Raw genomic sequence first — 57,009 nt, forward strand, 5'->3', positions numbered from 1 at the left:
TGGCTCGCAACCCGGCACGTTGACCTATTCGGCGCGGCGTGCGGACGGTGCAGGGCTGGACCTGTACCGCATCCGCTACCGGATGAAGCGCCCTTGAAGGCGGATGTTGTCGATTCCCGGCACCCCGGTTCGTCGAGAGGATGAATGCCCCAGGAGAAAATGCAGATGCCCTCCCATCAGTCCCTTGCCTGCGCCTGCGGCCAGGTCCGCCTGACCGCCACGGGCCAACCCATTGCCACCGTCGAATGCTGCTGCGACAGCTGCCGCAAGGCCGCCGCCATGCTGCAGTCGCTGCCCCGAGCACCCGAAGTACTGGGCCCGCATGGCCAGACGCTTTTCGTAATGCACCGCAAGGATCGCGTCAGCATCGACGCCGGACATTCCATGCTGCGTGCGTTGCGCTTGTCCAGCAGGGGCGGCAGCCGCCGCGTCCTGGCGGGCTGCTGCAATACGCCGCTGTTCCTGGAGTTCAGTGGCGGCCATTGGCTGAGCCTGTATGGCCTGTTGTGGCCCGCATCGGCAAGACCCGCAGTGGAGATGCGGACGATGGTCAGTGATCTTCCTGATGCGTCTGTCCTTCCGGACGATGTGCCGAACCTGCAGACCCGGTCGCTGCGGTTCCATGCACGGTTGATGAAGGCGTGGATCGCCATGGGCTTCCGCAGCCCGCGCATCGAAGTCGCGGGAGATAGCCATGTCTGAGCCCGAGCGGATCGAGATCGAGAGCATCACCACACCCGGGCACATCCAGCGCGTGGATCGTGCCAAGTATCTCGCCATGCGCCATGCCTTGCTGCAGGCCCTGCCTGCGCAACCGCCAGGGTTGACCGTTGCGCAGGTCAAGCAGGCGCTGCTGCCGCACCTGCCCGCCGCCCTGTTCCCGGCAGGCGCCACCGCCGGCTGGTGGTTGAAGGCCGTGCAGCTGGACCTGGAAGCCAAGGGCGTGATCGAGCGCGTCACGGGCAAGCCGTTGCGCCTGTTCAAGCACCTGGCGGCCGGCTGATCAGCGCTGCGCAGGCAGCTCCAACCGGTGCTTGCGGCACAGGCGATACACCGTCACCCGCGAGATCTGCATCTGCCGCGCGCACTCGGAAACGTTGTAGCCGGTCTGGCGCAGGGTCTGCAGCAGCACATCGCGCTCGGCCTGGCCCCGCGCATCGTGCAGCATCGCCCCAGGCAGGACCGCCACCGATGCGCCCAGCTCCAGGTCACGCTCGCTGATCAGCTCGCCCTCGGCCATGATCGCTGCACGCTGCACACGGTTCAGCAGTTCGCGTACGTTGCCGGGCCATTCGAAACGCCGCATGGCCTGCAGTGCGGCCGGCGCAAAGCCGCGTGCACGCACGCTGTGGCGCTGCCGGAAACAGCGCAGGAAGTGTTCGGCCAGCAGCTGCACATCGGCACCGCGCTCACGCAATGGTGGCATGAGCAGGCGCAGCACGTTCAGACGGTAGTAGAGATCGCTGCGGAACCGGCCCTGCGCCACCGCGTGTTCCAGTTCCACGTGGGTGGCAGCCAGCACTCTCACATCCGCCCGCAACGGCTGGCTGCTGCCGACGCGCTCGAAGGTGCCTTCCTGCAGTACACGCAACAAGCTGGTCTGTGCCTCCGACGGCAGGTCACCGACTTCGTCCAGAAACACCGTGCCGCCGTGCGCGGATTCGAACACGCCGATCTGCCGTTTGTCGGCACCGGTGAACGAGCCACGTTCGTGGCCGAACAGCTCCGACTGCACCAGGTTGGCCGGAATCGCACCACAGTTCACCGCAATGAAAGGCCTCCCAGCACGCCCCGACAACGCATGCAGCGCATGTGCGGCCAGTTCCTTGCCTGTACCGGTTTCGCCGGTGACCAGCACCGGCAGCTCCACCGGCGCGAACTTGTGCAGCACCGTGCGCACCGCATGCAGCGCAGCGCTTTCACCAATCAATGCGTGCGGTCCCTGCCCGCTGCAGGTTGCGTCGACAGGCGGATCATCTGCGTCGAACTGCTGGCGCATTGCGCAGACCAGATCCTGCAGGCCGAACGGCAGCGTGAAGCGGGCACGGCATCGCTGCAGCAACGGCAGCCAGGCCGCTGAAGCAGGTCCGGCACCCGGTGGCAGTACCGCCAGCCAGGGTAGATGCTGGTGCTGCTCGATCCACGGTACCAGCAGCTGCAGCGCGACCGCATCGAGGTGGCGCAGATCGAGCACGGCAAGCAAGCGATCGCGCCCGCGCAGGCCAATCGCCATGGCGGGATCGGGACGGATGCTGCGCACATACCAGCCTGCTGCCGCCAGCGCACTGCGCTCGTTCGCCAACGGCTCGCCAAACCAGAGCACGCAACGTGACGTTGAAGCCTCCGGGACCGCTGCCATGCTTCCCCCAGCATCCGGACACCGTCGGCGGACTGTCAGGCAATCACCGGCGTGCCGCCCCCCGCCGGGACCTCTACGGCCACCGGGGCGGCCTTTGTTGGGCGGATCCTAGCGCTTCCCTAAACGGCGGCGCAATGAGCAGTGCGTCAAGAAATTCCTGGCTGAAGCGGCACCGTTGCAGACCGCGACGCCACCTGTAACACGGATGCGACAGTCGCCCGCCGCCCTTGCCCTGCAGTGCCTGGGGCTTCGAAATCCCAACAATTCCACGACGTGCCTGTAACAGCGTGGCAGCAGCCCGGTCAGGTGCGGCACGGTGCCGACATTGGCCGGTGGGCACTTCGAAGTTGGCACGGTTGATGCGTGGTTCCGCCGCACCCATCGCGGGAGATCGGCATGGACGGCTCCACCCTGATTCGCGGCCTGGCCGCAGCACTGGCAGTGGCCCTGCTGTCGGTTGGCGCGGGCGCATCCGCATCCGGCGCCCGCCAAGGCGTGAAGTCACAACCGGGCGAGATCGTCCTGCTGCGGGATGTATCCGCGCGCCCGGCATATCGCATGGCACCGCCGGGCATGGCGCTGATTGCCGACCCGAAGCCGCAGCGCGAGATCGCCACCGCATTGGGTGCCGGCGGCACAACAACCGGCATGGACGAGTTGAGCGATGAGGACTATGCCGGCATGGGCGCCGGCCAGGCCGCGTCCATCACGGCGCCGGGTGGCACCACCGTTGAACGGGTCACCCAGCAGGCCCTGGGCGGCACGCTGGGCCGCAGTGGCGACGGCATGGTCGGCAGCAATCTGGGGGGGGCCATGAGTGGGCCGCTCGGTGCGGTCGGCAGCAGCACCCGCGGTATCGCCGATACCGTGCGCGGCGCACTGGCCCAGTTCCCGCAGGGCACGGCCCCGGCAGGTGGAAAATGAAGGCGCTGCACGGGTTGCTTCTGCTGCTCGCTGCCGCGCCCTGGGCGACCCGGGCCGATGACTACAGCGGCATGCTCGCCTATCTCGACGTGGCCCGCATCGACGGCCACGCACTTGCCGGAACGAATGGCGCCATCGCCGTGAACCAGGCCGCCGGCGACCTCAACGTGCAGGCCAACCTACGGGGTATCGCCAAGGGTGATCGCGCCGATGTCGCGATCAATGCGCGGCAACTGCAGCAGGGCAACCGCGTGCTGTCCGGGCCGCTGCAGGCCACTGCATTCATTGGCGGTGACGCACTGGCCGGTGCCAGTGGCATCGCATCCATCAACCAGGCCAGCGGCATCGCCAACACGACGCTCAACGTCGTCAGCGCGACGCTGGCCCGACAGGGCATACGCGAAACCGACGATACGGCCTTGGCCGCCGAGGGTTCCGTGTTGGCAGGGGGGCGGGACGACACCGGTCACGGCGTCGCGACGGGCACCCGCAGCGCAGGTGTAGCCAGCACCGCACTGCGGGGATTCGACGGGGTCCTGCAACTCAATCAGATCGCGGGCAACGGCAACGACACGGCCAACGTATTGGGCCTGGTCGTGCAGGACCGCCCGTGACAACCACCCAACCGATGCACCACCTGATGAGAGAGAGGGCACCATGAAAGCGACCGTCAAACAGACCATGCTCGCCATGGCGATTGCCACTGCCTCGACCGCCGCTGCGGCCAATGGCTGGGACAACCAGAACGCCAACGCGAACATCAATCACAACCACTCCGTCAGCGAAACCCGCAACGACACCCACAACCACACCGACAACGACGTACGCAACCGCACCGTCAATGTCAATGTGCAGAAACACAGCAACATCCAGGCCGACGAACGCAAGGAAAAGAACAACCACGGCGTCGACGTGAACCTGGAGAAGGACCTGCGGCTGAGCACCGACATCAATTTCTCCGGTGACCCGAACATCACCGGCGACATCGACCTCGACTCGGCGGCCATTGCCGTGATCGACAACCGCCAGTCGATCAGCAACAACGCCACCAGCAACAGCCTGGTCACCAACAGTGCTTCCATCGGTGACAGCGTGGGTGCCGGCGCCTCGGGCAATCTCGGCTTCAACGTTGTCTCCGGCGACAACAATGCGCAGGACAATGCCGCGTCGCTGTCCGCTGCCGACGCGTCCTTCAGCTTCGGCATGGCCGACGCCGAGGTGTTCGTCAACCAGGCCGGCTTCGGCAACGCCACCATGAACTCCGGGGTCACCAACGCCGCAGGTCTCGGCGGCAACGCCTTCGGTGGTGCCTCGGGCAACATCGGCGTGAACATCGCCTCGGGCAACAACAACGAGCAGAAGAACGCGCTCGCGGCCTCGGTAGCGACCACCGCGGTGGCGCAGTCGAGCATCAGCTCCAACCAGGTCTCCACCGGCAACACGGTCAGCAATGCCGGCTTCGTGCAGTCCTACACGGATACCGTGCAGGTCGGCATGCGTGGCGGCGTCAGCGGCCTGACGCTGGCCTATGGCGCGGGCACCTACCGCGGCACCGGCAACGCCTATCAGATGGCCAACTACTATCTGGATACATGGAATGGCGAGCTGCCACATCCGGGTGGCAACAGCACCGGCCACATCGACCTGGACAACGAGATCCAGAACGCCACGATGAACCCCAACCGGCCGGGAGTGGGCGGCCTGGGCTTCGATACGCGTGAGAGTGGCACCAGCCAGTTCGTCGAACTGGGCGTGGCCGATCTGTACGCCAGCCTCAGCGGCACGGTCAGCACCACGCGCTGGGTGAACGTCAACGCCACCAACACCTCGGCGTTGTCCGGCAGTGCCTTCTCCGGCGCCTCCGGCAACATCGGCGTGAACGTTGCTGCGGGCACCGGCAACCTGCAGGCCAACAGCCTGGCCCTGGCCGTCGCCCAGCCCAGCACCGGCGGCGGTGGCGGCAGCGGCGAGTAAGCGCAACACCCCGGCCGTCCGCCAATGGCCGGGTCCCCGGGAGCCCCTGTTCCTCCTCCCCCTTGGGACAGGGGCTCCCCCCTGCTGCCGGAGAACGTGATGATCCGTTGCCGCCTCTCGATGCGCCTGCTGGCGATGCTGTTGCTGCTGGGTACCGCCTCCGCGTGGGCGGGCGAGGTGCGCTTCAGCGGCGTATTGCCCAATGGCGCGTTGCTGCAGCAGAAGGTGGAGAGCATGCAGGAGCGGCGCTACCGCAACGTGGTGCGGCAGCACACCGATTACAGCTGCGGGGCCGCCGCGCTGGCCACCATCCTGCGCCACGCCTACCACCTTGATACCGACGAGGCAACGGTGATCGAGGGAATGATGGGGGTCTCCGATCCCGCTCTGGTAGCCGAGCGCGGCTTCTCGCTGCTCGACATCAAGCGCTACGTGGAATCGCTGGGCATGCGCGGTCGGGGCTACCGCATCGATGAAACACGACTGCGCACCCTTCGCGTGCCAGGACTGGTGTTGATGGACGTGCGCGGTTTCCGCCATTTCGTGGTGCTCAAGCAGGTGCGCAACGGCATCGTGGAAGTGGCCGACCCGATCCTGGGCAACCGCAGCCTGGCCCTTCCGGAGTTCCTGGCCGCCTGGCCATCGCGCGCGGTCTTCGTGGTGATCGGCAGCGACTTCGATCGCAACACCGCTCTTCTGCAACCCAGCGAACGGCCAAGCGCCCGCGCGCTCTACGCGCGGCAAGGGCCGATCACCGATGCCGAACTGGTCGACTTCGGCTTCAGCCACGCCGACCTGTTCTGAAGGAGGTTCGACCATGTTCCGCCAACCGATGATGATGGCTCTGCTGCTGGCCTTCCCTGCCCTGCCCCTGCAGGCGGCAGAGGGCGCTCCCGGTCGCGGCCTGAAGGAAATTCCGGACCCGGAACTGGGCCTGATGCGGGGGCGCTACACCGTGGGTGGCAACAACGTTGCCTGGTTCGGGGTCACCATGGTGTCGCAGTGGCAGGCCAGCAACGGCGCGACGCTGCAGGGCAGCCTCACCCTGGGCATGGACTTCCGTGGTGGTGGCGCGCCGAGGCTGAGTTTCCAGCCCAGCGTGCATGTCACGGCCGCCGATGCGCCGCTGCCCGATACCCACGGACGCAGCATCGACAGCAGCGGCCTGGCCAACGCCAGCGGCCTGGTGCAGAGCGTGCAGGTGGCCGGCGATGGCAATGTCGCGCGCAACGTCACCACGCTGACCGTCCGCGAGGGTGGCGTGCCAGCCGTTCTCTCTGATGGCGCAGGCAACGTCACCGCGCAGCAGGCCGGCGCCAGCGCGACCGCCGTGCTGGAAGGCAACCAGGCACGCCTGCTGCTGCAGGTGGATGGCCAGGGGCTGGTGCAGCAGTGGATCCGCAATGGCAGCGTCGGCCAGGGTATCGCCCTCGCCGGTGACGGCCAGATCGCCAGTAACCAGCTGCGGCTGGAGCTGGTGCGCAACGCCGTGGGCAGCAACCTGCCGTTGAGCCAGAACGTGGCCCAGGCGATTGCGTTGAACCGCGGCATGGGGCCAGGCCAGTAACAGGGCCTGGCATTGGGGGAAACGCTCCACAACGCAGGACACCATCATGCACACCCTGATGAGGATCACCCCGTTGGCGCTGGCGGCGCTGGCGGGCACCGCCCTTGCCGCACCGCCGACGTCCGACGATGGCGCTGACGTGCAGGCCCTGGCCAATCAGCTGGAACAGCTGAAGGCCAACTACGCACAGGAAGTGCGGCGGTTACGCGAACTGGACATGCAGGTCCAGGCCATGCAAGCGCGCTTGAGCGGGCGGGTTGGCCCGGTCACAGCCCCACCGGCCGCGCCATTGGCGCAGGCGGCCGCCGCCGCAGTCCCTCCGAGCAGCGAGGGCTACGCCAGTACCGCCGCCGAGGCGCAACAGGCCAAGCAGGAGTCGCGGCGCAGCGTGGACGACGTGAAGCAACAGCAATCGGCCCTGTTCTCCCGCCGCTTCACCATCGAGAACAGCCTCACCTACGCCCGCTACGACCGCAAGCAGCTCACCCTCAACGGCTTCCTCGCGCTGGACGCCATTTTCCTCGGCAATATCGCCATCGAGAACGTGGAGTCCGACTCGCTGACCTACAACGTGGCGGCCCGCTGGGGTGTCAGCCCGAACCTGACGCTCAACCTGGACGTGCCTTACCTGGCCCGGCGCACCGTATACCAGAAGGGCGGCGCCGGCGGAGCAGCGGCCGCCATTGCACAGGAAGAGACCAACGGCAACGGCCTGGGTGATATCGGGCTCAGTGCGAACTACCGGTTGTTCGGCGAACGCGGCTGGCGCCCTGAGACCGTGCTTACCGCCGGCGTCACCGCCCCCACCGGGCGCGCACCCTACGGTCTGGACTGGAAGGTGATCGAGCGCGATGACGACGACTACATCCGCTTCGCCGTGCCGCGCGAGCAACCCACTGGCAATGGCGTATGGCAGGCCAACCTGGGCCTGTCGATGGTGAAGACCGCCGACCCGGCCATCCTGTTTGCCAACATCGGCTACGTGCACTCCATCCCGCGTGGGTTCAACGACATCGACAGTAATCCGGACACGGTGAACCCGGGCGATGTGAAGCTGGGCGGCTCGGTGTACTTCGGCGCAGGCGTGGCCTTCGCATTCAACGAGCGGACCAGCCTGAGCCTGTCCTTCAGTGACCGCATCAGCGCCCGCGCTTCCACCCGCTTCCAGGGCGGCAAGTGGATGAAGGTAATCGGCAGTGATGCCAATGCGGCATCACTTAACCTGGGCGTGACCTATGCGCTGAACCAGCACACCACGCTGGTGACGCTGCTGGGCATCGGGTTGACCCCGGATGCGCCGGACTTCACGTTGGCGTTCAAGATTCCGTACATGTTGTAGCGCCGGACCGGACCCAAACGCCACTGCAGCCGCTCATCCACTTCCCGCTTTGCCTGAGCCTCGCCAGGCAGGCGGGATCGTCTACTTGCAGCGACCCACTCAAAAGCGTGGCACGTGTGGACCCTTTTGTGCGGCCTCCCTGCACTCTTTCACAAACAGGCCATGCGTCGTAACGCCGGTTCCTGCCGCGCCCGGCGCATCAAAGATCCTCCCAAGCCTTGCTTCTCTGACCTTGTTGAGGCGCAGGGGGGTGACCTTCACGTTCAGGTAGTTCCACAAGTCGTCGAGACTTGCGATCGGCGATCCGAGCATGCCCGAGTTGAATCCCCCCAGCACGGGGGCACTCCACACCTGGTCGAGCACCGTAGTCCAGGCCAGTACGCGCGCGTCAGCCTGCATCAGTTCCTGCAGGTGTTCGACAAGCCCACTCCATGCAGAGGATTCGGCTTCGGTCAGATCGACACTGGCAGCACGCTGGCCAATTTCGTAAAGCAGCCCAGTCACGACGGTCCGCAAGGCGCGTCCTGTCATCTCGCCGCTTCGCAGCTTTGCAATCACCGGCATGATCAAACCCAGGGCAGCCACGGCCCATTTCAGTTGTCCTTCTGCATTGCGATGCTCGGGCGATACACCGAAAAGGAAGCCCGGCACATGCACCGAGCGATACCAGGCGATGCCAGCTTCGTCGGTCTCGACTATGTCGGTCTCACCTCGATGGCAATCCAGCTGCCCCAAGGCGTCGAGGTAACGTACAAATTCAGCAGCGGGTGCGAAGATCACCGGGCCCGGCACAGCTCCAAGCGCCACGGGAGGGGCCAGGGCAGGAAGAGGCGGGGGAAGCGTCAACTGCATCGACTGCAGCTCGTCGAGCGCGTTGAAGTAAGTCAGCGTGCAGGAACGCTCACCAATAGGATGCGTAGAAACAACAGCGCCGGGCCACGTGATGGAAATTCCCGAAAACTTGTTGGCTTGCTCCAGGCCATCCCGTAGTTTCTCAAGGTCTGCCGTGCCGAAGGTGCCCTTCGACTCGAGTGTGGACCACTTGCCCAGTTGGCTGCCGAGGACAAAGTCGGGGTTCATCGTACTTGGTGCTGGCATCAATCCTTGAAGGGAAACCGCCGGGTTATGCAGAATCGAGTAGTGCCAGAAGTGCATGAGGACGTCCCCCATGCCGTTGAACATGAACCACCGCTCCGCCGCCAACCTTGCATAGAGCATTCCCAGCACGAACGCACAGTTCGTTTTTTCCGATGACTCGAGGAACTTTGCAAACTGAGCCTTCTTGATAGAACCGACACCCGGTATCGGAGCAACCACATCAAGAGTGGAATGCACCAGCTGACGACGGCGTGCCAGGTGCATCGCCAGCGCCAGCCATTCCGCTGGCGACGCATTGATTCTCGCCTTGCCAAGCCCACTCGTTCCGTAGCCACAATCCTCGGCCGCAGCAATTACCCAAGCGTTACTCGGTGGCAGGAGAGGGTCGAGCGCCACGGTGTGGAACTGGGTATTGACGAACTTGCCTGGGCTCAGGCCGAAGTTGACCGCTACCCCGGGCATCAGCACTCGAAAATCAACTTCACTGACCATGAATACTCTTCCTTGAATTGTGGTCGGACGCCACGATCATGCCCGGACCCAGCCCGCAACCGCAACCTGAACACGGACGCTTGCGCAGCCCCAGCCTGTGCCCCCCTTGCTCGTATTCCTACTGCTATATTCAGCCCAGCTCGGCAGGCATGGTGCCTGCCCTCGAATCACAGGGAGTTGGTCATGGGTCTGGTACAGGCGGTGAAGGGTGCGGTTGGCGGTGTGCTGGCCGACCAGTGGAAGGACTTCTACACCGTGCCGGCGGGCCTACCGTCCACGGCGGCCCTGTTCGCGGCGGTGCCGCAGGGCACCAATGCCGGCCGCGGCTCCAACACCAGCGGCTCGTCCAACATCATCACCAACGGCTCGAAGATCATCGTGCCGGAGGGCTACGGTCTGCTGCTGTTCCAGGACGGCGCGATCACCGCGTTCGTCGCCGAACCGGGCGGCTACGAGTGGCGCTCTGACGATCTGAACTCGCAGTCGATCTTCGCCGGCGACGGCCTGGTCAGCACCTTCATCAAGCAGAGCTGGGAGCGCTTCAAGTTCGGCGGCCAGCCGGGCTCGCAGCAGGCGGCCTACTTCGTCTCGCTGAAGGAACTGCCGGACAACCGCTTCGGCACCCAATCGGAAATCTACTGGGACGACGGCTTCCTCAATACCCAGGTCGGCGCGGTCACCCGTGGTTCGTACACGCTGAAGATCGTCGACCCGATCCTGTTCGTGAAGAACTTCGTACCGGCCAGCTACCTGCAGCCGGGACAGGTGTTCGACTTCACCGATCTGGACAACGCCGCGGCCAGCCAGCTGTTCAATGAAGTGGTCGGTTCGCTGGCGCCGGCCTTCAGCCTGTATACCAACGACCCGAGCAAGGGCAACCGCATCACCAAGCTGCAGCAGGACTCGCTGGGCTTCGCGCAGAGCCTGTCGGCTGCGGTCGAACAGGGTTACCAGTGGAAGTCCGACCGTGGCCTGGCCATCGTCAGGACCGCTATCGTCTCGATTGAATACGACGCCAATACCCGCGAACTGCTGAAGACTGTGCAGCGCGCCGATGCGTTGTCCGGTTCGCGCGGCAATTCCAACCTGCAGGCCAGTGTCGCCCAGGGCATCCAGTCGGCCGGCGAGAACGGCGGCGCGGCCGGCCTGGTCGGCGTCGGCATGGCCTCGGGCATGTTCGGAGTGGGTGGCATGCAGCAGCCGGTCACTCCGGCCGCGGATGACCCGGTCGCCAAGCTGAAGAAGGCCAAGGAAATGCTGGACCTGGGCCTGATCACCCAGAGCGACTATGACGCCCTGAAAGCCAAGGCACTGGGCCTGTAACAGCAGGACGCACAACGAACATGTCCGATCCCCGAAACGGCCCACCGCCGCTGCCCGGATCCGCGCCCGCGACGCCGCCGCCCTTGCCGGCGGCGTCGTTGGATGGGCCCGGTTCGCCGCAGGACGTCCCTCCCCTGCCCGGCAGCTTCCCGCTGGACACCTCGAAACTGCCACAGGCCATCCGCGATGAAGTGGAAGCGCCCGATCCTGTGGCCATCGATACTTCGGCCAGCGAGCTGAAGGACGGCCTCAACCGCTGCCCGAAGTGCGGCGCCACCGACATCCGGCCCAAGGCCGGTACCGATATCCTGGTCTGCCTGTACTGCCGTCACGAATGGCATGGCGCACGCGTCGAGGAGGAGTTCGGGCTGGGCGAGGCCATCGACCAACTGCGCGGCACCGTCATCGCCTCCGGCGCACGCGACATCGATGCCGACACCTCGGCGTTGATGACGTTCAAGTGCACGGGCTGTGGCGCAGAAGTCACGGTCAACACGGAAAGCACGATGACGGCGCGCTGCCACTGGTGCCGCCACGTCTTCGGCATCAACGAGCAGATTGCCAATGGCGCGGTACCCGATGCGGTGCTGCCCTTCCACATCAAGAAGGACGATGCGGTCGCGCGCATCCGCCAGTTCGTCGACAAGCGCCGGATGTTCGCGCTGAAGGCGTTCAAGGACCAGTTCACCCCTGAAAACGTGGTGGGCGTGTTCCTGCCCTACATGATCGTCGACAGCAATGTCAGCGCTGCGGTGGCCGGCAAAGGCGAGATCAAGACCCGTGAATACACGGTCGGCAGCGAGAAGAACAAGCGCACCCTCTACGACGCCGATGTCTACCAGGTCGAACGCCAGGTCGATTTCACCGTCGACGATCTTCCGCTGGAATCCTCGGCCGAGCGCGGCAACCTGGATACCCGCGCCAACACCAACAACATCATCAACACCATCCTGCCGTTCGATACCAAGAACGCGGTGAAATGGAACGCCTCCTACCTGGCCGGCTTCACTTCGGAGAAGCGCAACCTGGATGTGGAAAAGCTGCGGCCGCGGCTGGAAGACCAGCTGCTGTCGATTGCCCGCGCACAGGTGGAAGGCTCGGTGAAGCGCTACAACCGCGGCGTGCGCTGGGAGCAGGAACAGCTGGAGGTGCATGGCACCCGCTGGGTGTCGATGTACCTGCCGGTCTGGCTGTACTCGTACCATCAGCCTGGCAAGAACGGCGGCATGCTGCACTACATCGCGGTGAACGGCCGTACCGGCGAAACCATGGGCAGCGTGCCCGTGCAGCAATGGAAGATGCTGCTGGCGGCCCTTGCCACCGGCACCGTCATTGAAGCCCTCGCAATTGCCTTCCTGGTGGCATCGACATGAGCGACGACAGTGGCCTCTGGCTGTTGGCGGCAGGTCCGGCCGGCGCAACCGCGCTGTACTGGGCGTTGTACCGCTATTACCGCAACACCGACAAATCGCATTCCTTCGAGCACGAGACCGAAATCGAGGCGCAGCCCGTGACCGGTTCAGACCAGCAGGTGGGCCGGGTCACCGGCACCGAGGAAAAGCGCATACGCGGTGACAACGTGTACGAGTACCGGAAACGGGTGGCAAGGGTGAAACCCGACCAGTAGAGCCAGGCCATGCCTGGCTGATCGACAACGCCGCAACGACGACGGTGAACAGCTTCAGCCGGGCAGATGTGTACGCGCCTGCGACTGTGGCCTGCTTCGCAGATCAGCTCTGTTTGCCATGCCTATACTACCGCCGCTTCCACCCCTGCCATCGTTGCACCTGCCGGTGGAAGCGGCGGGGCTGGATGTCCCCGTCGGGCCGGCCGCCACGCTGCCGCCGGTCCTGCCAGTGATTTGTAACCCAACGCGGTTCAACCAATCACCAGGGGGAAGGCTATGCGCTACACACGTCGTGATTTTCTTGCCACCACCGCCAGCGCTTCATTGGCGTCACTGGTAGCACCCGGGGCCTGGGCCAGCGGTGCTGAGCCGGCCGGCAAGGCCGCACAGGCACGCTACCACCGCTACAACGTCACCAGCCCCGAAGGCCAGCGCATGCTGGCCAGCTACGCGCGTGGCATCAAGGCCATGCTGGCATTGCCGGCAGACGATCCACGCAACTGGTTCCGCAACGCTTTCGTGCATCTGATGGACTGCCCGCACGGCAACTGGTGGTTCTATGTCTGGCACCGGGGCTATGTCGGCTACTTCGAACAGACCATCCGTATGCTCAGCGGTGATCCGCAGTTCGCCATGCCCTACTGGGACTGGACCGAGCTGCCACGGATTACCCCGGCGATGTTCGACGGCGTATTGACGCCCACTGACAGCGCCTATGCGCCGTATACGCGCAACCTGGCGGTCTTCACCCGGTTCATGCGCCCGGCGTTGCAGCGCTACTGGGACACGCTGGATGCAGGCCAACGCGGCCAGCTCAAGTTCCGCGGCTACCTCACTGCAGACGATGTCTGGAACGATGTGACCGGCTACAGCGTCGCGGAAAAGACCGGCATCTCGGGCAATGCGGCCTATGCGATCACCTGCGGCGCCCGCTACCTCTGGCGCGAGAATCCCGGCTTCGATGCAAAGACCGCTTCGGCCGTGTCTCCCGACACCATCCACGCGGGGCTGTCGCCGGTCGAGTTCTACAACGACGATGTCAGCCGCAGCTTCACCAGCTCGCGTACGGCCTCGCACGTGGTGCAGCCTGACGGCGCCACGAAATTCTCGGTACTGGAAGGATTCCCGCACAACAAGGTGCACAACTGCATCGGTGGCGTCGGCGCGGTCGATCCCGGCCCCTACGGCAACATGACCAACTTCCTGTCACCACTCGATCCGATCTTCTACCTGCACCACGCCAACATGGACCGCCTGTGGGATGTGTGGAACCAGCTGCAGCAATCCCGCGGCAAGCCGATCATGCCCGTCAACGTCGACCAGCGGCGTCAGTTCATGAACGAACCGTTCCGGTTCTTCGTCGATGCACAGGGCAAGCCCGTTGGCGAGCGTCCGGCCAGCGCGTTCTTCTCCACCACGGCCTTCGACTACGACTACGTCTACGCGCGCCGCAACGACATGCTGGAGGCGGTCACGCTGCCAGCAGCTGCCGGTGCGGTGCGGCTGGTGCGCGGCACACGCTCCGATGGCGCCGTCCGCGTGGCTGTCCCCAATGAGGCGGTGCGCGCGCACCTGACCACATCGGGCCCGCGCCAGTTGATTGCCGAAGTGACCCTGGAGCGACCACGCGGTTTGAACAATACGCGCGAGTTCGACGTGCTGATCAACGCACCGGCGGGCACCGCCTCCGTGGCGGCCGACAGTCCGTACTACGCCGGCACCGTATCGTTCTTCGGGCCGACCATGGCCGGGATGGATCACAGCCACCCAACCACGTTCGCGGTGCCGCTGCCGCAGAAACTGGGGGCCCTGCAGGCACTGAATGCCGCCGATGGGGGAACGATCACGCTGGAGATCCGCCTGGTCGCATCGTCCGGCCAGGCACCGCAGACATTCCCGGTACTGGATGCCGCCATCCTGGTAGCACCGCAGCAGCCGTGATGACGCACGGCAGGTGCCGGGCTGTCCGGCACCTGCCTTCAGCCTGGCAGTCTTCAGCCGGCCTGCCCCAGCCGCACCTTCAACTGCTGGATCTCCTGCTCGCTCACTCCGATCGACTTCAGGTACCCTTCCGCACCACCATACTGGCTGTGCAACGCCGCCAGGAACTGCTCCATGTTGTCCGGTGCGGTACCGGCCATACCGGCCATCTTGCGGGCGATCTCGGGGTTCTGCTTGACCAGCGCCATGATCTGCGCGTTCATCGCGCTGTCCTTCGGCTGCCCTTCCAGGTAGTGCGCGGAGATCGCGTAGTTGTGCACGATCTCGGCCTTCGGCACGCCGGCCAGGTCCAGCAGCAGGCCAGCGATGATGCCGGTGCGGTCCTTGCCGGCCGTGCAATGGAACAGCACGGCACCGTTCTGCTGCGCGGCGATGCGCTGGAACACCTGCTTGAACTGCGGCTGGCTGTGGCCCAGCCACTGCACATAGGCTTCGCCCAGCGAATCCGGGAAACTGGTCATCATCTTCTGCAGGTCCATCTTCTCGGTGCCCATCAGCGAAATGCGCTGGTAGGCAAAGCGATCATCCCTGGCCAGCAGGTCCGGCGACTGCGCCTCTTCATCGGCGGTACGCAGGTCGATATCCAGCTTCACGCCGGCCGCGGCCAGGGCATCACGGTCGGCATCGGTGAGGCGGCCGAGGTCTGCGGTGCGCACGAACGCATCGGCCGGAATCGGACCGTGGCGGCCCTGCAGGCCGGCGAAGGTACGCACGTTCCAGGCGCCCTGCAGCGGGATCACGCGCTGCGCATCGGCAGCGACGGGCTTCACGTTCGCAACGGCCGTCGGCTTCGCGGCGGCGACCTGCGGCGCATCAGCGGCAGCAGCCGTCGCAGCCATCGGCAGGCTGAGCATCAGGGCCAGGACAAGTTCGGTAGAGCGGTGCGTCATGGAATTCTCCGTTCGAATCAGAAGTTGACGGCCATTTCCAGGCCGAAGGTACGCGGGTCGTTGAAGATGCCGCTCTGGCCCAGCGCCGCGCTGTTGATCTTGTAGAACAGGTGCTGCTCATCGAGCAGGTTGCGTGCCCACAACGAGAACGACATGGTGGTGCCAGTGCTGTTGACCGGCACATCCACCAGCGCCACCCGTGCGTTCACCACGAACGAGCTGTCGGTCAGCATCTGGTCGTACTCGCTGGTGTAGTAGCCATCGGACCAGTTGCCGTCCACATGGAACTTCAGTGCCGAGAAGTTCGCGAACGGCACCAGGTAGTCGACCGACAGGCTGCCGGCGTTCTTCGGCGCCAGCAGCGGCTGGACCGTTACCTGCACCCCTGCACCGAACGGGTCCGTCGCGGTCTGCGCGTCGATCTTCGTATAGGCGTAGTTGAGGCCGAGGGTGAGGTTGTCCACCGGCATCACGTTGAACTCCAGCTCTGCGCCGCGCGACTTGCCATCGCTCAGTGCATTGGTGGTGACCATGGTGGTGCGGGTTTCCCCGCTGTTCGGGTCGAACGGCAGCGAGAAGTCCATCTGCTTGTGCGCGATGGTCGAATCGAACACCGCCAGGTTCAGGCGCGCGCGGTTGTCCCAGAACTGCGATTTGAAGCCCAGCTCATAGGCCGTCACTTCTTCAGGACCGAACGCGCTGTAGTTGGTCGAGCGCGAGTTGGCACCGCCGGCCTTGAGGCCGGTGCTGTACTTGGCATAGACCATCGCGTGCTCGCCGAGGTCGTAGGCGATATTGACCATCGGGTCGAAACGGCTCCAGCGATCCTTGAACGCAAGGTTGGTCGCCGCACCATTGACGATGTACAGGCGGCCCTTCTTGTCATCGCGGGTATAGCGGCCACCTGCTGTCAGGTGCAGCCGCTGCATCGCTTCCGGGGTCCACGTGGCCTGGCCGAAGACGCCCAGGCTGTCGGTCCAGGCCTTGCTGGCGCGATCGATGCGTACCCGCGAGAGATCCAGCGGGTTGGACGCCGGATTCACGGTGTAGCTGTTGCCACCCGGCCCCCAGACCAGCATGTTCGGGGTCTGCGCATTGTCTCCAGCGGTCTCGTGGTAATAGAACGCACCGCCCAGGAACTGCACCTGCGAGGTGTTGCCGATCAGCTGGAATTCCTGGCTGTACTGGTGCTGGTAGACCTGGGCCAGGCTGTAACGCCCGAAGGGTGTGCCTGCGCCACCATAGGCCGAAATCGCATCGAGCAGCCCCATGTCGAACTGCCCCTGGGTGAGTTCACGGTAGGAACTGATCGACTTCAGCTCCAGGTTGTCGTTCAGCGTCCACGACAGGTTCAACAGATGGCCGCTGGTACGCCCGATGTTGTCTTCCTGCGGTCCACCGAGGATGGCGCTGTCGCGGCGGTCCTGGCTGGCGCCGGCCTTCTGCAGGGGGCTGAGGTAGGCGCCTGGCACCAGCACCTGGGTGTGATATGGCGTGGTGGCATCGTAGGAGCGATCGAACGCGTACAACAAAGAGAAGTCATCGCTCGGCTGCCACAGCGCACTCAGGCGGGCGCCGCGCTTGCCGTAACTGTTGAAGTCACGCTCGCCGCGCATCGGATTGTCGGTGGTGCCGCCACGCTTGGCCTGCACGGCGTCGATCTTGAAGCTGACATCGCCCACCTTGGGCAGATCCAGGTGCAGCGCACTGTTGTAGCCGCTGAAGTTGGACACGCCCGCGCTGACGTTGCCGCCAAACTCGCCGGTCGGCGCCTTGGTGACGATGCTCACCGCGCCGCCTTCGGTATTGCGGCCGAACAGCGTGCCCTGCGGCCCCTTCAGCACTTCGATGCGCTCCACGTCGTAGAGCATGCTGCCCAGGCCCTGCGCGCGGCCCATGAACACCCCGTCGACGTAGATGCCGACGCCGGCATCGCGGGCCGGTTGGTTGGCGTCGCCGGAGGCACCGATGCCACGGATGCCGATGTTCAGCGCAGAACTGCGGGTAGCGAACGGCGTGACCCGCAGTGATGGGATGGAGCCATCGGACAAGTTGCCCAGCGAAATCGCGCTGCGGTCCTTCAGCGCTTCGGCATCGACCACCGATACCGAGATCGGGGTCTCCTGCAGGTTGGTGGCGCGTTTCTGCGCAGTCACCATCACCTGGTCAAGGGCGACCACGGTGCGCGCGGCATCGGCGGATGCCTCGGCGTCGGCGCTGGGACTGTCTTCGGCATGGGCCAGCGCCGGCAGTGCAGCGGCAATGGCGAGGGTGAGCAGCGGGCGGTGCAGCAGGGCGTGGCGCATCGGACTCATTCGCGGAAGGAGAAGGCCGGCGCAGTCTGGGAGGCGGGAATTACAAATGAATGACCGTTCATTCACACCTTTTGTGACGTACTATCCCGCCTCTGGACGCCCCGACTTCATGCAATGACGCCGAAAACCGCCGTAGCCGCACCCGCTGACGCCCCTGCCGCCGCCCATGCCGAAGCCCAGCGCCGGCGCATCCTCGACGCCGCCCAGAAGTGCTTCATCACCCGTGGTTTCCATGCCGGTTCGATCGGCGATATCGCTGCCGAGGCCGAGATCAGCCAGGGGCTGATGTACCGCTATTTCGCCAACAAGCGCGCCCTGATCCTGGCCCTGATCGAGCGCCAGCTGCGCCACGACCAGGCCTCGATTAGCGAGATGCCGGTGGCGTCCGATCTGATTGATGGGCTGCTGGAGTGCTACCAGCAATGGGCGCGCGGCGAGGTGCTGCCGATCCACGGCAATGCCATCGCCAGCGTGGCCCTGTATGCGGAAATCAACGCCGAGGCGCATCGCGACCCGATGCTGGCCGAGGTGCTGCGTACCCATGACAAACAGACCAGCGCCGCGATCCATGCCTGGCTGCGTCAGCGTGATGCCGATCAGGGCCGCGGCGTGGACGAAGAGCGGATTGCCAGCCGAACCCTGCTGCTGCGACTGCTGGTGGAAGGTCTGGCGATGCGCGCCGTGCGCGATCCCGACCTGCCGCCGGAACGGGTGCGGGCGCTGCTGGCCGATGCCATCGGGCGGGTGATGGGGGATTGAGGGCCGCGTGCATCACCGCTCGTCAGAGCAAGAGCTGCAGTGAGAACAAGGCTGTGATCGTGGGATACAACCAACAACTTTCAAGGTAGCGATTAGGGCGGTGTATCTGACAATGCCGCGCCATGGCCCTAGGGATCATCGACCCGTCAGGCCTGATTGAAGGCCGATCCATTAAAGAATGCAGGCACCGGGCCGATAGCAGTCGCGACCCAATGCTTTAAGGATGACGCACAGTGTCTGCACACAGTTCCTATCCCTCAGGAATGAATTCGTCTACGCAGGAGGCACCCGCACTGTGGTCGCGTGCGGCAGCAGCATTGGATGTGATCAATGCACATAGGTGGGCATTCGCTGTCGCAGGCACATTTGCGATGGTGATCTTCTTCTGGCGCATCCGATATCTTCCCAGCCTTTCATTGACAGATATCGGCCTGGTCGCGTTCGCGATCGTGGTGTTCTCTTTCATCATGATGCTGGTTTTCGTCTTGGTCTTGCTAATTCCGGCCATTCTGTTGGTCGAGTGGCATAGGCTGGGACTGATCTTCGGTAAGAACAGTGTCGGCAAGGCCGATACCCGAGAACGGACGCTTACCATCTATAGCCTGGCTTGGCTGATCTTGGGAGCACTGATTGCAGAATGCCTCCTGTACGTTGCACTTATTTCTGAATTCGGCACTGCCCATGATTCCGTTTTTCCGATAATTATGGGCTTGGGGACCACAGCAGCGTTTGTTCCAATGATCTGGACCTCCACGCCAGATGTTGCTGCGCGCCGCATCAGCAATGCCGCCCCGTGGTGTGATTTCTGGTCGCTTCGGCTGGTCCTTCTCTCCGCCGGGCTCTACCTTTTCTCAATGCCACTCGTAGCGCTTGTGGTGCTCGGTACCCATGAAGCTGCGGCCTCGCTGGCGGACTGGCAGTTCGGTTTCATGCTGCTTGTGCTGCCAATCCTGCACTTCGCCTTCTTCAGCGTCTGGAGCTTGCCTACACGCCACAAACTGGTTGCCCTTGGCGCGATCATCATCTACGTACTGCTCTTCGCAGGTACGCTCTTCGAAGCGCTTGACCGTGCTGCGAGCACCTTCCAACTAGGCCTGTTGAAGCATCAAAGCGTGGTCGTTTCCAGCGAAGGTTGCCGCATTGCCAAGTCGTCGCGGATTGTGCGGGCCTGTCGCAAACTGGACGGCACAGGCGCAACCCTGTACGAGATTCGCGACGTACAGATCCTGAACCGGCTCGGTAGCCATGTCGTCATCGCCCATAACCAATGGAAGCCCACTCACCCAACCGGGTCAGTACCAATTCCAAGCGCGGACGTCAGGTCCTGGTTCCCGCTCGTCCCCGTGAAGGGCCTACCGCGTTCGCCCCGCTCAAGGGCACCGGCTGCCATGGTCGATGTTCCCGCACAAAGTTCTATCTCCACTCCCCCGATGACTCGCAAGTTCCTCCCTCGGCGCAAGGCGGTGACTTGCATTCCTCAAGAATCTGACAGCGGCAGCGCCGGCCATTTGTGATATGTGCTTGCGGTCACAGGATTGTGGCAGCACAACTTGGGCTCACATCGGCATCACCCCAATACGGACATAGATAACATCTGCTGACGTAGCGTCATGCCGACTGCCTTTAATGCTGCCCTCGCCTCCAGTCACGCCACGCGCCATGGACGAAGCCGACCGCCTGCTTGAAATCGACCGCCTGCATCTGCTCGACACGCCAGCCGAACCGGTGTTCGATGCAATCGTCGCCGCCGCGCGTGCCGCCACCGGCATGACCATGGCACTGATCTCGGTGGTCGCCGACGAGCGTCAGTGGTTCAAGGCCAACATCGGACTGGAAGGTGTCAGCGAGACCGCACGCGAGATTTCTTTCTGCACGCATGCGATCCAACAGGATGAGCTGTTCGAAGTTCCGGACGCGCGCCAGGATCCGCGATTCTCCACCAACCCGCTGGTGACCGGCGGCCCGCGCATCCGCCACTACGCCGGCATCTCGCTGGGCTCGGCGCACGGCGCTCGCATTGGAACGCTGTGCCTGCTCGACCCGATGCCGGGCGTTCTGTCTCCCTCGCAGCGCGAATTGATGGTGCATCTGGCCCGGGTCACCACCCAGGTGCTGGAGCAGCGCAGCACGCTGATGGCCCAGGTCGGCCAGGCCAAGGCCCTGCATCGTGAGCTGAAGCGCAGCGAGGACTTCCTGGAGCGCACGAACCGCGCGGCCCGGGTGGGTGGCTGGGAAATGGACCTGGTCAGCAACGAGGTCCGCTGGACCCGCGAAACCAAGCAGATCCACGGCGTGCGCAGCAACTTCGAACCGACGCTCGAAACTGCGCTCTCGTTCTATCGCGAGGACAGCCGAAACATCATCCGCACGGCGGTGCAGCGTTGCATCGATGAAGGCACGTCGTGGGAGGTGCAGCTGCCGATGACCACCGCCGACGGACGAGCCATCTGGACCCGCGTTGTTGGAGGCCGGCAGCAGGTCGATGGCCGGCCGCGGCTGGTCGGGGCCATACAGGACATCACCGAGGAGCGCGCCGCGCTGGATGCACTGGAAGCAAGCGAAACCCGCTACCGGCGGTTGTTCCACTACAGCCTTGGCCTGATCTGCACCCACACGCTGGAGGGCGTGCTGACCTCGGTGAACCCAGCGGCGGTGCAGTCACTGGGCTTCGATGAGAGCTACATGATCGGGCGCAGCTTGTGCGACCTGATGCCGCCGGAGAAGCGGGCCGCGTTCAAGGCGTATCTGGAACGCATCGCAGTCCACCACACCGATGCCGGCGTCATCGAGCTGATCGCCGCCGATGGTACCCGGCATTTCTGGGCGTATCACAACGTGCTCGACAACGAGGCCACCCCACCCTACGTGCTCGGCCATGCGCAGGACGTCACCGCACTGCGGATGCAGGAACAGCAGTTGCGCGAGATGTCCTTCAAGGATCCCCTCACCCAGAGCTACAACCGCCGCTTCCTGCCCCGCCTGGACGAACTGATCGACCAGCCTTGGGCCTGCCTGATGTTCGATCTGGATCATTTCAAGCAGATAAACGACACCCAGGGCCATGCACGGGGTGACACGGTGCTGGTCGAGTTCGCCGCCTTCCTGCGCACTCCACTGGGGTCAATGGAAAGCGTAGTGCGTATGGGTGGCGACGAGTTCATGGTGGTGCTGACTGCACCGGAACCGGGACGGCTGGCCGCGCTGGAGCAGTGGTATGCGCAGCATGCCGGGCAGTCACCCACACCCTTCTCGCTGGGCGCGACCCACCATGCACCCGGCGAGACGGTGGCCGACACCCTGCAGCGCGCCGACAGCCGCCTGTATCGCGAGCGTGCACGCGTGCGCACGCATCCGCGTCCCTGATCCTGAGGCTGCTCCTGTGGAGCCAAAGGCAACGGCTCCTGCCGTTGCCTTCGGCTCCACAAATGCCCACACCGGGCCTGCGCCTACTCCGCTGCCAGCGCCTGGATCGGATCCAGTTGTGCCGCGCTGCGCGCCGGGAAGTAGCCGAAGCCAAGCCCGATCGCAGACGAGCACGCCAGCGCGGCAAGCACCGGGCCCGCCGTGAACAGGAACGGCACACCCAGCGACAGCAGGCTGGACAGCGCACCCACGCCGAACGCGAACAGCACCCCCAGCACGCCACCGAACAGGCAGATCAGCACGGCCTCGATCAGGAACTGGCGCAGGATGTCGCCCTGCCGCGCGCCCACCGCCAGCCGCACGCCGATCTCGCGCACGCGCTCCTTCACCGAGACCAGCATGATGTTCATCACCCCCACCCCGCCGACCACCAGCGCCACCGCCGCAATCGCCGAAACCAACGCGGCCATGGTCTGGCTGGACTTCATCACCGCCTTGCGGATCTGGTCGGCGTTGTAGATGAAGAAGTCACGACGGCCATGCAACCGCTCCAGCTCGGCCCCCAGCGAGGCTTCGGCTGCGTTGGTGGGCACGTTGTCGCGCACGCGCACCGTGATGCTCTCCAGGCGCTCGCTGCCCAGCAGCCGCGAGGCCGCCGAGGTATACGGCACGTAGACCGTCGGGGTTGCACCGCCCGCGAACGCATTGGCCCCGACCACACCGATCACCTCCACCGGCATGCCGCCCAGCAGCACCGTGCTGCCGATCGGGCTGCCGCTGAACAGCGCTTTGGCCGCCTTTTGGTCGACCACACCCACTGCTCGATGCGCATCCACTTCGGCGTCGGTGAAGAAACGGCCGGCCTTCAGCCGCAGCCCACGCACGCGCGGCATGTCGGCCCCCACGCCCAGCACCTGGGTGTTGGCACGCCGGTTGCCTTGCAGCGCCGCCACCGATCCGCTCAGGTTCGGGCTCACGCTGTCCACGTAACTCAAGGCCGCAAGATGGTCCGCATCGCCCACCACCAGTGTCTCGATCTCCGCCGAGCGCGGGTCACCGAAATCGGCGCCCGGGAAGATCTCCAGCGTACTGGCGCCCAGTTCGTTGATCTGTGATTCGACCTGCGCCTGTGCGCCCTTGCCCAGCGCAACCACGGTCACCACGGCCGCAACGCCGATGATGATGCCGAGCATGGTCAGCAGCGTGCGCAGGCGATGGGCCAGCATCGAGCGCACGGCCATGCGTGCGGCTTCGCGAACCGCATCCATGCGTGCGCGGCGCTCGGTGACCGGCGACGCGCCGCATTCGGTCCCGGGTGTTTCAGCCGCAGCACCCGATCCCCGCTCGCCGCGGTCGGCCACCACCCGGCCGTCGGCGATCTCGATCACTCGCGCCGCGTTGGCGGCGATCGCTGCATCGTGCGTCACCAGGATCACCGTGTGGCCCTGTGCATGCAGGCGCTTCAGCTCGGCCATCACCTGCTGGCCACTGGCGTGATCGAGCGCGCCGGTGGGTTCATCGGCCAGCACGATCGCGCCGCCGTTCATCAGCGAACGGGCAATGGACACGCGCTGCTGCTGGCCTCCGGACAGCTGGCTCGGCCGGTTCGCGATGCGTTCGCCCAACCCCAGTGTTTCCAGCAGCGTGCGTGCACGGGCAGTGCGCACGTCCGCCTCCACGCCGGCATAGACTGCCGGCAGCGCCACGTTCTCGGTGGCACTCAGGTTCTCCATCAGGTTGTAGCGCTGGAAGATGAAGCCGAAATGCTCGCGGCGCAGGCGTGCCAGCGCGTCCGGCGCCATCTGCTCGGTGGCCTCGCCGTTCACCCGATAGCTGCCCTCGGTCGGCCGGTCCAGGCAGCCAAGGATGTTCATCAGCGTGGACTTGCCCGAGCCCGAGGGGCCGATGATGGCGATGAACTCGCCGGCATCGATGCGCAGCGAAACGTCCTTCAGCACCACCACCTCGCCGGCGGCGGAGCGATAGGCGCGCGATACGCCATGCAGTTCCAGCAGTGCGTCGGCCATGCTCACATCCCCAACAGGCTGGCGGCTTCCGGCTCAGCGCCGCTGGGCGCCTGGCCGACCACGACGTTCTCACCCTCGCGCAGGCCGGACAGGATCTGCACGGCGGTGGCGGTGCGCAGGCCGGTCGTCACCGCACGCTGCTGGGGGCGGCCCTTGGCATCGACCACACGCACGGTGCCGCGGTTGCCGTCCTTGTCATTCGACTCAACCAGCGCCGTCAAAGGCACCTGCAGCGCGTTGGCGACCCGCGCCAGCTGCAGGGTCACCTTCACCGTCATCGAGGGCTTCAGCTTCAGACCGGGATTGGCCACGTCGAACAGGCCGGCGTAGTACACCGCCTTCGGCGTCTGCGCAGAGCCACCCGCATTGCCGGTGGCGACGTCGGCAATCGAGGAGGGCGCCGGTTCCAGCTGCTGCAGGTGGGATTCATAGCGGCGGCCGCTTGGCCCCAGTGTCGAGAACCACAACGGTTGCCCTGGTGCCACCAGCTCGACGTCGGCCTCGGCGATCTCGGCGCGCACGGTCATCGTATCCATCTGCGCCAGCATCACGATGGTCGGCGTGGTCTGCATCGAGTTCAACGTCTGCCCGGCCTTGGTGACGATGGCCACGATGTAACCGTCGCTGGGCGAAACAATGCGGGTATAGCCCAGGTTGATCCGTGCGGTTTCGACCTGGGTCACGGCCTGGTCGATCTGCGCCTGCAGCGCGGCCACCTCTGAGCGTGCCGCATCGCGCGCCACGCGTGCGGCTTCGAAACCTTCCTGTGACACCAGGCGCGACGCCACCAGCTGCGACTGCCGCTGGTAAGCACGGCTGGCCTGCGCATAGCGGGCCTGGCTGGCGGCATGCTGGGCGCGCAGCGTGTTGGTGGCCGCCTCGGCACTGCGCAGCGCGATACGCTGCGGCTGCGAATCGACCTCGGCGATCAGGTCACCGGCCTGTACGCGCTGGCCCAGCACCACATGCAGGCGCTTGACCTGGCCGGACACCTGCGCACCCACCGCCACCAGCTCCTTGGGATGGAGCCGGCCGACCGCCTGTACGGTCTTCTCCAGATCTGCCACCCTTGCCGGCGCGGTGATCAGCGCGGCATCATCGCCGCCGGCAAACGCCCACCATCCAGCGCCGGCGGCCAATGTGGCCACCGTAGCGGCAATGATCCAGGTCCTGCGGTTGCTCATCGAAACGCCCGGCTGCATGCAGTCGCCCAGTGCGACCGCCGAAACCGCAGTCTGGAAGCCGCGGATGGACGTTTCTTGGAGCCACTGTGGAGATTGCATGGAGGCGCGGCAGCCGTTCAGGCACCAGCCCCGCGCCTGAATGCTGCAGCCTGCGTCCACGCAATCTCGACACAATCTCGACCGAGTCTCCATCAACGGTCGCTAGCCTCGTCGGCCTCGCCGACTGCCCGCCTGCCGTGTCCCTTTCACATCCAGACCTGCCACCCATCGATGTGCGCCGTGCCTACCTGGCGTGGTGTGCGCCTTCGCCGTGGTTGATCGCCTTCGTGTTGGCATCGACCACCAGCTGGATGCTGGCTGCGTCGGATCCGTTACCCCCGCTGCTGGCGGGCTTCGGGGCCGCCGCCCTGGTGGGGTTCCGCAGCGATGGGCCCGGTGGCACCGGCCGTTCCGGCGCTCTCGCGTCGCTGGCGCTGATTGGTCTGGCGGTCTGGGCGGCAACGCACCCGGTTGCCGACGTCACCCTGCATCTGCTGCTCGCCCTAGCCACTCTCGTGGTCGTCGCCCTGCTGGCACTGCGCCTGCGCGCCATCCTGGGCATGGCCTCGCGGCTGCAGGCCCGGGTGAACACCAGCCCCATGACATCGCGCTGGAGCAAGCTGCCGGCGGCGGTGTCCACCCTGGTGCTGCAGCAGCTGCGCGGCGCAGGTGCAGTGGAACCCAGCCTGCAGCGCACGCTGGTGCTGGCCACCCTGGCCTGGGCTGCCAACGAAGAGGCGCAGGACATGCAGCGCCGACGATGACCCTGCCCCTGATCCCGCCCTTGCCCACCCTTGCCCCGAACCCGCAGCACGCGATGAAACACGATCTCCGTACCCGACAGGCACCCTTGGTGCTGATTGCCGAAGATGAGGGCGAAATCGCCGACATCCTCAGCGCCTACCTGGCCCGTTCCGGCCTGCGCAGCGCCCGCGCCGCCGACGGTGAGGCGGCACTCGCCAGCCACCGCCAACTGCGCCCGGACCTGGTGCTGCTGGATGTGCAGATGCCAAAACTGGATGGCTGGCAGGTGCTGAGCGAACTGCGACGGATCGGCAACACCCCGGTCATCATGCTCACTGCGCTCGACCAGGACGTGGACAAGCTGACCGGCCTGCGCGTGGGCGCCGACGACTACGTGGCCAAGCCATTCAATCCGGCCGAGATCGTCGCCCGCATCCAGGCCGTGCTGCGCCGGAGTTCCCGGCCCCTGGTCGAAGCGCCCAACGGGCTGATCCGCCAAGGGCCCTTCGAGATCGACCTGCGCAGCCACGAGGTGACCGTGCGCCATGGCGAGCAGGTGCACGAACTGAACTTCACCCTCACCGAGTTCCGGCTGCTGGTGCACATGGCGCGTGCGCCACGGCAGGTGCATGCGCGGGCCGATCTCCTGCATGCCTGCCTGCCCGAGGGCGACGCGCAGGAACGCACCGTCGACAGCCATGTCAGCAAACTGCGGCGCAAGCTGGAGGATGTCGGCGTGATCGGCATTCCCGCCACCATCCGCGGCGTCGGCTACCGCTTCCTGGACTGAATGATGAACCCCAAAGGCAAGAGCATCGGACGCCAGATCACGCTGTCCATCACGGTGGCCTCGCTGTGTTCGACGGTGCTGTCGATCAGCGGCTTCTACCTGTTCTATTACCTCATGGAGGTGTTCTATCCGCGCTGGTACGACGAGCCGGAAACGATCATGCCGTCCGGGCTGGAATGGCTGTGGATCGGATTGACCGCCACCGTGGTCGTCATCTTCGCCACGCTGGTCGCCTCGCGCCTGACCCGGCGCATCATCACGCCGTTGAACTCGGTGGCCGAAAGCCTGCGCCGGGTCGCCAGTGGCGATCTGGAAGCGCGTGCACGCGGTGGTGATACCACGATGGCCGAAGCGGCCACGCTGGTCAGCGATTTCAACTCCATGGCAGAACGGCTGAGCCGGATGTCCGAGAACCGGGTGTTCTGGAACGCGGCGATCGCGCATGAACTGCGCACGCCGATGACCATCCTGCGCGGCCGCCTGCAGGGCATCGCCGAAGGCGTGTTCGAGCCGGGGCCTGAGCAGTTCAACAGCATGCTCACCCAGCTGGAAGGCCTGACCCGCATCATCGAGGACCTGCGCGTGGTCAGCCTGGCCGAGAGTGGCCACCTGGATCTGCGCCTGCAGCGCAGCGATGTCAGTGTGCAGGTGGCCACGGTGGTTGAAGCGATGTCCGAGGCACTGACCGAGAGTGGTTTCTCGGTGACCTTGGACGCACGACCTTCGCTGGCCGACTGCGATCCTGCACGCATCCGCCAGGCAGTACTGGCACTGTTGGAGAATGCACGACGCCATGCCATTCCCTGCCCGCTGCGGGTGTACGTGACGCTGGCAGAAGGCCATTGCACCGTCACGGTGGAAGATGGCGGCCCCGGTGTGCCGGACGACCTTCGCGACAGCATCTTCGAAGCCTTCCAGCGCACGGATGTCTCGCGTTCGCGGCAGAGTGGTGGCTCCGGGCTTGGCCTGGCCGTGGTGCGTGCGATTGCCGTGGCCCATCACGGAACAGCGCTATGCCGGGCCACCGAACGTGGTGGCAGTGCCTTCGAAATCCGCTGGCCTGTGCATGCCCGCCGTTGAGACGGTAGACACTGCCCTGGTAGCGGCCCACCTTGGTGGACATTCGCATCGCTGAACGGCGCCGGTTTCTCCACGCAATCTCCATCGTCCCTCCATGCCTCCTCCAAAGGGCTGCAGATACTGGGCGCGATCCGGGAGATGGCAGGCATCCGTCCCCTGCCCTGACTCCGACCCATCCAGGCATCCCCATGAAACCCCCACACGATCCGGCGGCCGCCGCCGGCAGCATCGGCCAGCAGAACGCGGCCGCCACTCTCAAGGCCATCCTGCGAACCTATCCGTGGCAGCTCACCGGCACCTTTTCGCTGGTGGCGCTGGAAAATGCGCTGCTGCTGGCGTATCCGCTGTTTGCCGGCTTCGCGGTGGATGCGATCATCCGCGGCAACATCGGCCACGCCATCTCCTACGCCGGCGTGGTACTGCTGTTCTGGCTGGTCGGTGCTGCCCGCCGTGCGGTCGATACGCGTACCTTCACCCGCATCTATGCCGACCTGGCGGTGAACGTGGTGCAGGCGCAGCGCAGGCTGGGCCACGCCACCTCCACCTCGGCCGCACGCGTTGTGCTGGCCCGTGAGTTCGTCGACTTCTTCGAAAAGCACGTACCGATCATCGCCACCGCGCTGGTATCAATGTTTGGTGCGGCGGTGATGCTGCTGGTAATCGAACCGCTGGTAGGCGCCGCGAGCCTGATCGCCTTGCTCGGAGCGGTGTTGCTGATGCCGTCGTTCGCACGCCGCAACGAGCAGCTGCATGGGCGACTGAACAACCGGCTGGAGCATGAGATCCGCCTGGTCGACCGGGTCAGTCCTTCGGTACTGCGTCGCCACTACACCACGCTGTCGCGGCTGCGCATCCTGCTCTCCGATCGCGAAGCCGGTGCCTTTGTGGTAGTTGGCGCGGCGGCAGCGGTGCTGTTCGCGCTGACGATCGGCCGTCTCGCCACCACCGACGGTGTGACGCCGGGTCATGTGTACGCGGTGATGACCTATCTGTGGACGTTCGTCGGCAGCCTGGATGATGCACCGTCGATGGTGGATCAGCTGGCGCGGTTGAAGGACATCGGCCGCCGCGTCAACCCCGGCATGGATGATACGGAGCACAAGGACGCCGCGTGACCGGTAGATGCCCACCTTGGTGGGCAACGATATATCGCGGCGCCAACCAAGGTTGGCGACTACCGGGGCAACGGTGCCAACCAGGATTGGCGGTTACCTCGTGGAAGGACATCGGCCGCCGCGTCAGCCCCGGCATGGAGGATGCGGAGCACAAGGATGCCGCGTGACCGGTAGATGCCCACCTTGGTGGGCAACGATGTATCGCGGCGCCAACCAAGGTTGGCGACTACCGGGGCAACGGTGCCAACCAGGATTGGCGATTACCTCGCTGAAGGACATCGGCCGCCGCGTCAGCCCCGGCATGGAAGATGCGGAGCACAAGGATGCCGCGTGACCGGTAGATGCCCACCTTGGTGGGCAACGATGTATCGCGGCGCCAACCAAGGTTGGCGACTACCGGGGCAACGGTGCCAACCAGGATTGGCAATTACCTCGCTGAAGGACATCGGCCGCCGCGTCAGCCCCGGCATGGAGGATGCTGAGCGCAAGGACGCCGCTTGACCGGTAGACGCCCACCTTGGTGGGCAACGATGTATCGCGGCGCCAACCAAGGTTGGCGACTACGTTGCCGTGCACCCGCACATCGCCAATGCACCGATGATCAACGCTTCCATGCTGCGGTCGAACTCGGCCTCCTGCGCCTTCCGATCCAGCGGACGTCGCGTGGGATCCACCACCGCATGCCGCGAGTACACGGTGTCGGCCAACGCCACGGCGTGATAGGCCACGGTCGACAGCAGCCACGCCGCCTGCTCCAGCGGCAGGCCATGCACGCGGCTGAATTCGGCATGGTGGCGCCGGATGCGCGCCAGCATCTCCGGTGTCTTCGCGCCGTGGCTGACCAGGAACGGCGCCAGCCCCGGATTCCCGTCCACCAGCGTCCGCAGTGAACGTTGGAACGCACGCAGATCCTCCTCGATGCTGCGCCGGCCAGCGGCATCCAGTGCCGGTGCCTGCCAACGCTCGAAGATCGCCTCGGCCACCAGCTCGCGCAGTGCCGCCAGATTCGCCACATGCTTGTACAGCGCGATGTGGCTGACCCCCAGCGCCGCCGCCACGCCCACGAAGCTCAGCCCCGGCAGCGTCATGGCAATGCCGGCGTCGGCGATGCGCTCGCGGGTGATGGTGGGCGGTCGCCCACGGGCAGCGGTCTTTTTCGGTGCAGCCATGCGGTAACGGTTCCTGCGCGGTGCGCGGGCAAGGGCTGTCATGGTGGTCCGCAGCGACGCCGTGGTCAACGCGTCGCTGCGGTCCGTGGACAGGCCCCGGTTGCGGCACGATCAATTTAGTTTACTATGATGTAACTAATTCGCATTTGCAGTGTCCAGGATCGTTGTCGATGTCCGCGTCCCCCACTTCAATCACCCCGGCCGGGCCGCTGCGCGGCGCCGACCATGATCGCGGCCTGCAGGCGCTGCAGGTCCAGGTGGTCGCGGTTGCACAGCCGTGCGCCAGCCTGCTGCGCCTCGTGGTCCAGCTGCCGGAACATGCAGAACTCGCGCCCTGGCAGCGTGCCAACACCGCCGTGCGCATCCAGCTCGGCGCCACGTTCGGCGATGTGTCACGGATCTACACCGTGCGCAGCCTCGATCCCAACACCTGCCAGTTCACCCTGGACGTAGTGCTGCACGAGGCGCCGGGGCCGATGCTGGCCTGGGTACGTGCGCTGCGCCCCGGTGATGCCTTCGATCTGACCGGACCGCGCCCCCATCTGCAGGTGCCGCAGCGCGAGGGCACCTCCGCCCTGCTGTTCGCCGACCCAAGCGCCATCCCTGCCCTGTTTGCATTGCTGCAGCAGTGGCCCACCGGCCTGCACGCAGAGGCCTGGATCGCCTCGGATGATGCATTCCCGGTAGACGAACTGCCCGCCATTGAAGGTGTCCGCGTGCTCCGCCTCGCCACCGGTGACGCGCCGTTGCTGCAGCAGGCGCGCCAACTGCGGCCGGAACCCGGCAGCACGGTCTGGGCGGCCGGCGAGCGCGAGGAAATGCGTGCCCTGCGCCGCCACTTCATCGAAACGGTCGGCCTGCCACGCAGCGACGTTGCCGTGGCCGGCTACTGGAAACGTGGCGAAACCACCACCGAGACCGACCAGCGTCGCCGCCGCAACTACGAGCGCGTGCTGGCACGCGGCGGTGGCCTGCAGGACCTCGACGACCTCGCCGACGATATCTGATCCACCCCGCAGTATCCGCGCCCCGCGCTTCGTTCCACCCAGCCACAGATCGCCCACGCACCTCGCGTGCAGCACTGCCACACCGGCAGTGCCGTGCCCTCTGCCAGCCATTCCACAGCCCGCGTCGTCCTGCCCCTGCAGGTCACAGACGGCGCCGTGCTGGCCGATCGCACGACCCACCACACGAGAACCGCCATGTCCCTCCCCCTGCGAACCCTGCCCCTCCCACGCCGCTCGGCGCTGTCCCTGGCCGCCCGTGCAGCGTTGCTGCCCACCCTGTTGATCGCCATCGCCGCGCACGCCAACGATGCACCCGATGGCGCCCGCCAGTTGCCCACGGTGAACGTGCGCGCCGACAAGTCCGCTCCCACCGATGCCTATGCGGGTGGCCAGGTCACGCGCGGCAGCCGCGTCGGCCTGCTCGGCGAGCGCGACTTCATGGACACGCCGTTCAACACCACCCGCTACACCGCCGAATTCATCGACAACATCCAGGCGCCGGACCTGGTGCGGGTCATCGCACTGACCGACCCCAGCGTCTACAACAGTGGCTCCAGCGGTGGCATCACCGACTACTTCAACATCCGCGGTTTCGGTGTCGCCTCGTCGGATATCGGCTTTGGTGGCCTGTACGGGCTGATCCCCTACTACCGCGTCACTCCCGAACTGGCCGAGAGCATCGAAGTGCTGAAGGGCCCGTCCGCGCTGCTCAACGGCATGCCGCCCGGTGGCTCGGTGGGCGGTGCGGTGAACGTGGTACCCAAGCGTGCAGGCGACACGCCGCTGACCCGCTTCACCGCCAGCTACGGCAGCGATGCGCAATGGGGCGGTCACCTGGATGTCGGCCGCCGCTTCGGCGCGGACAAGCAGTTCGGCGTACGCCTCAATGCCGTGCACCGCGACGGCGACACCGCCACCGACCACCAGCAGCACAAGACGCAGCTCGCATCGCTCGGCCTGGACTGGCGTGGTGAGCGCTCGCAGGTGTCGCTGGACCTGTTCAGCAGCCGCGACCATGTGGATGGCCTAAACCGTGGCGTCTCGCTGGCGCCCGGCCTGGCCGTGCCCCGCCCGCCGAAAGCCAGCACCCTGTTTGCACCGGACTGGACCTTCAGCACCGTCAAGGACCAGGCCGCCGCACTGCGCTGGTCGTTCGACATCAATGACTACCTGCAGGCGCATGCCAGCTACGGCCACGGCCATACCGATTTCGACTCCATCGCCAGTGCCACCACGCTGATCACCAACACCGCCGGCGACTTCCGCAACAACTTCGCCCACCAGCGCTTCATCTACAGCAAGGACACCGCCGAAGCCGGGTTGTCGGCGCGCTTCCGCACCGGCGCGGTCGATCACGCGCTGGCCATCAGTGCAGCCTGGTACCAGCACGACCAGAAGTTCGGCTTCAAGCGCAACCTGCTGGCCCGCGATTGGGTAACCAATATCTACAACCCGCAGTGGGGCCCTGCCATCGACCGCAGCTTCAGTGATGCGTCGCTGCCGAAGACCGCGGAAGTGCGCACCACCAGCTTCGGCATCGCCGATACGCTGTCCTTCATCGATGATCGTGTGCAGCTGACCCTGGGCATCCGTCACCAGACCGTGCTCAGCGATACCTTCGATGGCGGCACAGGCAAGCGCACCGCACGCTACGACGCCAGCGCCAACACCCCGGCCGGTGCACTGCTGTTCAAGGCCAGCGACCGCCTGTCACTGTATGCCAATTACATCGAAGGCCTGAGCCAGGGCAGCACCGCCCCGGCAACCGCCGCCAACGCGGGCGACGTGTTCCCGCCGTTCAAGACCCGCCAGCGCGAGGTCGGTGCCAAGCTCGACTTCGGCCGCTTGGCCAGCGCATTGAGCGTGTACGAGATCGAAAAGCCCAGCTCCTATACCGACCCGACCACGAATGTCTTCTCGTTCGGAGGCCAGCAACGCAACCGGGGCGTGGAATGGACCGTGTTCGGCCAGGCCACCGAACAGCTGCGCGTGCTCGGTGGCATCGGCTGGCTGCAGCCGAAGCTGACCCGTACCCAGGGCGGCGTCAACGAAGGTCGGTTGGCGACGGCCACACCGCAATGGCAGGGCAAGCTCGGCGTCGAATGGGACGTGCCGACCGTGGCCGGCCTCACCCTCACCGGCAACGCGGTCAGCCTGTCCAAGGGCTACATCACTGCTGACAACAGCCAGTGGGTGGCGGGCCGCACCGTGTTCGATCTCGGTGCCCGCTATGCGACGCAAGCGGCCGGCCATCCGCTGGTACTGCGTGCCACCGTGCAGAACGTGACCAACAAGGCGTACTGGGCGGGCAGCCTCGGCTCCGGGCTGGGCACGCCACGCACCGCCCTGCTGTCGGCCACCGTCGATTTCTGATCCTCGTTTCAAGGGCGCCACGCCATCGTGCGTGGCGCCCCGGAGAACTGATGTGAGCGTTTCCCGTACCGCCTCCGTGCTGACCTGGCTGCCCCTGGTCTCACGCGTCATCGCCGCGTTGTTCGGCGGCTATGTGCTGGCCGCACTGTGCAGCATCGCGGCACTGGCGCTGCCCATCGATGGTCGCCAGGCCGTGTTCACTGGCATGCTGGCCAGCTTCCTGCTGTACGCCGGCGCCGTGGTCTGGGTGTTCGCGGTGCGCTCGGCGTGGCGCGCGTGGCTGGGCCTGCTCCTCGTCGCGTTGCCCTTGTGGTTGATCGCACAGACGGTCGGCAACGGAGGCGCTGCATGAGCAAGGTCGATCGCACTCCGAAGCCACGCGGCATCCGCCAGACCATGTCCGACCTGCATATCTGGGTGGGGCTGCTGGCCGGCTGGATCCTGTACGCGATGTTCCTCACCGGCACCGCCAGCTACTTCCGCGACGAGCTCTCGCGCTACACCCGCCCGGAAATCGCCACACCGTCCGTGTTGCCGGACGCCGCTGTGGTTGCGCAGCGTACCGTCACGGCGATCATGGCCGACACAACGGCGGCCAGCCAGATCAACCTGAGCCTGCCGAGCACGCGCATGCCGTGGGTGTCGGCGATGTGGGCCAGCCCGGGAGGGCGCGGCCGGCATGGTTTCGACTCGGGCCTGTTCGACGCCAGCACCGGTGCGCCGCTGCAGGCACGCGACACCGGCGGCGGCGACTTCTTCTATGCGTTCCACTTCAACCTGCACTACATGCCGGCGATGTGGGGCCGCTGGATCGTCGGCCTCTGTGCGATGTTCATGCTGGTGGCCATCGTCAGCGGCGTGATCACCCACAAGAAGATCTTCGCCGACTTCTTCACCTTCCGCTGGGGCAAAGGCCAGCGCTCCTGGCTGGACGGTCACGCGGCGCTGTCGGTGCTCGGGCTGCCTTTCCATTTCATGATCACCTGGAGCGGCCTGGTGATGCTGGCGGTGCTGTACATGCCGTGGGGCCTGGCCAAACTGCCGGACAAGCGTCAGCAGGCCGAGGTGGTCAGCGAGATGCGCCTGTTCCTGCCGCCGCAGAAGGCCGCCGGCCACCCTGCTCCGCTCACCAACGTCGGTGCACTGGTGCAGCAGGCCGAGCAGCGTTGGGGAGCCGGCGCGGTGGGCAGCGTGCAGGTGCAGAACCCGGGCGACGAGAACGCTCGCGTGGCCGTGGTGCGTGCGCAGTCCAGCCGCGTTTCGACCACCCCGAACTATCTGCTGTTCGACGGCAGCGGTGGGCAGCTGCTGCAGATCAAGGAACACTCGGGCGTTGCCGCCGATACCCAGGGCGTGCTGTATGGCCTGCACCTTGGCCGCTTCGCCGATGCCGCCCTGCGCTGGCTGTACTTCATCGTCAGCCTGGCCGGCACGGCCATGGTCGGCACCGGGCTGGTGCTGTGGACGGTCAAGCGCCGTGCGCAGCTGCCTGATCCGCAGCGCCCCTACTTCGGCTTCCGCCTGGTCGAGCGTCTCAACATCGCCACCGTCGCCGGCCTGTCGGTGGCGATGGCGGCCTACCTGTGGGCGAACCGCCTGCTGCCCGTCACCATGGACGGACGCGCGGCGTGGGAGGTGCATGTGTTCTTCCTGGCCTGGGCGGCCATGTTCGTGCACGCCACGCTGCGCACACCCAAGCGCGCATGGATCGAACAGTTCCTGCTGGCGGCGTTGCTGCTGGCGCTGCTGCCGGTGCTGACTGCGGTGACCACGCTGCATCCGCTGTGGCGCACGCTGGCCGCGGGCGACTGGGCATTCGCTGGCACCGACCTGACCCTACTGGCATTGGCCGCCCTGCACACGCTGCTGGCCTGGCGCACCTGGCGGCACGCGCCGAAGGTGAAGTGTACACGGCCGTCTGCCGCGTCACGCACTGCGGCACCGGAGGCCAGCGCATGATCCACGTCATTCTGTTCGTGTTGTCGCTGGCCGCGTTCGCCTGCCTGGCACTGGCGATGGAGCGTCATCAGCGGGACGTATTGCGTCGTGTGCTGAGCGCGCAGGCAACCCAGCAGCTGCGCGCGATTGGCTGGGCACTGCTGGTGTTCAGTACCGTGTTTGCCATGCGCGGGTTGGGCGTGGGTTTCGGTCTGGCTGCGCTGTCCGGTCACACCAGCGTTGCCGCAGGCGTGGTGGTGCTGGCGATGGTGGCGCATGGGCGGTGGGATCGGTAGATGCCCACCTTGGTGGGCGCCGATGGAAGCCAGCGCCAACCAAGGTTGGCGACTACCGGGCCTGCGCGGCGTTGCTTTGGTAGATGCCCACCTTGGTGGGCACCGGGAGCGATAGGCACCCATGCGCCGCTGGGCGCTACAGGAACTCCGCCATGCGCTGCAGTTCGTCTTCAAGCGCGCCACGAAACACCTTGTCGCGGGCCAGCGACTTGCCGGCGTAGCCCACGCTGGACGCCAGCTCACCGCCGCGCACGCTGAGATTGGCCCAGCCCACCACCTGGTCGTGCCACAGCACCGGCAGCGCGTAGTAGCCGTATTGCCGCTTCGGCGCAGGTGTGTAGGCCTCGAACTTGTAGACCCAGCCCCACAGCAGCTCGAAGCGGCGGCGGTCCCACACAACCGGGTCGAACGGCGCCAGCAGGCGCACCTGATCGTCCGGCGCATGCCGGCGCGAGCGCGGATTCTCATCCGCCGGCCAGTACCAGGTGGTGCCCTCCAGCGTGCAGCTGGCCAGCTGCTGCTTGGCCAGCTTCAACGCCAGCCGGGTCTGTTCGGCCAGATGCGGTGCGCCGTAGCCCAGTAGGCGCACCAGATAAGTCAGGCTGGCCGACGGCAGCGGCGCGTACTTGCGCACCACCAGATCGATCAGGGCCGCGGCGCGTTCAATCTGCGCCTGCTCGCTGGCATCCGCCTCTACGTGGTCGGCCACCGCGTAGATGCGGGTGCCGCTGTCGCGCCGTTGCACGCGCAGCAGGCCGCGGTAGTGCATGCCGTCCAGCAGGTGCGTGCTGGCATTACTGGTGCCACCCCAGTAGTTGGTCACCCGGCCATGCGCGAACGCCTGGTCAACCTCGCGCGGATGGACGCTGCCACGTTCGCGCACGAAGGCCAGCACGTCCGCGGCACGCCGCTGGGTCTCGGCGTCCCATTCGCGCTTGGACACGCGCGGGTGCATCAGCGCCAGATGTTCGCGCGGCAGGAAGCCGTAGTTCACCAGGCAATCTTCTTCCACTGGCAGGCGCGCATAACGCCGCTCCAGGTCACCGGCGCGGTAGTCCTTCACCCGGTGGCGCAGGGTCAGGTCCTGCGCGCGTGCCGGTGCGCGGATCGGGTCGGCCTGCACGAAGCCCAGGCGCCGGATCGCGGTCAGCAGCGTGGTGGGTTTGAACAGCGTGCGCGCCACCGCGTGGCGGCGCAGATCATCGAGGGTGGGTGTGGCAGGCATGGCCGCATTGTAGATCCAGGCCATGCATGGATGGGGCCGTGGGGAACCGTGCAACGGCATCCACGCATGGCGTGGATCTACCGAAGTTCCAACACCTCCAGCGAACCGATCACCAGCGCACGCATGCCCTGCTTGAACTCGGTGATCACCTGGCCCTCTTCGTCGTCTGCAATGCCATAGACCGTGTCGGCACCGGCAATGCAGTAGAACGCGATCGTGGCCAGCAGCCAGCGTGCCTTGTCGAGCGGCAGGCCGAACACCTCGGCCACATGCGCCTGGTGCGAGGCAATCTTGTCCAGCATCGGCGTGGTCGCCACCGAACGGCGCAGCAGGTACGGCGGTAGTCCGGGGTGCGCTTTCACCACCTCGCACAGCGATTCCACGAACGCCAGCAGGTAGGCCTGCAGCCCACCCGGCGCATCGGCCGAGGCTCGCGGAATCTGCCAGCGCTGGAACACCGTGTCGGCCACCAGCCGCTTCAAGGCCTCCAGGTTGGCCACGCGCTTGTAGAGCGCGGCCTGGGTCACTGCCAGTTCGGCGGCCACGTTGGCCATGGTCAGGTTCGGCAGGCCCAGCGTGATGCCGATGTCGGCCAGGCGATCGGGGGTGATGGTGGGCGGACGGCCACGGGCCGACGCCGGGGTTTCAGGGTGCATGTTCATACCGTAGCGAGGGTGCCAGCAAAGGGCCCCTCTTGTCCGCTTCATATGGTTTAGTTTAATTTACTCAACTAATTAGGAATGCGTGTGGTTCGCAACCCCGCCGCCGTCCGCAATCGAGCCCATGGCTCATTTCCCGCCAGGTCCCCACCCAGCCGACAACCCTGCGCTGCGCCCTCCCCCGTGCTTGCCGTCGGCAGCGCGCCAGGCGCGTTAGCACCTGCGATTCACAGGAACCTGGCATGACCGTGTACCACCTTTCCTCTCCCCTGAAGCCCGCAGCGGCCGCCGCGAGCCGCGTGCAGATGCATCCGCCGATGGCCCGGCGCTACCGGGTGTCGGCCCTGGCACTGGGGCTGCTGGCCTCGTTTGCCGCGCTTGCCGACTCCGCGCCGTCCACGCTGCCCTCGGTGCAGGTGCAGGAACAGCGCCGGGTGACCGGCGACTATGCCGGCGGCCAGGTGGCTTCCGGTAGCCGGGTTGGCCTGCTCGGCGACAAAGACTTCATGGACACGCCCTTCAGTACGGTCAGCTACACCGAAGCCTTCATCCGCGACCGTCAGGCCAAGGACCTCACCGACGTCATCGCCGCCACCGACCCGACGGTGTTCAGCAACGGCGTCACCGGCGCCTGGAGCGAGAACTACGCCATCCGTGGCTTCGCCTCCAGCACCAGCGATACCACCTTCAACGGCCTCAGCGGCATGGCGCCCTACTACCGCACATCGCCGGAGATGTTCGAGCGCATCGAGGTGCTGAAGGGCCCGTCCGCGCTGCTCAACGGCATGCCACCGGGCGGCTCGGTCGGTGGCAGCGTCAACCTGGTGCCCAAGCGTGCGAGCGAGCAACCGCTGCTGCGGGTCAGCGCCAACTTCGCCTCCGATGCGCAGTTTGGCACCCACGTGGATGTGGGCCGCCGGCTGGGCGCCGACAAGCCGTTCGGCATCCGCTTCAACGGCGCCTACCGTGATGGCGACGGCGCAGTCGGCAAGCAGAGCAAGAAGGTGCAGCTGGGCGCGCTGGCGCTGGATTGGCGCGGCGAGCGCGCCCGCCTGTCCGCCGATCTGTACAGCGCCGACGACCGCGTCGATGGCCCTGCCCGTGGCGTCGGCCTGGCACCGGGCGTGGCGATTCCGCGGCCGCCGCGCGGCGATACGTTGATCAACCCGGACTGGGCCTATGTGGACAGTCAGGACAAGGGCGCGATGCTGCGTGGCGAGCTGGACATCAACGAACACCTGATGGCCTACCTGGCCTATGGCACCAGCAAGACCGACTACCGCTACAACGGTTCGATCAGTGCGCAGATTCTCAATCCGGCCGGTGACTTCACCACGGTGATGGGCCAGCTGGCGTTCGACATCAAGAAGCAATCCGGTGATGCCGGCCTGCGCGGCAGCTTCCGTACCGGCAGCGTGAGCCATCAGTGGGCCGCCAACGTGACCCACTACCAGCACACCCAGAACGACTACGGCCGCCGCAGCGTGCCGGGCTGGGACTGGACCACCAACCTGTACAACCCGGTATGGGGCCCGGCTGCGCCGTTCATCGCACCGCATATCTCGCACACCGAGCTGCGGCTGGACAGCATCGGCTTCGCCGACACCTTGTCCTTCGCCGATGACCGCGTGCAGCTGACGCTGGGCGTGCGTCGCCAGCAGGTGGTCAGCGAAACCTTCAACGTGGCCAGTGGTGCGCGCACCTCGCGCTATGACGAGAGCGCCACCACCCCTGCCGCCGCGTTGCTGGTGAAGGCCACCGATAAGCTTTCGATCTACACCAACTACATCGAAGGCCTCAGCCAGGGCGCCACCGCACCGATGACCGCCGCCAATGCCGGCGATGTGTTCGCACCGTTCCGCACCAAGCAGAAGGAGCTGGGCCTGAAGCTGGACCTGGGCAGCTTCGCGCACACCTTCAGCGTGTACGAGATCAAGCGCGCAAGCAGCTACACCGACCCGGTCACGAATATCTTCTCGTTCGGTGGCGAACAGCGGAATCGTGGCGTGGAATGGGGCTTCTTCGGTTCACCGCTGGACGGCGTGCGCCTGCTGGGCGGCGTGGCCTATGTGCAGCCGAAGCTGACCCGTACTGCCGGCGGGGTGAATGAAGGCCGCATCGCCACAGCGGTTGCACAGCGGCAGGCGAAGCTGGGCGTGGAATTGGATGTGCCGGCGTTGGAGGGCTTGACCCTGACCGGCACTGCCACTGCGATGTCGAAGCAGTACATCAGTGCCGATAACCGCCTGTCGGTGCCGGGGCGTACGTTGTTCGATGTGGGTGCGCGCTACAGCACCACGATGGCGGGACGGCCGCTTGCTTTGCGCGCCACGGTGAACAACGTGACCAACAAGGCGTATTGGGGCATGCCGCTGTTGTCGAGCCTCGCATTGGGTGCGCCGAGGACGGTGCTGTTGTCGGCCACGATGGATTTCTGAAAGGCATCCACGCATGGCGTGGATCTACTGGCATTCGCCACCTAGAGAGTCGAGCCATGCTCGACTCGCTTCATCAGTAGAGCCAGGCCATGCCTGGCTGCCTCCATGTTGATCCGCCAGAAGCATCCACGCATGGCGTGGATCTACTGAACCTCGGCCTACCCGTTCAACCCGGCTGCAGGCGGAAAATGGCATGGCTGGTCAACGCCAGCGCAGCCAGCTTCAGCCCTTCCATCACTCGATCGCCGACGTACTGGTCCGGGCTGCCATTCTGCCGGGCGCGTTCCGCCGCCAGCAGGATTTCCTGCACGATGCGCAGACCGGCCAGCGCACCATCAGCATCGGCCAACGCCATGCATCGGCCCGGCAGTTGATGGCGCTCGGGCCAAGACTGACCGTCAGCAGCCGCGCCCAACCCGATGCGATGCAGCAGGGTCGTCAGGCTGTTGGGATCGGGCGGGATGTCGTGCCCCTCATCGGCATTGGCCGGGGCGCGCTGATGGGGGAACTCCGATGCATTCATGGCAGGTCTCCGTGCAAGGCATGCAGGACCACCGCCCTTAACAAAGGCGGCGGACGGTACGTGGCTGGAAATCCGGTGGTCGCGTAAGCACTAACCGGCAGGTGGGTTTTCACCCACCTCCACGCACCGCCCGCCATAAAGCTCGAACGGAATGCCAGCCGACGCCGCACAAGGCGACGCCGGCTGGCGAGCGCAAACTACACGCGACCAACGGGGTTTCCAGGCCCCGGCCATCCTTTTTCGATGGCACCCCATCATGAGCACAACGGGGTGGCAGGCGCCAACAACCCAAGTGCAAAGACAGCAACGTTCACGCAGTGGCAGCATTGTCGCATATCGACAATCGAGCCGAAGATTCAACAACTTGCACCACGCCGATGACGGCATGCTTCACCCGCATCGGCATCGCGCATTCCTTGACCGCATCCGGCATTCAGGGACATGCCACATGCCAGTTCCGACATTACGCAAGCAGATGAGCAATCAACGCCAGCACCGCCAGATGCCCCACGTAGTATCCATAAAACGCCCAGCGCCAGCGCGGCAGTTGCCACGGCACCCGCGCCGCCAACAGCAACACAGGAACGGCCAGCAACGCCCAGCCGTTGTGGTTGGCCCAGCACACTGCAGCAAGCCCGATCAGCAGCAGCCACCACGCACCATGGCGGAACGCCAGCCATCCGAGCAGCACGAAGCCGACGCCCGCCCATTGGTAGTCCACCAGCATCGGCGCCATGCCCGCCGCCAGCAGCAACAGCAGTGGGCGATTGCTGGCCAGTGCATGCACCGCCACCGCAGCCAGGGCAAAAGTAAGCAGTATGTTGAGTGGCAACCAGGGACCGAAGGCAAGTGCATGCAGCGGTTGCGCGACCACGCCCCATACGGCCAGGCGACGGATCGACTTGCGCAGGTCTGCACCCGGCTGGGCGAGGTTGCAGGCCATTACCAGTGCAAACAGCGGGAACGCGATGCGCCCCAGTTCGCTTATGACCGGCAGGTAGCCGCCGTAGACCACTTTTGCCACGTGGTCGCCGGTCATGGTCAGCAGTGCGATCCATTTCAGCAGCTCGCGTGCGCCGCTGCTGAGGCTGGGGTCGGGCGTGGACATCCCTGTCGTGGTCGCTTGCATCGCGGAAGCTTATGCGCATCGGCCAGCCCATTTCCAGCACCGCGAAAGCATGTGCCACTGCAGGCACCGAGCTGCGGCGCTATGCTGGCCGCCCCTGCTTGTGAGCACCCCCATGCGTACCCTCTACCCTGCCATCGAGCCCTACCGCGAGTTCACCCTGCCGGTGAGCGATCTGCACACCCTGCATATCGAAGAGTGCGGCACGCCCGAGGGCATCCCGGTGGTGTACCTGCATGGCGGCCCCGGCGCCGGTATCTCGCCCACCCATCGCCGCTTCTTCGACCCGGCGCGCTACCGCATCGTGCTGATCGACCAGCGCGGCAGCGGCCGCTCCACGCCGTTCGGTGAGCTGCGCGACAACACCACGCAGGACCTGGTGGCCGACATCGAGAAGGTGCGCGAGCACCTGGGCATCGAGCGCTGGCTGGTCTACGGCGGGTCGTGGGGTTCGACGCTGTCGCTGGCCTATGCGCAGGCGCATCCTGAGCGCGCCACCGGCCTGATCGTGCGTGGCGTGTTTCTCGGCCGCGAGATGGAAAACCGCTGGTTCGCGGAAGCCAATGGTGGTGCGCGCTGGATCTTCCCGGAGCGTTGGGACCGCTACGAAGCCTATATCCCGGAAGCCGAGCGTGGCGACATGATTGCGGCCTACTGGACGCGCCTGGACAGCGCCGACGAGGCCACCCGCATCGCCGCAGCGCAGGCCTGGCTGGGCTGGGAGGACAACGCCGCCACCCTGCAGCACGACGTGGATGCCGTGTCCACCGATGACCCGCTGGATACGCTGGCCAAGGCCCGCATCGAAGCGCATTACTTCCGCAACGGCATCTTCCTGGAGCCGGACCAGCTGCTGCGCGACATCGACCGCATCCGCCACCTACCCGGCGTGATCGTGCAGGGCCGCTACGACATCATCTGCCCACCGCGTAGCGCCTGGGACCTGGCCAAGGCCTGGCCGGAAGCCAGGCTGGAGATGGTGACCTCCGGCCACAGCGCGAACGAGCCGGCGACGGTGGATGCGCTGGTGCGCGCCACGGACGCGTTCGCCGACCGCTTCTGAAGGCATCGGGTAGTGCCGGCCGCTGGCCGGCATCCCGGGGCATGTAGGTAGAGTCGACTGTCAGTCGACTGCTCTCGGCGGGAAACCGAAAACCCCGCGCTGCGCGCGATAGTCGACTAACAGTCGACTCTACCCAGCTGTCTCCGCGCAGCCGCCTCTGCGCCGTCGATCACGGCAGTCCGGTGAATGGCGGCCCACCGCCACCGGCCGGGCAGGCGGATTCTTCGCAGCTCGCTTACAGGCAGGCGCCGATGATCCGGCCGTGGCCACGGACAACCCTGGCCTACCTCCCTACTTCTGGAGCCTGCCATGACCGGTGTTCGCTATCTCCCCGTTGCCCTCGCCCTTTGCGCGGGCCTGCTGCTCGGCGCGTGTTCCAGGACCCAGGAAGCCAGCAAGGCCACCGCGGCCGAGGACGTAACCGAAGTGAAGCTGATTCCAGCCTATGAATCGCTGGACAAGGACAAGGACGGCATCGTCACCCTCGCCGAAGTGGATGCGGTTGCGCCGGACTGGGCGGAACGAATGCACGCCTGCGACACCGACCACGACAAGACGCTTACACGCGGCGAATATGACGTCTGCAAGCAGACCACGCCTGCTGCCCATTGATCCGCACCTTGGCACATCGCCGGGCCCGGCTATACCAAGGTATAGCCGGGCTAACCCACGAGCCTCTAGGACTGCCCCATTCAGGGGCGGACAATAGCGCCACTGGCCAGGGCAACCCTGGCCGGCCCCTCCCCTCATGGAGACGCAGATGGACCCCGACCCTGCCGGGCGCACCGCGCCCCTGATGCCCGCTTGTTGCCTGTTCCTGGCGCCTGCCCGCCGGTCCCTGCCTGCCTGAGTGACGGGGGATCGCCAGGTGCCGCCTGCCTGGAGATCGCCCCGTGTCCTACAAGATCCTCTACATCACCCTGCGCCGCCTGATCGGTGAGCGCGATGTTTCTGCCCTGCGCAGCCAGCTGCTGCAGCACGGCCCGGTCATGTTCGCCCGTTCGCTGTCGCTCGGCTCGCCGCGCGTAGTGGCCGACGCGCTGTCGCTGCTGCCGATCAGCGAGCGCATCAACGTGCTGCGCCACCTGCCCTACCCGCTGCGCGATGCGATGAAGCCGCTGTGCATTGGTGGCAGCCAGCGCCTGCACATGCAGCCGTGGTCGCCGGCGGTGCTGGCGATGCGCCACGCCTGATCTGTTCCATCCGTTCCGTTCGTGTTCCGGCCCCGGCCGGCTCTGACATTCGAGGAGAGTCCCATGAGCCTGCTCAACGCCTGGTTCAACGCCTTCCTGCGCAGCCGTCGCGCAGGCAACCTGTTCCGCCGCCGCGCGATGCCCGAAGCCGGCTTCGGCCCGGGCAGCGCCGAGGCCGCGCCGTTCGCGCTCACCACCGGCCTGGTCACCCTTGCCCAGCAGGATGAAACCCAGCTGTTGGCCACGCTGGAATCGCATGCCGATGGCCTCAGCCCGCATGAGGCCGAGGAGCGGCTGGCCACGCTCGGCCCCAACGAGGTGGATCACGAAAAGCCGCTGCCGTGGTGGCGGCACCTGTGGCAGTGCTACCGCAATCCGTTCAACCTGCTGCTGACCGTACTGGCGGCGGTGTCCTGGCTGACCGAGGACATCAAGGCCACGATCGTGATCGGCGCCATGGTGTTGCTGTCCACGCTGATCCGCTTCGTGCAGGAAGGCCGCTCCAACCGTGCCGCCGAGCGGCTGAAGGCACTGGTCGGCAATACCGCACGCGTGCTGCGCCGCAATCCCGGCACCGAGGCGGCAGACGTGGCCGACCAGTACTTCGGTGCGCACCTGCACAGCCGTCGCCCGGCTCGATTGCTGGACCTGCCGATCCGCGAACTGGTGCCCGGTGATCACATCGTGCTGTCGGCCGGCGACATGATTCCGGCCGACTGCCGCGTGCTGACCGCCAAGGATCTGTTCGTGGCACAGGCGGCGATGACCGGCGAGTCGCTGCCGGTGGAGAAGTTCGCGCACCCGGGCGATGGCCTGGCCGGCCTGCTGGAGCAGCACAACCTGTTGTTCATGGGCACCAATGTGGTGTCCGGCACCGCCACCGCCGTGGTGCTGGCCACCGGCAACCGCACCTACTTCGGCACCCTGGCCCAGCGCAGCACCGCTACCGACCGTGCGCCCACCGCATTCCAGGCCGGCGTCAACAGTGTCAGCTGGCTGCTGATCCGCTTCGCACTGGTGATGGTGCCGTTCGTGCTGCTGATCAACGGCTGGACCAAGGGCGACTGGACCGAAGCGTTCCTGTTCGCACTGTCGGTGGCGGTGGGCCTGACCCCGGAAATGCTGCCGATGATCGTCACCTCCACCCTGGCCAAGGGTGCGGTGCTGTTGTCGCGGCGCAAGGTGATCGTCAAGCGCCTGGATGCGATCCAGAACTTCGGCGCGATGGAAGTGCTGTGCACCGACAAGACCGGGACCCTCACCCAGGACAAGATCGCGCTGGAACGGCATACCGATGTGTTCGGCCACGATTCGGAGGACGTGCTGAAGTTCGCCTACCTCAACAGCCACTTCCAGACCGGGCTGATCAACCTGCTCGACCGTGCGGTGCTGGAGCACGTGGAGCTGCAGAGCTCACTGCGGCTGTCGCAGGACTACCACATGGTGGATGAGATTCCGTTCGACTTCGAGCGCCGCCGCATGTCGGTGGTGGTGTCCGAACGCGAGGACCACCATGAGCTGATCTGCAAGGGTGCGGTTGAGGAGATGCTGGCGGTATGCAGCACCGTGCGCGAGAACGGCGAGGACAAGCCGTTGGATGAGCAGCGGCTGGCGCGCGTGCGGCAGACCACGGAGGAACTGAACGAACAGGGCCTTCGCGTGGTGGCAGTGGCGATGAAGGAAACTGCTGCCAGCCAGACCGTGTATTCGCAGGCTGACGAGTGCGGCCTGACCCTGGTCGGCTACGTGGCCTTCCTGGACCCGCCGAAGGAATCGGCTGCACAGGCGCTGCAGGCGCTGGCCGCGCATGGCGTAGAGGTGAAGGTATTCACCGGCGACAACGAGCTGGTGACCGCCCGCGTCTGTGCGCAGGTGGGGCTGGACGCGGACACCATCCTGACCGGCCCGCAGATCGAGCGTATGGATGACGGCGCGCTGTCACGGGCGTTGCACCACCACCGCGTGTTCGCCCGCCTGACACCGCTGCACAAGGAGCGACTGGTACGCGAGCTGCGCGCACAGGGCAAGGTGGTCGGCTTCCTCGGCGACGGCATCAACGATGCACCGGCGCTGCGCGCGGCCGACATCGGCATCAGCGTGGACAGTGCGGTGGACATCGCCAAGGAGGCGGCCGACATCATCCTGCTGGAAAAAAACCTGATGGTGCTGGAGGAAGGCGTCATCCAGGGCCGGCGCACCTTCAACAACATGCTGAAGTACATCCGCATGACCGCCAGCTCCAACTTCGGCAACGTGTTCTCGGTGCTGGTGGCCTCGGCCTTCCTGCCGTTCCTGCCGATGCTGCCGCTGCAGCTGCTGGTGCAGAACCTGCTGTACGACATCTCGCAGATCGCCATTCCGTTCGACAACGTGGACGAGGAGCTGGTGCGCAGGCCGCTGAAGTGGAACCCGGCGGACATTGGCCGCTTCATGGTGTTCTTCGGACCAATCAGCTCGATCTTCGACCTGAGCTGCTTCGCGCTGATGTGGTACGTGTTCGATGCGCGCACACCGGCCGACCAGGGCCTGTTCCAGTCCGGCTGGTTCGTGGTCGGCCTGCTGACCCAGACGCTGATCGTGCACATGATCCGTACACCGAAGGTACCGTTCCTGCAGAGCATCGCCGCGCCGCCGCTGCTGGTGATGACCGGCCTGATCATGGCCATCGGCGTGGCCCTGCCGATGAGCCCGCTGGCTGGCTACTTCAAGCTGCAGGCCCTGCCGACCGGCTACTGGCCGTTCCTGGTGGCGATCCTGTTCGGCTACGCGGTGCTGACCACCGTGCTGAAGAAGATCTACATCCGTCGTTACGGCTGGCAGTAAGCGCCCGCCGCCTGGTCCAGGGAGAAACACAATGGACATCAATCCGAACCTGCCGGCGTTCAACGCCGGCGCAACCCTGAGCTCGCTGATCAGCCTGTCGGTGGCGTTCGTGCTGGGCACGGCCATCGGCCTGGAACGGCAGCTGCGCCAACGCACCGCCGGCCTGCGTACCAATACGCTGGTGGCGATAGGTGCGGCGGTGTTCGTCGACCTGGCCGTGCGCTTCCATGACCTGTATGGCGGCCCGCCCTCACCGCTGCATGTGGTGGCCTATGTGATCTCCGGCGTCGGCTTCCTCGGCGCCGGTGCGATCATGAAGGACGGTGCGCAGGTGTCCGGCCTCAATACCGCCGCCACCCTGTGGGGCTCGGCGGCGGTGGGTGCCTGCGCGGGCATCAAGCTGCTGCCGGAGGCGGTGCTGGCGGCGGTGTTCGTGCTGGCCGCCAACACCCTGCTGCGGCCGGTGGTGAACCGCATCCAGCGGCAGCCACTGCCGGAAGCGTTCAGCGAAGCAACCTATGCGATCAACGTGGTCTGCCAGCGTGAGCAGCAGGCCGAGGTGCTGGACCAGCTGTTGCTGCTGCTGGAACAGGCGCACTACCCGGTGCGCGCGGTGGACCAGCGCCCGTTCGGAGAGCGCGATGTGGCGATTGAAGCGGTGCTGTATGCCACCACGGTCGATGCCGGTGAACTGGATGCGGTGCTGGCCACGCTGGCGACCACCCCCGGCGTGCTGCAGGGGTTCTGGAACGCCAGCCTGGAGGAGTAGCCGCTCGGTAGTGCCGGCCGCTGGCCGGCAACCTCATGGACGCCGGCAACATCGTGCACCGCTTGGTAGGTGCCGACCTTGGTCGGCACAGATCCATCAGATGCCATGACTCCTGCCAGAGCCTGCCGACCAAGGTCGGCATCTACCAACAGCCCTCATGCACCGCTCTGGTAGGTGCCGACCTTGGTCGGCACAATCCTGCAGCTGCCGGCCAGCGGCCGGCACTACCGGTCGGCATCCACCAATGGCGGCTTTGCTATCCTTTCCCCCCACGCCCGGGAGCCGTTCCGATGCCATCGCTGTCGCCCCGCCGCCCTCTGGTGCTGCTGGCCCTGATCGTCGTGATGGCGGCGATCTTCCTGGTTGACACCGTCACCGATTACGCGGTCGCCGCCGCCTGCTTCTACGCAGCGGTCATCCTTGCCGCATCGCGCGTACTGGCCGCGCGCGGGCTGATCAGCCTGGCCATCGCCTGCATCGCACTCACCGCCCTGAGCTTCTTCCTCACCCGCTTCGGCACCTACCGCATCGGCCTGGTCAATTCGGTGATCGGCATGCTGGTGATCGGCATCACCACCTACCTCGCGTTGAAGATGGAGGCGGCCAAGGCCGCGGTGCAGGAAGCACAGGGCCGGCTGCTGCGGGTAGCGCGCGCGTCGACCGTGGGCGAGCTGACCACCTCCATCGCACATGAAGTGAACCAGCCGCTGGCGGCCATCGCCAGCAGCGCCGAAGCCTGCCAGCGCTGGCTGGCGCAGGACCCACCGAACGTGGACAAGGCACGGCAGACCGTGGCCCGCATCCTGGCCGATGCCCATCGCGCCGGTGACGTGATCGCCCGCATCCGCGGCCTGACCCAGGGTGCGGCACCGGAACGACGCGCGTTCGACCTGAACCAGGCGGTGGAGGAAATGCTGGCGCTGTCGCGCAGCGAGCTCGACCAACACGGCGTGGCCGTGGCCCTGCTGCTCGATGCCGACCTGCCGCTGGTGCAAGCCGATCGCGTACAGGTGCAGCAGGTGATCGGCAACCTGATCCTCAATGCGGTGGACGCGATGGAAGCAGTGCCGGCTGCCGATCGCCGCCTGTCCCTGTTGACCCAACGCGACGGACAGCGGATCAGCCTCAGCGTACGCGACCGTGGTGTCGGCCTGCCCGCCGATCATCCCGAGCGTGTGTTCGATGCGTTCTGGACCACCAAATCACACGGACTCGGACTGGGATTGAGCCTGAGCAGGTCGATGATCGAGGCCAACGACGGCCAGATCCGCGCCGAACGACCGGCAGGTGGCGGCGCCTGCTTTGTGTTCGACCTGCCCATCGCCACGGAACTCCCCCATGCGTAAGCCCGCTGCACCCATCACCGACCCGGCACCCATCGTCTACGTGATCGACGACGATCCGTCGGTGCGCGCCGCGCTGGAAGACCTGCTCGCCTCGATGGGCCTGCAGGTACGGGCCTTCGCCTCCACCCAGGCGTTCCTCGAACACGAACTGGAAGATGCACCGGCCTGCCTGGTGCTGGACGTGCGCATGCCCGGCCAGAGCGGGCTGGAGTTCCATCGCACGATGGGCAGCCACGGCCTGCAGCTGCCGGTGGTGTTCATCACCGGCCACGGCGATATCGCAATGGGTGTCAACGCGATCAAGGACGGTGCCATCGAGTTCCTGACCAAGCCGTTCCGTGACCAGGAACTGCTGGATGCGATCCACAAGGGCATCGAGATCGACCGCCAGCGCCGCCGTGACGGCGAGGCGCTGGACGCCCTGCAGCAGCGCTGGAACACTCTCACCCCCGGCGAGCGCGAGGTGGTCGACGGTGTGGTGCGCGGCCGCCTCAACAAGCAGATCGCCGGAGACCTCGGGGTCAGCGAGATCACTGTGAAGGTGCGCCGCGCACAGGTGATGCGCAAAATGGGCGCGCGTACCCTGGTCGACCTGGTGCGGATGTATGACCGCTTGCAGGCAGGTTCCCCATGAGCGTGCATGTCGCACTGCTGCGAGCAGTCAATGTCGGAGGTACCGGCAAGCTGCCGATGGTTGAACTGGTGGCGATGTGCGAAGACGCCGGCTTCACCGACGTCCGCACCTATATCGCCAGCGGCAACGTGGTGTTCCGCAGCGGACTTGGCGAAGCCGGCGTGCGGAAAGCCCTTGACCAACGGCTGCAGGCCTATGCCGGAAAACCGGTGGGTGTATTGGTGCGCTCCGCAGCCGAGATCGCAGCGGTTGCCGCCCGCAATCCGTTTCCGCATGCCGCCGGCAATCGCGTGGTCGCGCTGTTCGTGGATGAGGCACTGCCCACGGATCCCTTGGCCGGGGTGACCGGCCTGCGCGATGAGCAGCTGGCGCTGGGTACCCGCGAGATCTTCGTCCACTATGGCGACGGCATGGCCGACTCACGCCTGCGGGTTCCCTATGCCCAGCAGGGCACCGCCCGCAACCTCAACACGGTCGGCAAGCTTGCGGCAATGGCCGCCGCACTCGGCCAGGTCACCACAGACGGTAGAGGGCGGCGGTAGAGTCGACTGTCAGTCGACTATCGCGCGCAGCGCGGGATTTTCCGCAACCTTGTGGAAGAGCAGTCGACTAACAGTCGACTCTACCCGGCACGGGCTGGATACCGGACAAGATCACGCCCGTTGCAGGCGGTGCTTCAACCGCGTATCCATCAACCCCACCGCCAGCAGCACCGCGCTGGTCAACCAACCGGCGGTCAGCAGATGGGTCTGCGGCAATACGAAACCCATCACGCCCAGTGCCACCGCACCGATCAGATGCGAGTACGGTGCACGCCCGTATACCACCCGCTTGTACAGCGCGCTGCCCAGCAGGTAGATCAACGGGCCGGCCACCAGCACGGCCGCATACACCGGCGTCACCGCAGCGTGCGGGTGGTCCATGACCAGGTCATTGCCCACCGCCGTCGCGATGATCCCTGCGATCAGCAACGCGTGCACATAGTGGAAGTTGGCGCCCATCCGGCCCGGGTCTTCGGCATGGCTGATGGCCTCGGTGGCGTCGCGGCTGGAGATGCCGAAGTACAGCCACCACATGGCGATCGTGCCGGCGAACGTTGCCAGCACCGCCGACACCACTGCCCCACTCCACTGTTCGACCTCGCTGAGCACGCCACCGGTCGCCAGCAGCGTCTCGCCCAGCGCGACGATGACGAACAGCTGGCAGCGCTCGGCCAGGTGCCCGCCCTCGATGGTCCACTCGCGGGTGTGCGAACGGCCCAGCCCCGGGAACGCGAAGCCGAACATCGGTGAGACGTATTCGCACGCCACGGCCACCGCCCACAGCGCCAACCGCGTATTGCCCTCGGCTGCCGCACCTGCCAGCCAGAAGCAGGCCGACACGCTCACCCAGGCCAGCATGCGGCGGAAGTTCGGTGCCAGTGGGTGCGTGCGACCGACCTCCAGCAACACGAAGGCGGTGCGCCCGACCTGCATGGTGGCGTAGGCCCCGGCAAACACCCAGGCGCGGTCAGCGAACGCCTCGGGAATGGACGAGGACATCAGCAAGGCCAACAGCATGGTGGCAAACAGCAGGCCACGGATGCGCGGTGCTTCCGGATCGAACCAGTTGCTGACCCAGCAGGCGTACTGCCAGCCCAGCCACACCGCAAACCACAGCACCAGGGTCTGCAGCACGCCGGCCAGGTCCAGGTGGTGCAGCAGGTGGTGGCTGAGCTGGGTGACCGCGAACACGTAGACCAGGTCGAAGAACAGCTCTTCGTAAGTCACGCGCGCATGGTGGCCGTCGCGCTGGCGCAGGGCCGGTAATCGCAGTCGTGTGCTCATGGCTGTCCTTCAGCGCGCCAGGCGCCAGTAGAGCAGACCGGCCAGCAGGGCCGGCACCGCGAATACCAGCAGCAGGATCGGCAGTTCTTCGCGCATCCCGTAGCCGGCCTTGCTGACGCCCACCCACAGGTTGGCCACCGTCACCAACAGCCAGGTGGCAATGAACGCGATAAGGGCCGTGGGCAGCTGTGAGGTGCCTACGCTCCACAGCCGTCCGAACAACAGGAACACTCCCAACAGCACAATGCCGCCCACCATCACCAGAAGCACATGCATGGTCCACCTCCTTGAGCCTGCAGGCAGGCTAGCCGTGGGCGATTCTGCGCTCCAGCCGATGATCGTGGATTCACTTTCCAGACGCGGCGAACAATCGCCCTGGCGATCGCGGCATGGCAAACGAGAACAGTTCCCATTAGTATTGCGTCATTACGCAGGGATGACCTCCCGGCACCCGCCTTTCACCCTTGCTGCCCGTCCGGATGTCCCAGCCGACACTTCCCCGCCCACCTGCGCTGCCGCTGGTGACCTCGCCGGTGCGCCACTACGAGGAACTGGTGGACTACCTGCATCGCCGGTTCCGCTCGCCCGGGCTGGCCCGCGAAGTGGTGCACGATGTCTGTCTACGCCTGCTGGAACGTCCGGCCGTGCATGACGCCCGCCAACCGATCGCGCTGCTGCGCAGGATCGCCCACGATGCGGCGGTCGACCGCTGCCGCGCCGAGGATCTGCGCCGGCACTGGGTGGAGCCCCGCGCCGAGCTTCCCGAAGGCGCCTGCGAGCGCCCCGGACCCGAGCGCCAGGCGCAGGGCCAGCAGGCGCTGCAGCGGCTGACCGCCAGCATCGAGCGCATGCCCTGCCGGCGGCAGCAGGTGTTCATCCTGCACAAGATCCACGAGCTGCCCCAGGCCGAGGTGGCGCAGCGGATGGGCATCGGCCTGAAGGCGGTGGAACGTCATCTGCGCCTGGCCATGGCCGACTGCCGGCTGCACGGTGCGCTGCGGTGAGCCCTGCATCACCCGATCCGGCACCGCCGTCGGCGCCCGCCGAACCGTCCGCCGAGGACATGCTCGACCAACACCGGGAGGCACTGAAGGAGCGTTTCCCGTTGCCAGGCCCGGAGCAGTTGCAGCGGCGGCGCGGCGGATCTGGCGCGAAACGGGTACTGCCGGTGCTGTTGCTGGCGGCTGCCGCGCTGCTGCTGGCCGACCCGGCCTGGCAGGTGCGTGACTACCAGACCGCCGTCGGCGAGCGCCGCGACATCGAGCTGCCGGACGGCAGCCGCGTGCTGCTCGACGCGGGAACCCACCTGCAGGTCCGTCGCCATCTGCGTTCGCGGCAGGTGCTGCTGGCGCAGGGCCATGCGCGCTTCGAGGTGCAGCATTCGGCGTGGCGCCGCTTCCAGGTCGATGCCGGGCCGGTACAGGTACGCAACTACGGCACGGTGTTCGATGTTGACCGCCAGGGCGATCTCAGCGAAGTCACGCTGTGGCGCGGCGAGGTCGGTGTCAGCGTGGATGGCGGCGGCACCGAGCAGCGGCTGAAGCCGGGGCAGCGCCTGCTGGCCCAGCCGGGGTCGCTGTCTCCGCCGGAAGCCGTGGATCCGGACCGGGCCGACTGGACCACCGGCCGGCTGCAGTTCGACCGCATGCCACTGAGCGAGGTGCTGCGCATCCTGCAGCGCTATCACGACCGTCCGATCGTGCTGGACGACCCGGCACTGGGTCCGCTGCAGGTGTCGGGCGTGTTCGATGCCGATCGTGCCGAGACGGCGGTCGCGCTGTTGCCGGAGATCCTGCCGGTCCAGGTGCATACCGCCGCCGACGGCAGCCTGCATCTGCGCGCCCGCGATTGATTGCTACGCCGAGGGTGGGTTGCGCGCCGTCCCATCCGGCAAGTGCTTGAACCCTTCCGAAGGACCCCCGCATGACCCGCCCTGTTCCGCCCGCCGCACTGCGCCGGCTGGCCCCCACCCTGCTCGCCGCCTGCCTGTGTGCGGCGCTGCCCGCCACCGCGCAGACCGCTGCGTCCGCACCCGTCGAACTGCACCTGCCGGCCGGCCCGCTGCAGGCTTCGCTCAACTCGCTGGCGCGGCAGAGTGGCATCCAGCTGCTGTTCGCCGCCGACAGCGTGAGCGGCCGCAACGCGCCCGCCCTCGACGGCCGCTACACCCCGCACGACGCCCTGCAGCGCCTGCTGGCCGGGCAAGGCCTGGCGATGCAGGAGCGCTCACCGGGGGTGTTCGTGGTGAGTGCCGCACCAGCATCCCCCAAGCCCCGCGCTCCGGCCCGGGCCGCGTCATCGGCAGCGTCCCCTGCCACGACCACTTCGCTGGCCCGCGTCACGGTATCGGCCTCGACCGCGCGCATGCCACAGGGCGAGACCGCCATGCCGAACACCATCACCGTGCTGACCCGCGAAGACATTGCCCAGCAGCTGGCACTGGGTTCGGATGTCTCGCGTGTGCTGTCGTCGCAGATTCCGGCATTCGCACCGGCGCGCGAAAAGATGTCCAACTACGGCGAAACCATGCGTGGCCGCGGCATCCTGTACATGGTCGACGGCGTGCCGCAGTCGACGCCGCTGCGCGATGGCTCACGTGATTCGCACACCATCGATCCGGCGATGATCGAACGCATCGAGGTCATCCACGGCGCCAACGCGCTGCAGGGCATCGGCGGTACCGGTGGCATCGTCAACATCATCACCCGCAGCGCGCCCAGCGAGCCCGGCGCCTTCCTGCTCGACACCAACGTCAGCTACAGCTCAGCCCTGCCCAGCCGCCGCGATGACAATGGCCAGCGCGGCTCGGCACTGGTCGGCGTGCGCGGCGAGCAGTTCGATCTGGTGGCCGGCCTGGCGTATGAGAAGCAAGGCCTTTACCACGACGGCGAGGGCCGTTCGATCGGTACCAACGCGCAGGGCGAACTGATGGATTCGACCTCGTCGAACGTGTTCGCCAAGCTGGGCTGGAACATTGCCGAGGGCCACCGCCTGCAGCTGATGGCCAACCGCTACGAGCTGCGCGGGCTGGACAACTACCTGGCGGTGAACGGTGATTACCGCACCGGTCGCCCGACCATTTCGGTGCCCGGCGATACCCCGTTGGAGCCGCCGATGAACCGCTCGCGTTCGTTGACGCTGGACTACAGCGCCGCCGATCTGCTTGGTGGCCGCTTCCAGGCGCAGGCCTTCGCGGTGGACTTCGAAGGCCGTTATGGCGCCAGCCAGTGGGACCCGTGGGGCAACACCGGCGCCAACGCCGCCTGGGACCAGACCCAGAACGAATCGGACAAGCGCGGCTTCAAGCTGACCCAGAGCTGGGCCCGCATCGCCGACACCACGCTGGACGTGACCCTGGGCCTGGACGGCTTGCGCGACCGCACCCACCAGGTGCTGCTGGCCAGCGGCATGAACTGGGTACCGCAGACCACCTATCAAAGCCTGTCGCCGCTGCTGCAGCTGCACTGGTGGCCAACCGACCACCTGATGCTGTCCGGCGGCCTGCGCTACGAAAAGGGCGAGCTGGAAGTAGGCAACTACACCACCCTGCCCCGCTACGGCGCACGCAAGGTGGCTGGCGGCAAGCCGACCATGAGCGAGACCCTGCCCAACTTCGGCGCGGTCTGGTACATCAACGATCGCCTCAACGCCTACGCCTCGTATTCGGAAGGCTACACCGTGGCCGACGTCGGCCGTGTGCTGCGTGCAATCAATCGCGACGGCCAGCGCGTGGACAATCTCATCGACCTGTCACCGGTGGTGTCGGACAACCGCGAGATCGGCCTGGAGTACGACGATGGTCGTTTCAGCGGTGACATCGCCTACTACACCTCCGAATCCAAGCTGGGCTCGGTGCTGATCTACGATCCGGGCATCGACGCCTATGCGGTGCAGCGCCAAGCCACCCGCGTGGAGGGCTTCGAAAGCAACCTGCGCCTGCGCCTGGGCGACAGCCGGCTGGGCCTGGGTTATGCACGCGCCAACGGCCGCTACGATGCCGACGTCGACGGCCGCCTCGACAGCGACCTGGCCGGTGTCAACATCGCGCCGAACCGGCTGACCGCGTTCTGGGAGCAGAGCTGGACACCACAGCTGAGCACCCGCCTGCAGGCCAGCCACGCCTTCGACCGCGACTTCGACCTGCGTGGCGCGCGGGTGGCGGAGTTCAAGGGTTACACCACGGTGGACCTTGTGGCCCGCTACGTGCTGGACAAGCACGCCTTCACGCTGGGCGTGCAGAACCTGGCGAACAAGCAGTACATCAGCTACTACTCGCAGACCACACCGTCGAACCCGAGCTATTTCTCGGGCCGTGGCCGGGTGGTGACGCTGGGGTGGCAGTACCGGTACTGAGGCAACGTGTTCCAGCGCCTACCTAGGCGCTGGAACAGCCAAGATTAAGGCTTGTACTATCACCCATTACACCAGTAACTCGAAGGATCAAGGATGACGCTACTCAGGAAAGCCACTGGGCCAAAAATCGACGAATCGGCGCCTTGGTACGATGATCCCTTCAACCGCGAGGCCGAAGGTGAGATGCTCGCCCGACTGATCGCTTCCAGCACAGACGCTCCATTGGTGGTCTCGCTGCAATCTCCGTGGGGCAGCGGGAAAACCGTATTTCTCAGGCGACTGGCTCTGCATATAAAGACGGCCAAAGACATACCCACCATTCGGATTGATGCATGGAAAACAGACGACTGCTCTGATCCGCTCGTCGCCATAATTGCCGAACTTTCATTGCATCTTGAGAAGTTCAAAAAGGAGGAAGGTCATCTCGCAAGTGACGTGGACAGCTGTATATCAAGGCTTGCGAAATTCGGCTCCAAGATCATGCTTCCAGCGACTTCGATTGTTGCTGATCTCCACACTCCCGGCAGTGGCGATGTACTCCGATCTGCGGGCGCCTTTGCCGAGCGGCTCCTTGACATGCAGAAGGATCGCAGTTCGGCAGAGAAGGACTTTAGAGATGTCTTAATTGAGGCGAGGTGCCTCATGACCGGTCGAGGCCGAAACCGAAAACCTGCTCCAATGCTACTAATTATCGATGAACTTGATCGATGCCGGCCCGATCATGCCATCAGAACTCTAGAACGAATTAAGCACTACTTTGATGTCCCCGGAATTTCGTTTCTTATCGCCACAGATCGAGGAAACCTTCCCGCAGCGGTTAAATCCGTTTACGGCGCCCATGTGGACGGGGAGCTATACCTTAGGAAGTTCTTCGACTATGAGTTCCACCTAGCCCCACCGAACCCTATAGTCTTTGCGAAGAACTTGGCATCAGAGTCAATTCTTCCAGACATTGACCCCATCATGCCTGAGAAGCCATATGTCCAAGCAAGCAACCACCTAGAGTTTGTTGTCAATGCCATGCGAGTCAGCGGCAGGCAAATGCTCAAAGGAGAATACTTGGATGCATTCCCTGCATTTTCCCAGTGCTTCTCATTGACACTGCGCGACCAAGAACAAGCCATGACCATGATATCGGCATACGTTCATACCCGGGAACGTGAGAATGAGCTACTACCTGTCGTCGACTGCTTTTTGGCATGCCTTCGCTTCGGCCACCCCAGTTCTTTCAAAGCAAT

The 57,009-nt window shown here is 65.8% G+C and carries 51 protein-coding genes (2 of these 51 only partly in view); 38 read left to right on the top strand and 13 right to left on the bottom strand.

The genetic code is table 11. The features are described 5' to 3' along the window. From N7573_RS01340 to N7573_RS01350, 3 genes are all read left to right on the top strand, one after another. Positions 1-97, top strand: the final stretch of a protein-coding gene (locus N7573_RS01340) for a hypothetical protein (RefSeq protein WP_279911843.1). 785 nt of this gene lie to the left of the window's left edge; 97 of the gene's 882 nt are visible here — the last part of the coding sequence; the start codon falls outside the window, past its left edge; its stop codon occupies positions 95-97. 62 nt (positions 98-159) lie between these two features. Continuing rightward, positions 160-702: a DUF6151 family protein gene (locus tag N7573_RS01345; protein ID WP_164079505.1), complete on the top strand. Its 543-nt coding sequence runs from the start codon at positions 160-162 to the stop codon at positions 700-702. Beyond that, positions 695-1,003 (top strand): hypothetical protein, encoded by a 309-nt coding sequence (locus tag N7573_RS01350; protein ID WP_279911844.1) that lies wholly within the window; start codon positions 695-697, stop codon positions 1,001-1,003. Before N7573_RS01345 ends, N7573_RS01350 begins: the two co-directional genes overlap by 8 nt. Here N7573_RS01350 and N7573_RS01355 read toward each other — a convergent pair whose 3' ends face one another. Continuing rightward, positions 1,004-2,359, bottom strand: a complete 1,356-nt coding sequence (locus N7573_RS01355; RefSeq protein ID WP_279911845.1) for a sigma-54 dependent transcriptional regulator — start codon at positions 2,357-2,359, stop codon at positions 1,004-1,006. A 396-nt stretch (positions 2,360-2,755) separates the two neighbouring features. Between N7573_RS01355 and N7573_RS01360 the strand changes: the two genes are divergently transcribed. From N7573_RS01360 to N7573_RS01385, 6 genes are all read left to right on the top strand, one after another. Continuing rightward, positions 2,756-3,283, top strand: coding sequence for a hypothetical protein (locus tag N7573_RS01360; protein WP_279911846.1), 528 nt, complete (start codon positions 2,756-2,758; stop codon positions 3,281-3,283). Continuing rightward, complete coding sequence (locus N7573_RS01365) at positions 3,280-3,897, top strand: hypothetical protein (RefSeq protein WP_279911847.1); 618 nt, start codon at positions 3,280-3,282, stop codon at positions 3,895-3,897. The genes N7573_RS01360 and N7573_RS01365 overlap by 4 nt, the downstream gene beginning before the upstream one ends. 43 nt (positions 3,898-3,940) lie before the next feature. Then, complete coding sequence (locus N7573_RS01370) at positions 3,941-5,257, top strand: adhesin (protein ID WP_279911848.1); 1,317 nt, start codon at positions 3,941-3,943, stop codon at positions 5,255-5,257. 99 nt (positions 5,258-5,356) lie between these two features. Further along, the gene (locus N7573_RS01375) at positions 5,357-6,061 is read left to right on the top strand and encodes a C39 family peptidase (protein WP_032127221.1); all 705 of its coding nucleotides are present in this window, start codon (positions 5,357-5,359) and stop codon (positions 6,059-6,061) included. Positions 6,062-6,074: 13 nt separating this feature from the next. Next, a complete protein-coding gene (locus tag N7573_RS01380; RefSeq protein WP_279911849.1) occupies positions 6,075-6,824 on the top strand; it encodes a hypothetical protein in 750 nt (249 codons plus the stop codon). 46 nt (positions 6,825-6,870) lie between these two features. After that, on the top strand, positions 6,871-8,163 hold the full coding sequence (locus tag N7573_RS01385; RefSeq protein ID WP_032127219.1) for a transporter: 1,293 nt from the start codon (positions 6,871-6,873) through the stop codon (positions 8,161-8,163). 99 nt (positions 8,164-8,262) lie between these two features. Here N7573_RS01385 and N7573_RS01390 read toward each other — a convergent pair whose 3' ends face one another. Beyond that, entirely contained in the window at positions 8,263-9,753 is a 1,491-nt protein-coding gene (locus N7573_RS01390) for a hypothetical protein (protein ID WP_279911850.1), read from the bottom strand. Positions 9,754-9,936: 183 nt separating this feature from the next. Here N7573_RS01390 and N7573_RS01395 point away from each other — a divergent pair, with 183 nt between their 5' ends. The 4 genes from N7573_RS01395 to N7573_RS01410 all read left to right on the top strand — a co-directional run bounded on the left by N7573_RS01395 (position 9,937) and on the right by N7573_RS01410 (position 14,644). Next, positions 9,937-11,076: an SPFH domain-containing protein gene (locus N7573_RS01395; RefSeq protein ID WP_279911851.1), complete on the top strand. Its 1,140-nt coding sequence runs from the start codon at positions 9,937-9,939 to the stop codon at positions 11,074-11,076. 20 nt (positions 11,077-11,096) lie between these two features. Continuing rightward, on the top strand, positions 11,097-12,449 hold the full coding sequence (locus N7573_RS01400) for a TFIIB-type zinc ribbon-containing protein (RefSeq protein WP_279911852.1): 1,353 nt from the start codon (positions 11,097-11,099) through the stop codon (positions 12,447-12,449). Further along, positions 12,446-12,703: a hypothetical protein gene (locus tag N7573_RS01405; RefSeq protein ID WP_032127215.1), complete on the top strand. Its 258-nt coding sequence runs from the start codon at positions 12,446-12,448 to the stop codon at positions 12,701-12,703. The genes N7573_RS01400 and N7573_RS01405 overlap by 4 nt, the downstream gene beginning before the upstream one ends. Positions 12,704-12,979: 276 nt before the next feature. After that, complete coding sequence (locus N7573_RS01410; protein ID WP_279911853.1) at positions 12,980-14,644, top strand: tyrosinase family protein; 1,665 nt, start codon at positions 12,980-12,982, stop codon at positions 14,642-14,644. Between the two features lie 53 nt (positions 14,645-14,697). Here N7573_RS01410 and N7573_RS01415 read toward each other — a convergent pair whose 3' ends face one another. Together N7573_RS01415 and N7573_RS01420 are read right to left on the bottom strand one after the other, a co-directional pair. Further along, the gene (locus N7573_RS01415) at positions 14,698-15,594 is read right to left on the bottom strand and encodes a tyrosine-protein phosphatase (protein WP_279911854.1); all 897 of its coding nucleotides are present in this window, start codon (positions 15,592-15,594) and stop codon (positions 14,698-14,700) included. A gap of 17 nt (positions 15,595-15,611) precedes the next feature. Next, a complete protein-coding gene (locus N7573_RS01420) occupies positions 15,612-17,900 on the bottom strand; it encodes a TonB-dependent receptor (protein WP_279911855.1) in 2,289 nt (762 codons plus the stop codon). A gap of 123 nt (positions 17,901-18,023) precedes the next feature. Between N7573_RS01420 and N7573_RS01425 the strand changes: the two genes are divergently transcribed. The 3 genes from N7573_RS01425 (at position 18,024) to N7573_RS01435 (ending at position 22,031) form a co-directional block, all read left to right on the top strand. Continuing rightward, entirely contained in the window at positions 18,024-18,668 is a 645-nt protein-coding gene (locus tag N7573_RS01425) for a TetR/AcrR family transcriptional regulator (protein WP_279911856.1), read from the top strand. A gap of 371 nt (positions 18,669-19,039) precedes the next feature. Further along, positions 19,040-20,182, top strand: a complete 1,143-nt coding sequence (locus N7573_RS01430) for a hypothetical protein (RefSeq protein ID WP_153675724.1) — start codon at positions 19,040-19,042, stop codon at positions 20,180-20,182. 145 nt (positions 20,183-20,327) lie between these two features. Then, complete coding sequence (locus N7573_RS01435) at positions 20,328-22,031, top strand: PAS domain S-box protein (RefSeq protein ID WP_279911857.1); 1,704 nt, start codon at positions 20,328-20,330, stop codon at positions 22,029-22,031. Between the two features lie 83 nt (positions 22,032-22,114). Here the strand turns inward: N7573_RS01435 and N7573_RS01440 are convergent, their stop codons facing one another. Both N7573_RS01440 and N7573_RS01445 read right to left on the bottom strand, forming a co-directional pair. Continuing rightward, the gene (locus tag N7573_RS01440) at positions 22,115-24,058 is read right to left on the bottom strand and encodes a MacB family efflux pump subunit (RefSeq protein ID WP_279911858.1); all 1,944 of its coding nucleotides are present in this window, start codon (positions 24,056-24,058) and stop codon (positions 22,115-22,117) included. A 2-nt stretch (positions 24,059-24,060) separates the two neighbouring features. Continuing rightward, a complete protein-coding gene (locus N7573_RS01445; RefSeq protein ID WP_182266127.1) occupies positions 24,061-25,242 on the bottom strand; it encodes an efflux RND transporter periplasmic adaptor subunit in 1,182 nt (393 codons plus the stop codon). Positions 25,243-25,478: 236 nt separating this feature from the next. Here N7573_RS01445 and N7573_RS01450 point away from each other — a divergent pair, with 236 nt between their 5' ends. The 4 genes from N7573_RS01450 (at position 25,479) to N7573_RS01465 (ending at position 29,010) form a co-directional block, all read left to right on the top strand. Further along, complete coding sequence (locus tag N7573_RS01450; protein ID WP_279911859.1) at positions 25,479-26,045, top strand: hypothetical protein; 567 nt, start codon at positions 25,479-25,481, stop codon at positions 26,043-26,045. Between the two features lie 53 nt (positions 26,046-26,098). Further along, positions 26,099-26,815 carry a response regulator gene (locus N7573_RS01455; RefSeq protein WP_164162198.1) on the top strand — a complete coding sequence of 239 codons (717 nt, stop codon included), beginning with the start codon at positions 26,099-26,101 and terminating at the stop codon, positions 26,813-26,815. A 3-nt stretch (positions 26,816-26,818) separates the two neighbouring features. Next, positions 26,819-27,895 (top strand): ATP-binding protein, encoded by a 1,077-nt coding sequence (locus N7573_RS01460; RefSeq protein ID WP_182266129.1) that lies wholly within the window; start codon positions 26,819-26,821, stop codon positions 27,893-27,895. Between the two features lie 188 nt (positions 27,896-28,083). Then, positions 28,084-29,010, top strand: coding sequence for an ABC transporter six-transmembrane domain-containing protein (locus N7573_RS01465; RefSeq protein WP_182266130.1), 927 nt, complete (start codon positions 28,084-28,086; stop codon positions 29,008-29,010). Between the two features lie 560 nt (positions 29,011-29,570). Here the strand turns inward: N7573_RS01465 and N7573_RS01470 are convergent. Continuing rightward, positions 29,571-30,179, bottom strand: a complete 609-nt coding sequence (locus tag N7573_RS01470) for a TetR/AcrR family transcriptional regulator (protein WP_279943065.1) — start codon at positions 30,177-30,179, stop codon at positions 29,571-29,573. 170 nt (positions 30,180-30,349) lie between these two features. Between N7573_RS01470 and N7573_RS01475 the strand changes: the two genes are divergently transcribed. The 5 genes from N7573_RS01475 (at position 30,350) to N7573_RS01495 (ending at position 35,793) form a co-directional block, all read left to right on the top strand. Continuing rightward, positions 30,350-31,186, top strand: coding sequence for a siderophore-interacting protein (locus N7573_RS01475; RefSeq protein WP_279912125.1), 837 nt, complete (start codon positions 30,350-30,352; stop codon positions 31,184-31,186). 195 nt (positions 31,187-31,381) lie between these two features. Next, positions 31,382-33,559 (top strand): TonB-dependent siderophore receptor, encoded by a 2,178-nt coding sequence (locus N7573_RS01480; RefSeq protein ID WP_279912126.1) that lies wholly within the window; start codon positions 31,382-31,384, stop codon positions 33,557-33,559. Positions 33,560-33,611: 52 nt separating this feature from the next. Then, the gene (locus tag N7573_RS01485; RefSeq protein WP_279912127.1) at positions 33,612-33,911 is read left to right on the top strand and encodes a DUF3649 domain-containing protein; all 300 of its coding nucleotides are present in this window, start codon (positions 33,612-33,614) and stop codon (positions 33,909-33,911) included. Then, positions 33,908-35,518 carry a PepSY-associated TM helix domain-containing protein gene (locus N7573_RS01490; RefSeq protein WP_279912128.1) on the top strand — a complete coding sequence of 537 codons (1,611 nt, stop codon included), beginning with the start codon at positions 33,908-33,910 and terminating at the stop codon, positions 35,516-35,518. Before N7573_RS01485 ends, N7573_RS01490 begins: the two co-directional genes overlap by 4 nt. Continuing rightward, on the top strand, positions 35,515-35,793 hold the full coding sequence (locus N7573_RS01495) for a DUF3325 domain-containing protein (RefSeq protein ID WP_154352653.1): 279 nt from the start codon (positions 35,515-35,517) through the stop codon (positions 35,791-35,793). The genes N7573_RS01490 and N7573_RS01495 overlap by 4 nt, the downstream gene beginning before the upstream one ends. 136 nt (positions 35,794-35,929) lie before the next feature. Here the strand turns inward: N7573_RS01495 and N7573_RS01500 are convergent, their stop codons facing one another. Next, entirely contained in the window at positions 35,930-37,042 is a 1,113-nt protein-coding gene (locus N7573_RS01500; RefSeq protein WP_279912129.1) for a crosslink repair DNA glycosylase YcaQ family protein, read from the bottom strand. A gap of 53 nt (positions 37,043-37,095) precedes the next feature. After that, on the bottom strand, positions 37,096-37,680 hold the full coding sequence (locus N7573_RS01505) for a TetR/AcrR family transcriptional regulator (RefSeq protein ID WP_279912130.1): 585 nt from the start codon (positions 37,678-37,680) through the stop codon (positions 37,096-37,098). 239 nt (positions 37,681-37,919) lie between these two features. Here N7573_RS01505 and N7573_RS01510 point away from each other — a divergent pair, with 239 nt between their 5' ends. After that, positions 37,920-40,115: a TonB-dependent siderophore receptor gene (locus tag N7573_RS01510; RefSeq protein ID WP_279912131.1), complete on the top strand. Its 2,196-nt coding sequence runs from the start codon at positions 37,920-37,922 to the stop codon at positions 40,113-40,115. 166 nt (positions 40,116-40,281) lie between these two features. Here the strand turns inward: N7573_RS01510 and N7573_RS01515 are convergent, their stop codons facing one another. Both N7573_RS01515 and N7573_RS01520 read right to left on the bottom strand, forming a co-directional pair. Then, positions 40,282-40,638, bottom strand: coding sequence for a hypothetical protein (locus N7573_RS01515; RefSeq protein ID WP_049401465.1), 357 nt, complete (start codon positions 40,636-40,638; stop codon positions 40,282-40,284). A 463-nt stretch (positions 40,639-41,101) separates the two neighbouring features. Then, complete coding sequence (locus N7573_RS01520; RefSeq protein ID WP_279912132.1) at positions 41,102-41,767, bottom strand: TraX family protein; 666 nt, start codon at positions 41,765-41,767, stop codon at positions 41,102-41,104. A gap of 112 nt (positions 41,768-41,879) precedes the next feature. Here N7573_RS01520 and pip point away from each other — a divergent pair, with 112 nt between their 5' ends. The 8 genes from pip to N7573_RS01560 all read left to right on the top strand — a co-directional run bounded on the left by pip (position 41,880) and on the right by N7573_RS01560 (position 50,134). Continuing rightward, positions 41,880-42,827: a prolyl aminopeptidase gene (pip, locus tag N7573_RS01525; protein ID WP_065723384.1), complete on the top strand. Its 948-nt coding sequence runs from the start codon at positions 41,880-41,882 to the stop codon at positions 42,825-42,827. Between the two features lie 309 nt (positions 42,828-43,136). Next, a complete protein-coding gene (locus N7573_RS01530) occupies positions 43,137-43,439 on the top strand; it encodes a hypothetical protein (protein WP_279912133.1) in 303 nt (100 codons plus the stop codon). Positions 43,440-43,720: 281 nt separating this feature from the next. Beyond that, entirely contained in the window at positions 43,721-44,020 is a 300-nt protein-coding gene (locus N7573_RS01535; RefSeq protein ID WP_088026117.1) for a hypothetical protein, read from the top strand. A gap of 63 nt (positions 44,021-44,083) precedes the next feature. Continuing rightward, positions 44,084-46,843 (top strand): magnesium-translocating P-type ATPase, encoded by a 2,760-nt coding sequence (gene mgtA, locus N7573_RS01540; RefSeq protein WP_279912134.1) that lies wholly within the window; start codon positions 44,084-44,086, stop codon positions 46,841-46,843. Between the two features lie 31 nt (positions 46,844-46,874). After that, positions 46,875-47,612: an MgtC/SapB family protein gene (locus tag N7573_RS01545; RefSeq protein ID WP_279912135.1), complete on the top strand. Its 738-nt coding sequence runs from the start codon at positions 46,875-46,877 to the stop codon at positions 47,610-47,612. Positions 47,613-47,902: 290 nt separating this feature from the next. Further along, positions 47,903-48,958 (top strand): ATP-binding protein, encoded by a 1,056-nt coding sequence (locus tag N7573_RS01550; protein ID WP_279912136.1) that lies wholly within the window; start codon positions 47,903-47,905, stop codon positions 48,956-48,958. Beyond that, positions 48,951-49,592: a response regulator transcription factor gene (locus N7573_RS01555; RefSeq protein ID WP_279912137.1), complete on the top strand. Its 642-nt coding sequence runs from the start codon at positions 48,951-48,953 to the stop codon at positions 49,590-49,592. The genes N7573_RS01550 and N7573_RS01555 overlap by 8 nt, the downstream gene beginning before the upstream one ends. Beyond that, positions 49,589-50,134: a DUF1697 domain-containing protein gene (locus N7573_RS01560; RefSeq protein ID WP_279912138.1), complete on the top strand. Its 546-nt coding sequence runs from the start codon at positions 49,589-49,591 to the stop codon at positions 50,132-50,134. Before N7573_RS01555 ends, N7573_RS01560 begins: the two co-directional genes overlap by 4 nt. A 111-nt stretch (positions 50,135-50,245) precedes the next feature. Here the strand turns inward: N7573_RS01560 and N7573_RS01565 are convergent, their stop codons facing one another. Both N7573_RS01565 and N7573_RS01570 read right to left on the bottom strand, forming a co-directional pair. Further along, entirely contained in the window at positions 50,246-51,418 is a 1,173-nt protein-coding gene (locus N7573_RS01565; RefSeq protein WP_279912139.1) for a low temperature requirement protein A, read from the bottom strand. A 9-nt stretch (positions 51,419-51,427) separates the two neighbouring features. Then, entirely contained in the window at positions 51,428-51,694 is a 267-nt protein-coding gene (locus N7573_RS01570; protein WP_006369821.1) for a hypothetical protein, read from the bottom strand. 203 nt (positions 51,695-51,897) lie between these two features. On the opposite strand from N7573_RS01570, the gene N7573_RS01575 reads away from it, so the two are divergent. The 4 genes from N7573_RS01575 to N7573_RS01590 all read left to right on the top strand — a co-directional run. Further along, the gene (locus N7573_RS01575) at positions 51,898-52,422 is read left to right on the top strand and encodes an RNA polymerase sigma factor (protein ID WP_279912140.1); all 525 of its coding nucleotides are present in this window, start codon (positions 51,898-51,900) and stop codon (positions 52,420-52,422) included. Further along, positions 52,419-53,270, top strand: coding sequence for a FecR domain-containing protein (locus N7573_RS01580; protein WP_049422184.1), 852 nt, complete (start codon positions 52,419-52,421; stop codon positions 53,268-53,270). The genes N7573_RS01575 and N7573_RS01580 overlap by 4 nt, the downstream gene beginning before the upstream one ends. 71 nt (positions 53,271-53,341) lie before the next feature. Beyond that, the gene (locus tag N7573_RS01585; RefSeq protein WP_279912141.1) at positions 53,342-55,771 is read left to right on the top strand and encodes a TonB-dependent receptor; all 2,430 of its coding nucleotides are present in this window, start codon (positions 53,342-53,344) and stop codon (positions 55,769-55,771) included. Between the two features lie 93 nt (positions 55,772-55,864). Next, on the top strand, positions 55,865-57,009 hold the 5' portion of the coding sequence (locus tag N7573_RS01590; RefSeq protein ID WP_088026126.1) for a P-loop NTPase fold protein. Its footprint extends 307 nt past the window's final position; 1,145 of the gene's 1,452 nt are visible here — the first part of the coding sequence; its start codon is at positions 55,865-55,867; the stop codon falls past the right edge of the window.

It is taken from the genome of Stenotrophomonas sp. GD04054, assembly GCF_029836955.1.
Lineage (GTDB): Bacteria > Pseudomonadota > Gammaproteobacteria > Xanthomonadales > Xanthomonadaceae > Stenotrophomonas > Stenotrophomonas maltophilia_A.

What these genes read in the sequence shown, in the direction of transcription:
- N7573_RS01505 (WP_279912130.1), bottom strand. Translation starts at nt 37,680, where the DNA reads ATGAACATGCACCCTGAAACCCCGGCGTCGGCCCGTGGCCGTCCGCCC.
- N7573_RS01495 (WP_154352653.1), top strand. Translation starts at nt 35,515, where the DNA reads ATGATCCACGTCATTCTGTTCGTGTTGTCGCTGGCCGCGTTCGCCTGC.
- N7573_RS01400 (WP_279911852.1), top strand. Translation starts at nt 11,097, where the DNA reads ATGTCCGATCCCCGAAACGGCCCACCGCCGCTGCCCGGATCCGCGCCC.
- N7573_RS01445 (WP_182266127.1), bottom strand. Translation starts at nt 25,242, where the DNA reads ATGAGCAACCGCAGGACCTGGATCATTGCCGCTACGGTGGCCACATTG.
- N7573_RS01490 (WP_279912128.1), top strand. Translation starts at nt 33,908, where the DNA reads ATGAGCAAGGTCGATCGCACTCCGAAGCCACGCGGCATCCGCCAGACC.
- N7573_RS01465 (WP_182266130.1), top strand. Translation starts at nt 28,084, where the DNA reads ATGAAACCCCCACACGATCCGGCGGCCGCCGCCGGCAGCATCGGCCAG.
- N7573_RS01350 (WP_279911844.1), top strand. Translation starts at nt 695, where the DNA reads ATGTCTGAGCCCGAGCGGATCGAGATCGAGAGCATCACCACACCCGGG.
- N7573_RS01565 (WP_279912139.1), bottom strand. Translation starts at nt 51,418, where the DNA reads ATGAGCACACGACTGCGATTACCGGCCCTGCGCCAGCGCGACGGCCAC.
- N7573_RS01455 (WP_164162198.1), top strand. Translation starts at nt 26,099, where the DNA reads ATGAAACACGATCTCCGTACCCGACAGGCACCCTTGGTGCTGATTGCC.
- N7573_RS01375 (WP_032127221.1), top strand. Translation starts at nt 5,357, where the DNA reads ATGATCCGTTGCCGCCTCTCGATGCGCCTGCTGGCGATGCTGTTGCTG.
- N7573_RS01550 (WP_279912136.1), top strand. Translation starts at nt 47,903, where the DNA reads ATGCCATCGCTGTCGCCCCGCCGCCCTCTGGTGCTGCTGGCCCTGATC.
- N7573_RS01460 (WP_182266129.1), top strand. Translation starts at nt 26,819, where the DNA reads ATGAACCCCAAAGGCAAGAGCATCGGACGCCAGATCACGCTGTCCATC.
- N7573_RS01380 (WP_279911849.1), top strand. Translation starts at nt 6,075, where the DNA reads ATGTTCCGCCAACCGATGATGATGGCTCTGCTGCTGGCCTTCCCTGCC.
- N7573_RS01560 (WP_279912138.1), top strand. Translation starts at nt 49,589, where the DNA reads ATGAGCGTGCATGTCGCACTGCTGCGAGCAGTCAATGTCGGAGGTACC.
- N7573_RS01430 (WP_153675724.1), top strand. Translation starts at nt 19,040, where the DNA reads ATGGTGATCTTCTTCTGGCGCATCCGATATCTTCCCAGCCTTTCATTG.
- N7573_RS01515 (WP_049401465.1), bottom strand. Translation starts at nt 40,638, where the DNA reads ATGAATGCATCGGAGTTCCCCCATCAGCGCGCCCCGGCCAATGCCGAT.
- N7573_RS01385 (WP_032127219.1), top strand. Translation starts at nt 6,871, where the DNA reads ATGCACACCCTGATGAGGATCACCCCGTTGGCGCTGGCGGCGCTGGCG.
- N7573_RS01520 (WP_279912132.1), bottom strand. Translation starts at nt 41,767, where the DNA reads ATGCAAGCGACCACGACAGGGATGTCCACGCCCGACCCCAGCCTCAGC.
- pip (WP_065723384.1), top strand. Translation starts at nt 41,880, where the DNA reads ATGCGTACCCTCTACCCTGCCATCGAGCCCTACCGCGAGTTCACCCTG.
- N7573_RS01470 (WP_279943065.1), bottom strand. Translation starts at nt 30,179, where the DNA reads ATGGCTGCACCGAAAAAGACCGCTGCCCGTGGGCGACCGCCCACCATC.
- N7573_RS01360 (WP_279911846.1), top strand. Translation starts at nt 2,756, where the DNA reads ATGGACGGCTCCACCCTGATTCGCGGCCTGGCCGCAGCACTGGCAGTG.
- mgtA (WP_279912134.1), top strand. Translation starts at nt 44,084, where the DNA reads ATGAGCCTGCTCAACGCCTGGTTCAACGCCTTCCTGCGCAGCCGTCGC.
- N7573_RS01355 (WP_279911845.1), bottom strand. Translation starts at nt 2,359, where the DNA reads ATGGCAGCGGTCCCGGAGGCTTCAACGTCACGTTGCGTGCTCTGGTTT.
- N7573_RS01415 (WP_279911854.1), bottom strand. Translation starts at nt 15,594, where the DNA reads ATGACGCACCGCTCTACCGAACTTGTCCTGGCCCTGATGCTCAGCCTG.
- N7573_RS01345 (WP_164079505.1), top strand. Translation starts at nt 160, where the DNA reads ATGCAGATGCCCTCCCATCAGTCCCTTGCCTGCGCCTGCGGCCAGGTC.
- N7573_RS01395 (WP_279911851.1), top strand. Translation starts at nt 9,937, where the DNA reads ATGGGTCTGGTACAGGCGGTGAAGGGTGCGGTTGGCGGTGTGCTGGCC.
- N7573_RS01575 (WP_279912140.1), top strand. Translation starts at nt 51,898, where the DNA reads ATGTCCCAGCCGACACTTCCCCGCCCACCTGCGCTGCCGCTGGTGACC.
- N7573_RS01510 (WP_279912131.1), top strand. Translation starts at nt 37,920, where the DNA reads ATGACCGTGTACCACCTTTCCTCTCCCCTGAAGCCCGCAGCGGCCGCC.
- N7573_RS01530 (WP_279912133.1), top strand. Translation starts at nt 43,137, where the DNA reads ATGACCGGTGTTCGCTATCTCCCCGTTGCCCTCGCCCTTTGCGCGGGC.
- N7573_RS01410 (WP_279911853.1), top strand. Translation starts at nt 12,980, where the DNA reads ATGCGCTACACACGTCGTGATTTTCTTGCCACCACCGCCAGCGCTTCA.
- N7573_RS01500 (WP_279912129.1), bottom strand. Translation starts at nt 37,042, where the DNA reads ATGGCCTGGATCTACAATGCGGCCATGCCTGCCACACCCACCCTCGAT.
- N7573_RS01365 (WP_279911847.1), top strand. Translation starts at nt 3,280, where the DNA reads ATGAAGGCGCTGCACGGGTTGCTTCTGCTGCTCGCTGCCGCGCCCTGG.
- N7573_RS01545 (WP_279912135.1), top strand. Translation starts at nt 46,875, where the DNA reads ATGGACATCAATCCGAACCTGCCGGCGTTCAACGCCGGCGCAACCCTG.
- N7573_RS01555 (WP_279912137.1), top strand. Translation starts at nt 48,951, where the DNA reads ATGCGTAAGCCCGCTGCACCCATCACCGACCCGGCACCCATCGTCTAC.
- N7573_RS01420 (WP_279911855.1), bottom strand. Translation starts at nt 17,900, where the DNA reads ATGCGCCACGCCCTGCTGCACCGCCCGCTGCTCACCCTCGCCATTGCC.
- N7573_RS01570 (WP_006369821.1), bottom strand. Translation starts at nt 51,694, where the DNA reads ATGCATGTGCTTCTGGTGATGGTGGGCGGCATTGTGCTGTTGGGAGTG.
- N7573_RS01475 (WP_279912125.1), top strand. Translation starts at nt 30,350, where the DNA reads ATGTCCGCGTCCCCCACTTCAATCACCCCGGCCGGGCCGCTGCGCGGC.
- N7573_RS01370 (WP_279911848.1), top strand. Translation starts at nt 3,941, where the DNA reads ATGAAAGCGACCGTCAAACAGACCATGCTCGCCATGGCGATTGCCACT.
- N7573_RS01425 (WP_279911856.1), top strand. Translation starts at nt 18,024, where the DNA reads ATGACGCCGAAAACCGCCGTAGCCGCACCCGCTGACGCCCCTGCCGCC.
- N7573_RS01585 (WP_279912141.1), top strand. Translation starts at nt 53,342, where the DNA reads ATGACCCGCCCTGTTCCGCCCGCCGCACTGCGCCGGCTGGCCCCCACC.
- N7573_RS01390 (WP_279911850.1), bottom strand. Translation starts at nt 9,753, where the DNA reads ATGGTCAGTGAAGTTGATTTTCGAGTGCTGATGCCCGGGGTAGCGGTC.
- N7573_RS01435 (WP_279911857.1), top strand. Translation starts at nt 20,328, where the DNA reads ATGGACGAAGCCGACCGCCTGCTTGAAATCGACCGCCTGCATCTGCTC.
- N7573_RS01440 (WP_279911858.1), bottom strand. Translation starts at nt 24,058, where the DNA reads ATGGCCGACGCACTGCTGGAACTGCATGGCGTATCGCGCGCCTATCGC.
- N7573_RS01405 (WP_032127215.1), top strand. Translation starts at nt 12,446, where the DNA reads ATGAGCGACGACAGTGGCCTCTGGCTGTTGGCGGCAGGTCCGGCCGGC.
- N7573_RS01480 (WP_279912126.1), top strand. Translation starts at nt 31,382, where the DNA reads ATGTCCCTCCCCCTGCGAACCCTGCCCCTCCCACGCCGCTCGGCGCTG.